The following is a 57384-nucleotide window of genomic DNA, read 5'->3' as shown; positions in this document are numbered from 1 at the left end:
TGCCGACCCCGCCTTTCTGGGAAACAACTCCAATAATCAATTCAAACTACCTTTTATTTGTTTTCTTAAATATACAATTCAGTAAATCATCAATTCTTCCTTTCGTCAATTTCCATAAGTAAATATAAAAAGGAGGATTACTGAATAAAGACACCCGTGTTCAGCTTTCTGGATCAAATCCGCCACGCACACGATGCGGCGGAGCTGGAGCATCTGTTTTCTCTTGCGCTTGCCGATCTGGGTTTTCGGGAGTGGGCCTATCAGGTTGTTCATGCGGATACCATCGTCGACGAAGAGCCTCTCATCCTCACCACCTATCCGGAGGCATGGCACGCCCACTACGCCGCGAGCGGCTATCACCTGATCGATCCCGTCGTGCGTCTCGGCCCGCGCCAGGTCACGCCGTTCCAGTGGAGCGCGCTCTCCTTCGGCATCGAGCCGACGCCGGACCAGCGGCGCATGTTCGACGAGGCCGAGGAATTCGGCGTTGCGGAAGGCGTCGGCATTCCCATTCACGGCCCCAACGGCGCGCTCGCCATGGCCTCCATGGTGTCCGACGAGGCGCCCGAAGCCCTGACCCGGCTCTTAGCCCGCTCCGGCCATGAGGTGCATCTGATCTCGCTGGCCTTCCACAATGCGCTGCGCGACCTCGGGGGCTTCGGCCGCGCCCGGCAGGCGCCGATGCAGCTCTCCGCGCGCGAGCGCGAATGCCTGCTCTGGTACGCCAAGGGCAAGAGCATGTGGGAGATCGCCGCCATCCTCAGAATCAGCCGGCGCACCGTCCACTACTACATGGAGAACGTCCGCCGGAAGCTCGGCACCGCGAACAGCATGGAGGCGGTGCTGCGTGCGACGATGAGCGGGCTCATCAACCCGTGACGGAGTCCGTGCCCCCGTACGTTTACCGGGATGACAAGTCCCGAGCTTTCTCCCTCTATGGACACCACGAGGAACCAAGGGAGGAAGACATGTGCTGTCCATCATATCGCAAGAGAACGCCCATCTGCATTGGGACGCGCTGGCGTCCATGCACCAACTCCGCCGTCAGGTCTTCAGCGAGCGTCTCGGCTGGGGCGTGAGCGTCATCAACGGCCTGGAGCTCGACCAGTTCGATACCCCGGACGCCCACTATCTCGTCCACCGGGACGCCGAGGGCCGCGTCGACGCCTGCACTCGGCTTCTGCCCACGACCGGCCCCTATCTGTTGGGCGACGTCTTCGCCAACCTGATCGACGGAGAGCCGCCGCGCGATGCCCGTATCTGGGAGAGCACGCGCTTCTGTGCCGATCATGGCCGCGCGCCCCGCAGCATCGCCGCCCTACTCATGGCCGGGATGCTGGAGTTCGGCGTCGATCGGGGGCTGAGCGCCTATGTTTCCGTCTCCGACGTTCGGATGGAGCCAATCATGCGCCGGGCCGGCTGGGATCCCCAACGTATGGGCGGCACGGTGGAGACCGGCACCGACACCGCAGCGGCCGAGCGGCTGACCGTCTCACGAGAATATCTGTTCCGCATTCGCAAACGCGCCGCCGTCGATGGCAACGTCCTAAAAAACCTGCACGAGCTCGGGCGGGAGGCGGCTGTTGCGTAGCAGGATGGCCCGCCAAGTGACCTAAACGGCCATTCTGTTGCGTTGTCCACCCCGGGGGGAGGGGTGACACCGGACACAATTACAGAACGAACAGAGCGGCCGCTCAGGCCGCATTACCTTCAAAAGCAATCTGGCTTGGCGCAAGCTCAGTGTTGTTGAGTCCCAGAATGCCAGCGCCCCAGCCAGTGCGATACTCAGCAGGTTCGGCCGGCGCCATCTGCTGCGCGCGCCGCGACGCACCGGCCCTTTCCCTCTATCCAAAGCAGGAAAACGGGGCAGCACGTAATTGGGCAGAACCCCGCCACATGCTGCCGCAGCAATTGGTGGTCAGGTCGTGACCTCGTAACCTGTTCCAGACTCTCACAAAATCGAGTTACCCCCAATCGCCAATCCCAACTACAGGTATTTAATAATACAGGTACATATAGGTAATGCGGGAGCGTTTATGCGTAAAAGCGGGAGCGTTTATGCGTAAAAGCGGGAGCGTTTATGCGTACGTATTTTTAGAACCACAACAAATCCGCCACTTCCGGGGCGGGAGCGTTTATGCGTGGATAACTTTTCCTATTCACAGGATTTTGCACAGACCAACACCCATAGAGGGCGAGAGCGTTTATGCGTAAAAACTTCCTCTCATCCGAAACCGCGCTGTACAGGCTCAAAACGTCGAAAGCCCCGGTCACTATTGACGAATTCGAGGTGGGGTTCACCCGGAAGGCGGGAGCGTTTATGCGTACAATTTTGACCGGCTGGCCGATTACGGCCTACAAGCGCCCCACATGCGGACGGCTTGGCAGAAGCGTGAGTTTGTCTGACGACGTGTCCGCATCGATGCGGGCCGCCGGGTAGACCACGGATACCTTTGCGAGCGCGCGAAGAAACGCCTTCTTGAAATCACGTCGGCCTTGCGCCGTTGTCGGGTAATCCGCCCCGAACTGAAGCTGTAATGCTGCCCAGGGAATGGGAGTCCGTTTCTTTACATAGGACATGCGATAGGTCAGCCAGAGCTAGACATCTAGTGCCATGGGGGATCGCTTCAGCGCTTTCAGGGCGCGGACGTCGATTGGCACGGGGTTCTGCGTGATCTCATTGTAGAACCGCTCCGACAGCACGACCGTGCTTTCCCAGAGAGCCGCCTGGTCGGGTTGGTGGGGCGTCCACCACAGCGACGCCGTGTCGGCGATGTTGACGTTTTCCAGACTGACTGCCCCTTTGGAGGTGTAGGTGCAGGAAATCGAACAGGCGAAAAGCCGCGTCATCTGATCGCGTAGCCGCGGGATTGACCCCCACCGACCGCCGGTCGGCGCAATATCGAGCTCCGACATGAACTTGCTCAGGCTTCGACCCAGGACGACTTCACGTTCCCCCGTGCGCACGGCTTCGGTGGTCAGGAAGCCGGTCACCAGCCGCGGAATACTGCCATAAGGCAACCCGACCTTTGAGGGAGCCAGCATTGTCATGGTGAACGCGCCGTTCGTGCGCGAGAACTCATTCCCGGGTACGCGTCGGTGCGGCATGCTGGCCTGCACCATGGCGCGCGCCATGAAACCGAGAGCACCCGCCTCCTTGGCTTCCTCGACCTCGATTTCCATAGCCGAGGTAAAGAGCTTCGACATCTGGCGGGGTATGGGATTGTTGTCGTTCGCCGGCTCCTCGACCGGCAGCGCGCCCGGCGACGTTACACCGTCGATGGGCTCTAAATCAGAAAGATCGTCGTGCTCCGTGTAATTAGGATTCATATATATATTTCCTGTTTTGTTCTTTTTATCGTATCATAAACGACTCCAGCCGAGGTCGGATTTTTCAAACTACCCGATCAGTGCTTGGCGTCTGAACCACTACCTTCGCTGTCCGGATCCATGCCTTTCAGGAACTTGAACAGGTCGCTGTCCGTGGAAAGAACCATCGTCGTGTTCTCGGAGATCATCGCCTTATAGGCCTGCATGGTTCGGGTGAATTCGTAGAACGCTACAGATTCCGGACTTTGATTATAGGCTCTCGCATAGATCTCGGTGGCTCTCGCGTCCGCCATGCCGCGGATTTCCTCGACCTGGCGATAGGCTTCGGATTGAATCTTGTTCAGGTCGCGCACGCGATTGCCGCGGATTCTGGCGGCCTCGCCGTTGCCTTCCGACAGGAAACGTTCCGCGATCTGCCGGCGTTCGCTGATCATCCGGTCGTAGATCTTGGGCCGGACGCTTTCATTATAGTTGATCCGCTTGAACCGGATATCGAGAAGCTCGATGCCAAATACGCGGACTTTCTCAGCCGCCGCGGCAAAGATCTCGTCCTCGACCAGCTTGCGCCCCTTTGAAATCGGCACGAGCGAGCCGATATCCTGCTCGCGTTCCGCCTCGGTCAGCAGCGTATCGCGCAACGGCACACGATCCTTTGTGGTGCGGATGATTTCGATCAGCTCGTGCTTGGCGACGGCGTTGCGAGTCTCGCTACCGAGAATGTCATCAAGGCGTGATTGGGCGCTGCGTTCATCGCGCAGCCGAAGAAAGTACTGGAGGGGATCGGTAATCCGCCAGCGGGCGAAGAGGTCCACCGAGATGTAAAGCTTGTCCTTGGTCGGCATGTCCGACGGGTTGCCATCCCACTCGAGGACCCGCCGGTCGATCGGATTGACGTCCTGGATGAACGGCACCTTGAATTTCAGGCCAGCCGTCGTGACCGGCTCGCCAACGGGCTTGCCGAACTGGGTGACGATCGCCTGCTCGACTTCGCTTACCGTATAGATCGAACTCATCGAAACGTAAGTCCCGACGGCAAGGAGTCCCGCGACGGCAATCACTGCGACCCTGTTCATGGCTTCTCTCCCTGTGGCGAGTCGAGGTTGAGCAGTGGCAGGATGCTCCGTGCCTGGTCGTCGACGATGATCTTCGAGCGGAGCCCCGGCATGACGTCCTGCAGGGTCTCGACATAGATGCGCCGGCGCGTGACCTCCGGGGCCTTGTTGTATTCCGTCAGCAGGGCGCTGAACCGGGCGGCGTCGCCTTCCGCTTCGTTGATCCTCTTCAGGCGGTAGCCGTCGGCCTCGCGGATGCGCTGATCCTTCTCTCCCTCGGCCAAGGGGATCACCTTGTTGTAGTCGCGCCGGGCCTCGTTGATGAGCTTCTCCTTCTCCTGCTGGGCCTGGTTCACCTCGTTGAAGGATTCCTGCACCGGCTGGGGCGGATTGATGTTCTTCAACTGCACCTGGTCGATGCTGATCCCCATGGCGTACTTGGTCGCGAGGGCCTGCATCTTGGTCAGCGCCTCGACCTCAATTTCCTGTCGGCCGATGGTGATCACCTCGTCCACCGTGCGATCCCCCACCACCTCCCGCATGACGGATTCCGAGACATAGCGCAGGGTTTCGCTCGGCTCGCGGACTTCGAAAAGGAAATTTCGGGGATTCGATATTCGGTATTGAACGACCCATTCGACCAAGGCGGCATTGAGGTCGCCGGTGACCATCTGTGTTTCCCGCGTCGCGTCGCGGGGCGACGGGCTCTGGTATGGATCGTTGGCACCCGGGGTCGTGAACCCGAACTCCTGCTTGAGCTGCCGCTTGACGGGCACAATCGTCGTGGCGTCGATCCCGAGTGGCAGCTTGAAATGCAAGCCCGGCGGGACATCCTTGAGATACTTCCCGAAGCGCTGCACGACGGCGACGGAGTCGCTGGGCACCGTGTAATAGGCGGACCATGCACCCCAGGCGACCAGCGCCAGGAGGGCGATGGTGGCGATGGTGCGCGGACCGCCGCCACTCGGCATCATTCGCTTGAGGCGATCCTGCCCCTGTCGGACCATGTCCTCGAAATCGGCGCCTTGTCTGACACCACCGCCCCAGGGGCCGCCCCGGCTGCCTTCATCGTTCTGACTCGGCATGGAAGAAGTACCTTTTCGGTAGATTTAGGATGAGGACACGAACGAAGGCTTCGGAGAAGCCGTCCGAAGGCATGTGCCATTGGATCGTGGCGTCGAACAGTATCTATTCGAGGCTCACTTCACCCGGTATCGCCGCGGCAGGGCTTCTACCCCTCACAGAGCGGCCTCCAGAAACCTCCGGGGAACTGCCAACGTTTGCGCCTACGCTCGCCGCCATTCTTGGAGCGCTGGAGCCGCACCTCTTGCGCTGCACCGAACTCGGAAACAGCACCAAGGCCCGCTAGCGGCGATGTACGACCATCCCTTCGTCTTCAGCGCGATCCACCGCTCGACGGTCGGTCTCGACCTCGAGTGATTTCGGTGTTCCTCTGGATGACGCTTGAAGGGGCGCTCGCTTCTGCGAAGCCGTGCCTGACGCCGCATCGCGCTTGAGGGCCGCATCCAGTTCGTCGGGATCGATCGTCAGCGTCCGCGAAAGCCCCGGGAGCCCTGACTTGGCTGGCAGGTGGATCAGGGTCAGAGTCCGTCGATATGCGCGAAACGACAGGCCTTCCAAAAGTTCCTCGTCGGTTTCCACATTGTAGGTGCCCGGCGGCAGAACCTCATCGAAGTCACCTAGCTTGAAGGATTTAACGAAGGTGACGGTCTTTTTTGTCGTGCGTACGGTCATCGGATGACTCCGGTTGGCGACGACGCCGACAGTCGGGGAAGACGGAAGGGGGGGGGGGATCACCCCCTCCGTTCCGCTTCCTACGACTTCTGCGCAGGCGCGGCTTCGTCCTGTTTCTTGGCGGGCTGTGCCGCCGGCTCACCGACGGCCGGCGCGACCTTCGTCTTGTCGTCCGGCTTGTCGTTGCTCGGGGCGGCTTGCGACGCTGAAAAATTCTTGAAGGACATTGGAACCCCTTTCGGGTGAAGCGGGCAATGATTTGTCCGCTTAATATAATATGGTATTGACGATGTATTTTTGCAATGTCTTGAAAATATTAACATCATTTATAGGGAATTAAATTATAGTGTTAAGATGATGTTTTTTTGCCCTGTCTGGGGCACAAATGCGCCGGTCCCGGAATAGTCGCGTATCCGACACATGTGCATGGCGACCATGTGCTGGCCGCTCGAGACCGTAATCGACGTTCGAAGCAGCCTGGGAACGGTTTATGCCGCGTCCGGGAATGCTCTCTTCCGCCGCGTCAGCCAGACCAGCACCGAGATACCGATTGCAGCGGAACAGATGGAGCCGGCAAGGATCCCGAGCTTGGCGGCGCTGAGCATCGCCGGGGCGTAGGCAAGGCCCGCGATGAACAACGACATGGTGAAGCCGATGCCGGTCAGGAAGGCGCCGGCGGCCAGGAAGGGCCAACTCAGGCTGGCTCCGCGGGCAGCCAGGCCGAGCCTCACCGCGAGCCAGCTGAAGCCGAGAACGCCAACCGGCTTGCCCAGGACCAAGCCCGCAAGAATCGCCAGAGAGACCGACTGGCCCAGGTCCGCGCCGGTGATCGCGACTCCGGCATTGGCGAGGGCGAAGATGGGCATGACCGCGAACCCCACCCATGGATGCAGCATCATTTCCAGCCGCTCCACCGGAGAAAGCGATTCCGCAACTGCTCTACCGGCCTGTCGGAGGTCACGGCGATCGGCGGTGTCTCCACTCCAGTGCTCGCCTGACGGATAGGCAAGCACGCGCCCCAGGATCGCACGCAAACGAATATCACTCACCCATATGCGGGTCGGCGTCATCAACCCCAGGACGACACCGGCGATCGTCGCATGGACTCCGGAGGCATCGAAGCACAGCCAGATCAGCGCGCCCATCAGGAAATAGATCGGTATGCTTCTGATCCCGAGGCGGGCGGCGCCTGCGACGATGCCAAGCCCAAGCACCCCGAGCGCGAGGGCGGGCCAGTTCAGCGCTTCACCATATCCCACAGCCACAACGAGGATCGCTCCCACGTCGTCGAAGATCGCCAGCGATAACAGAAACAGGCGCAGAGCCGGCGGGATGCGGGAGCCGAAGAGCGCGAGGCAACCGATCACGAACGCCGTGTCGGTGGCCATCACGGTCCCCCATCCGTGCATTCCGGGTTCACCGGCCACGAGGATCAGATAGATGGACACCGGGACGATCATACCGCCCAGGGCGGCGGCAAACGGAAGCGCCGCCGCTCGCAGGTTCCGCAGTTCGCCGAGAACGAGCTCCCGCTTGAGTTCCAGCGAAATCACAAAGAAAAAGAACGTCATCAACCCGTCGTTGATCCAGTGGCGCAACGAACGGGTGAAGTCCAGCGCCCCGAAATGAAGGCCGATCGGCGTTTCCCAGAACGCCAGGAACGGGGTTGACCAGGCCGAGTTCGCCAGGACCAGCGCGGAGAGCGCCGCAAGGAACAATAGCGCCCCTGCCGCCGCCTCGATCTTCAGAAACCGCGCGAACGGCTTCGTGATCCGGTCGGCAATCGCATGCGGCAGGTCCGTGCTGCTTCGGTCGTTCATGCAGCCTCTTCAATCGCTTCGGGCCCGCGCGATGGCGCGGCAGGTCTTGGGCGCCGCCGACCGCGGCCCGACGACTGTGTCACACAAACCGCCATCGGAGGTGTCTACTCCGACGCGCGGTCCACAGTTACTTTCACGTCCAGTGTTTCGAACGCCGCCGCATCGCCGACGAAGCTGCCGGAAACCGGCATCGTCTGGCGGATGTGGCGGGCCACGGCGACGGGGATCAGGTTGAACCCGCCGACGCTGCGGTTGGTCGGATCGAACATGATCCAGCCGGCGCCAGGCACGTAGACTTCCGCCCAGGCGTGGGTCGAGCCCGCTCCGGCGGAACCGACCGCGTCGCGGTCGGGATCGTACAGGTAACCCGACACGATCCGCGCGCCGAAACCCAGGCTGCGCACGGCATCGACGAACAGCACCGCGAAATCGCGGCACGAGCCCCGGCCGCGTGCCAGCGTCTCGACCGGCGTCTGCGCGGCCTCGTCGTCGCGCTCCTCGTAGACGATCTGCGCTACGACGCCGTTGCTGACATCCTTGAGCAGCGACAGCGTGTCGGTGCGCATGCCGGCGACAAAGCCCTGCGCCCAGTCGCGCAGCTGCCCCGCGGAGTCGAGATAGGCCTGCAGCCGCAATGCGCCGAGATCGGTCATCTCGTCCTCGCTCAGCAGGAACGGATAGGTGGTCGCCGAGGCGGCGATGGGGAAGACCGGCCATTCGTCGACATCGAGCGTCAGTTCAGCAACGCTGTCGATGACCAGCGTGTCCGCCTGCCCGGCGAACGTCGCCGTCGCAACGGCGTTGCCGGCGACATCGTGCGCCCAGGTCACGATGCCGGTGGGAGAAATCGCCAGATCATGTGTGTGCAGTCTCAGGGTTCGGCTCTCCCGCGGCCGCAGGATCAAGCGGTGCGGACCGAACACCATCGGCGCGCGGTAGCGGTAGGTCGTACGATGATGCACCGTCAGCGTGGTCAAGCGCGCGACCCGACCATGGTCCAGTCCGCCTCACGAAAGGTGACCATCCGGCCACGATCTTCATCCCACAGAACATAGTTCACGGCGCGAAGCCCATTTCGGAGAGACAGAGTCGGAACATCGTGCAACGCCGATATCGACGCGTGGCAATCCTGCAGTTGGTAGTTCGGGATACGTGGGTTCAGATGATGCACATGGTGATAGCCGATATTGCCCGTGAACCATTGCAGAGCAGCGGGCAGGCACAGGTAGGTCGAACTTCGCAACGACGCCGAGACCAAGTCCCAATCATCGCGACGGGCCCACTGCGTCGTCTCGCTACGATGCTGCACCGAGAACAGCCAAACGCCGATGATCGAGGCCACCACCATAATCGGGAGTTGCACGGCCGCGACCTCACCGAACCCGAGCAGCAGGCCCAACCCGCCGAACATCGCGACCAGCGCCACGTCGGTGATGTAGACGGCGCGCCGCTCATGTCGCCATGCTCGTGGTGTATCGAAGGGAACCCTATAAAGGCCGAGAAAGACCAGCGGCGGAAGGAGAATATTGGCGACGAGCGGATGTCGGGCCGTTCGGTACCACCAACGTTGCCATGGGCTCAGCGCGCGATACTCGGCCACCGTCAGGCAGGACGAATAGATGTCGGCACCGCTCTGACGGCGGTCCAGGTTGTTCCAAATCCCATGGTGGCCCGCGTGTTGCCGCCGCCACGACGCGTAGGGTGTCAGCGTCAGCAAGCTGCACGCGAAGCCGAGGATATCGTTTGCGCGGCGTCCCCGGAACAACGACATGTGCCCGCAGTCGTGCTGGATGATGAAGATACGGACCAGGAAACCGGCGGCCAGCGGTGCGAGCGCGAGGGAGATCCAGTAGGATACGTCGATCGACACATACATGACGGCACAGGTGGCGAAGAAGCCGCCGAACGACGTGATCGTCTGGGAGAGGCTCTTACCCAATATGGGCGCTTGGAAGCACCTCGCATGGTGGCGGAGGTCGGGCTGTTCGGTCATGCTTTCCCTTCGGCGCGACATCATATATTGGCTCGGTGGCGCCCGAGTGTCAGCGTATCCGGAGAATGGATCCGGCACACTGTTATCTTGGCCACGCTTGGCTCATGAATCGGCATTTTCAAGCTTTTTTGCAGTGAAGCTCGCGGCACCGAATGCAGTCTTTTCGCCAGTTACCGAAGCGAAAGTTTCGCCAGTGCCGCTGCGGCAAGCGCGTGATCTTTTAAGCGATAGTCGCCTTGAAACGCGCCATCCACTCTGACCTCCCAAATTCCGCCCCTCTCCTTGAGTTGAACTCTATCGGGCTGGACGACGGGAGGAAGCGGTGGCGCAGGCGTGCACTCCCCCCTCGGCACGCTTGCAGACGCGGCTCCCTGTCGTTCCTTCGTGTTTTTGCGCTCGGGGGTCTCCCCGAGCCGCATTACCGCGCGAATGAATTCTTCCGCGTAATCATCGACATCCCGATAATCATGCTCATGGCGAGCCATCGCCATCGGCTCGACGAAACGCCCCCTGAGGTGCTCGACAAAACGCGGCTCGGTCCGGGACATGTACGCGATGAGCGATTGGAGAATACGCTCGTGTGCCAGAACACGCCTTTCTAGATCGGTTGTCTCCGGGCCGTGTAGAGGATCTGTGGCGTTCCGCGCCATAAGAATCTTCCTTGTCGCCAAAGGCCATTTGCAGTCGACCGTCGAAGCGTGCACTTCAAGATGCTCAACTCCAAAAGCCTACTACTTACTCTGCTTTTTCGCAGCTCGCTCGTCACGCTTAGCCTGCTGAAGTGCATCTGAGAAGTTCGTGTAGCGAAACTCTTTGTAGTGATAAACATCGATCGAAGCCCGAATAATTCCGTACCTTTCCATCTCGTTTTCTATATTGTTCTCATCGGTTTCGTCCGCAATGTTAGATGTTTTTTCCATATCACCGCCTGTTATTTTAAGATTCTTAATGTATAATTATTATTTACATCATCATGCTACACCTTTTCATTTTTTATCTCTGGGCACAGTTTCAGTTATATTGGGAGTTGGAAAGACATAATCAAGTAGAATCTATATGCCCCATGACTACGTCTTAGAGTCTGACTCGGAATATTTTGTGCGATTTCAGGCTCTTATGATCCGCCCGACAAGGAGTTGGACGCTGGCGAGGTAGAGCCATGCTTCGGCGTTCGAGCGCACTGCTGAGCTTGGGTCCGCCATAAGCGGCGTCGGCGAACACGTGACGCAGCCAGGGGTAGGCGGTCCGCACGCCAGCGAGCAGAGCGGGCGCGCCGTCCCGATCCTGGATGCCGGTGCCGTGGACGATGCCGGAGACCGGCAGGCCGCCGCTTTCGGTGGTCTTGACCGACAGGCTGTCGATGACGCCGGCGCTCGGGCTGGCCTCGCGGCCCTCGGCCTCTCGGGCCGCCATGACCAGGAGATGATTGATCGTCTGCCAGGTACCGTCGTCGCGCCAAGCGTAGAAGTAGCGCTGCACCGTCGAGCGCGGCGGGAACTCCTGCGGAATGAGCCGCCACGCACAGCCAGCCCGCAGCATGTAGAAGATCCCGTTGACTACCTCGCGCAACTCGGTCTCGCGCGGCCGCCCCAGCGCTCGCGGCTCAGGCAGATACGGCGCGATCAACCCCCACTCCGCATCCGTTACGTCGGTTGCGTAGCGCAGGTCGCTGCGCTCATACTTCGGTCGAGGGATTTCGGTCCACATCTTGCGGCTCCATCGGTTGTTGCCCACAACGACGGAATCACAACGAGCTGAAATCACTCAATTCTTTTTGGGCCGGACACTTATCGGCGGAAGAAACTCCGCCTGTAAACGAACAGCACGAGGTCGTGCCCAAGCAAAGGCGCACTCTCGGCGACCGTAAGACACGCCCTAAAACCGGACGACCGCGGACAAGATCTCGAAGAACAATCTCGACAACCTTCCGGACTGCTAAGCGCGAGCGGCGGTCCGCTAATCAGAAGGCCGAGACCCATGGCAAAGGGGAAATCCGGCGGCCATTATCGTGGCGCAGTCAGCGGTCGCTACGTGACGAACGCACTCGGCAAGCGCAGCCCGAACACGACCGTGTTCGAGAAGACCGGTGGCGGTTCGACCGGTTCGGCGCGTAGCGCCAGGAGCGGGCGCTTTGTCAGTGGCGCGACGGCCAAACGGAATCCGAAGACGACCGTCGAGGAATCCTGACCTTCCCGCCTGCCTCAAAGGGCGGGTGTTTGCAGTTCCGCTGTTGATGGCTGTTGGCGCAACAGGAGAAGCGTTGGCGCTGAGTGTGCCAAATATGTGCCAAAACGCGAAAAAGCCCCGGCCTTGCGGCGCGGGACTTTCCGGTTTTCGCTGTGATTTCAGCGTCTTATTTGGTTGCGGGGGTAGGATTTGAACCTACGACCTTCAGGTTATGAGCCTGACGAGCTACCGGGCTGCTCCACCCCGCGTCAGCGGTGACGCTCATGTAGCAAAGGGCCCGCGGAGGTTAAAGGGGCGCCCGACATTTTTTTGTCATGTCGACCGGGTCATCCACCGGAACCTGCTCTTAAGCGTCCGAACTGCCGCCGTCGGCGACCGACCTTCCCCTCAAAAGACGGAACGGCTCTCGGCCGAAGGTCCACGATTCCGCGTCAGAGCGACGACAGATCGCGCGCCCGTCGGGCCACAAACATCTTCTGCAATTGCGCTGTTTCCCGGGGTTGTGGTGCGGGTGGTCGGGATCGAACCGACACTCTGTCACCAGAACTGGATTTTGAATCCAGCGCGTCTACCAATTCCGCCACACCCGCCGGATCGATCGCGCCAACGCGCCACCGATCTCGTATCGGTGCTGTACCGGGAAAGGCATCGGGTGCGCAAGTCGTCTCATGCCGCTCGGCGATGCCACCTACAGGAAACGACCGACGCGGCATCCGCGAGGCCCAAGGGGCTCATTCCCGTCATTTGCCTTCCACACGCCGCACGCTCGCGGGCAAATATCGGACTGTGAAAACCAGTCGGTGCAGCGTTTCGCCCCCGCGATCGAGCCGTTCCGCAGACGCTCGAAGCGGAGCCGCGCGAATCCTCTACCCAGGATTGCCCTAGGATTGTAAGATCCAACTGACCTGGAGGGGGCGATGGGCGACGTTCCGATGCGAACGGCGGAAGGTGGGAGGTGTGCGCGGCCCGCCGCGCACCTTTTCTGCCTTTTGCGCATCACCGCGCGGCTCACGCAGCGCGCTCCCTGGCGGATGCCTCGATTGCGGGCCGCTCTCGCCGCGCTGCTGATTGTCACCGGAGCTACCTCGCCGGCCTTGAGCGGCGCGTGGATGTTCGAGCCGGGCGACGGCGTTGCGATCATCACCACGGGCTTCACCGGTTCTGCCAACGCCTACGATGCCGACGGCCGGCTGCAGCCGATCCCGGACTACCGCAAGTTCGAGCTGAGGGCCCATGTCGAATATGGCATCACGCCCTGGCTGACGGGCGTTCTGAAGACCGAAGGCCGGCTTGAGAGCCAGAGCGACACGGAGCGCAGCTTCGCAGGTGCCGGTGGCCGGATTCGTCTCGCCCATACCGATCGGATGGTGATGTCCGCCCAGGCGATCGCCTACACGCCCGGCCTCGACGATAGCGGCCTCTGGCTCGATGGCGAGCCTGCCGCTTTCGATGCCCGGCTCCTGATCGGCCGCAGCTTTTCGCTGTTCGGCCGCCCCGGCTTTGTCGATGCGCAGGCAGGCTACCGCGTTACAGAAGGCGATGCCGCCGACGAAGTTCATATCGATCTGACGCTCGGGCTGAAACCGACACCGCGCTGGATGCTGCTTGCCCAATCCTTTTCGACGATCTCGGTCGGGTCCGGCCCCAGCTATCGCTACGACAAGCTGCAGGCGAGCGTGGTCCGCTGGATCCGCGACGGGATCGGGCTGGAGGTGGGCCTCACCGGTACGATCGCCGGCGTCTCCGCGCTGCAGGAACGTGGCGCTTTCGCCTCGCTCTGGTACGAATTCTGATCCGCCAGCACGACGGTTGGAGAACCAAATAAGCGTTCATCCGTCAGAGCTGTTCCGCTCTGAGCGTAAACGCGGAACATATCTACGGTATTGTTTTAACCCGTTTACGGATAGGGAACCGGCTTCCGCTTCTCCCCGAAACGCTCACGCACCTTGTTCGGGATAGCTGCGACCGTCGAACAGCGCCGACCCGACCCGCACATGGGTCGCGCCGAAGGCGACTGCGGTGGCGTAGTCCGCCGACATGCCCATGGACAGTCCATCGACGCCCGCTTCTTCCGCCAGCTTGCGCAGCAGCGCGAAATGCGGCCCCGGCGCCTCTTCCACCGGCGGGATGCACATCAAGCCGGCAATCGACAGGCCGTGCGCACTGCGGCAACGGGAGACGAAGTCGACGGCTTCCTTCGGCGGAATGCCTGCCTTCTGAGGTTCCTCGCCGGTGTTCACCTGAACGAAAAGTTCCGGCGACCGGCCCTGGCGCGCGATTTCAGAGGAAAGCGCCGCAGCGATCTTTTCCCGGTCGACCGTGTGGATCGCATCGAACAGGGCAACCGCCTCGCGCGCCTTGTTCGATTGCAGCGGTCCGATCAGGTGCAGGGCGACCTCCGGATGGCGCTCTTTCAAAGCCGGCCACTTGGCTTTTGCTTCCTGGACCCGATTTTCGCCGAAAACGGTCTGGCCCGCATCGATCAGCGCTTCGGCGGCGTCAGCCGGGAAGGTCTTGGAGACCGCAATCAGCGTCACCGATCCGGCCGCTCGGCCGGCCTCCCGCTCCGCCTGTGCGATGTCCGCCCGCACCCGCGCCAGCCGATCCGACATGCCACCGTTCATCCTGGAGCCGTCCTCGTGTTCCCTAACCGGCCTTCCTTAGCAAGGGGCGAAGGCCGGTTCCAGTTGACCGGGGGGTGGATTTTTGCTGACTGTCTGGCAACCGCCGATCGGCCCAAGACACGAGCGAAATCCGTCAATGAGCACACCGGAGCGTTACCACGCCCGCGAAATCGAAGCGCGTTGGCAGGGAGAATGGGAGCGGGAGGGCGTCTTTCGCACCCGCACCCATGATGCCCGCCCAAAATATTACGTGCTCGAGATGTTCCCCTATCCGTCGGGGCGCATCCACATGGGCCACGTCCGCAACTACACCATGGGCGACGTGGTGGCGCGCTACAAGCGGGCGAAAGGTTTCAACGTCCTGCATCCGATGGGGTGGGACGCGTTCGGCATGCCGGCGGAAAACGCGGCGATGCAAAACAAGGTCCATCCTCGCGAGTGGACCTATTCCAACATCGCCTACATGCGCGGCCAGCTGAAGCAGATGGGCCTGGCGATCGACTGGGAGCGCGAGATCGCGACCTGCGACGTCGACTACTACCATCAGCAGCAGCGGCTGTTTCTGGATTTCTACAAGGCTGGCCTCGTCTCCCGGAAGACCGCGAAGGTGAACTGGGACCCCGTCGATCAGACCGTGCTTGCCAACGAGCAGGTGATCGACGGCAAGGGCTGGCGATCCGGCGCGCCGGTGGAGCAGCGCGAGCTGACCCAGTGGTTCTTCCGCATCTCCGATTTCAGCGAAGAGCTGCTGGCCGCACTGGACCATCTTCCGCGCTGGCCGGAAAAGGTCCGGCTGATGCAGAAGAATTGGATCGGCCGCTCGGAGGGGCTGCGCTTGCGCTTCGAGCTCACCGGCACGGCGCCGCACGGCTCCAACGAGCTTGAGGTTTTCACCACCCGGCCCGACACCTTGTTCGGCGCCAGCTTCCTCGCCGTTGCGGCGGACCATCCGCTGGCGTTGGCCGCGGCCGAGCGCGACCCGGAACTCAAGGCCTTCGTGGACGAATGCCGCAGGCTCGGAACCAGCGCGGTCGCCATCGAGACGGCGGAGAAGAAGGGCTACGAACTCGGCCTTCGGGCCCGTCATCCGTTCCATGCGGAAACGACACTTCCGATCTACGTCGCCAATTTCATCCTGATGGACTACGGTACCGGCGCGATCTTCGGCTGCCCGGCGCACGACCAGCGCGACCTGGACTTCGCGCGCGCCTACCGGCTCCCGGTGAAGCCCGTCGTGCTGCCGCCCCACACCGACCCGAACACCTTCGCGATCGGCGATGAGGCGTATACCGGCCCGGGCACCATCTACAATTCCAGCTTTCTGGACGGCCTTTCAATCGAGGATGCGAAGGACATCGTCGCCAGCCGGCTGGAGCACCATGCGCTTCGCGGCACGCCGCAAGCCGAACGCCAGGTGAACTATCGCCTGCGCGATTGGGGCATTTCGCGCCAACGCTACTGGGGCTGTCCGATCCCCATGATCCATTGCGAGCGGTGCGGCACGGTGCCGGTGCCCCAGCGCGACCTGCCCGTGGAACTGCCCGCCGACGTCTCGTTCGACCGGCCCGGCAATCCGCTCGATCGCCATCCGACCTGGACCAAGGTCGACTGCCCCGAATGCGGCGCGCCGGCCCGTCGCGAGACGGACACCATGGACACCTTCGTGGATTCGTCCTGGTATTTCGCGCGCTTCACCGCGCCGCGGGCGACCGCCCCTACCGAGCTTGACGCCGTCGATCACTGGCTGCCGGTCGACCAATATATCGGCGGCGTGGAGCACGCGATCCTGCACCTGCTCTACTCCCGCTTCTTCGTGCGGGCGATGAAGGTAACCGGGCATATCCGCCTGGAAGAGCCGTTCGCCGGCCTGTTCACGCAGGGCATGGTCACCCACGAGACCTACAAGGACGCCAAGGGCGGGTGGCTTTTCCCCGAAGAAGTGGTCCTGCGCGACGGGGTGGCTGTGCACGCGCAGACCGGAGACCCGGTCTCGATCGGCCCGATCGAATCGATGTCGAAGTCGAAGAAGAACGTCGTCGACCCGACCGCGATCATCAGCGAGTACGGCGCCGACACGGCCCGCTGGTTCATGCTGTCCGACACTCCGCCGGAACGCGACATGCAGTGGACCGAAGCCGGCGTCGAAGGCGCCCACCGCTTCGTGCAGCGTACCTGGCGGATGATCCAGGACGTCGCCGCCGACCTGCGGACCGTTAAGGAAGGCGACGGCAGCGGCAGCGAAGCGGAAGCGCTCACCAAGGCGATGCACCGCACGCTGCACGCGGTCGAGCGCGACATCGAGGACCTCGGCTTCAACCGGGCCGTCGCGCGCATCTACGAATACACCAACACCCTTCAGCGCGTGATCCCGCAGGGAGCCTCCGACCCGGCCATCGCACCGGCGCTGAAGCGCGCGCTGCGCTATCTGGTGGTGATGATCGCTCCGATGATGCCGCATCTGGCGGAAGAGTGCTGGTCGCTGCTCGGCAATCGCGGCCTTGTCGCGGAAACCGACTGGCCGACCGTAAATCCGGCGATGCTGGTCGACAGCACGGTCACCCTTCCGGTCCAGATCAACGGCAAGAAGCGCGCGGAAATCGTCGTCGATCGCGACGCTTCCAGCGACGATATCGAAGCCGCCGTGCTTGCGCTGGAGGACGTCCGCAAGCACCTTGGCGGTGCTGCTCCGAAGAAGGTCATCGTCGTACCGCAAAGGATCGTGAATGTCGTCGCCTGAGACGTTGGCCCGAGTCCGCGGTCGGTCCCGCGCCGCACGCACCGCGCTGGCAATTGCCCTTTCCCTGGGCGCGGCCTCGCTGGCCGGTTGTCAGGTGCGTCCGCTTTATGCCGACCTGTCTATACAGGGGGAGTCCAGCGTTCAGGACAAGCTCCGGAGCGTCGCAATCGCAAGTGCCTCCGACCGGAAGCTTCAGCAGTTTCGTAAGGAGCTGATGTTCCGCCTTTATGGCGGCGGTGAACCCGATCCGGCGCTCTACGATCTGGCCTACACTGCGTCGTCGCGCAGCGCCTCGCTCGCGGTCCCGGTCCAGATCGACGAGCCCAGCGCGGTGTCGCTCGATCTCAGCATCGATTTCATTCTGTCCGAACGGGCGACCGGGCTGACCTTGCTTACGGGAACGAGTTTCGCGTCGGCGACCTATGACTACTCCAGCCAGCGCTTCGCCAACACACGCGCGCAAATCGATGCGGAAAATCGTGTGGCCAAGGCCGTGGCCCAGGACGTCGGCAATCGCCTCGCGGCCTATTTCGCCGTCGCGGAAAGCAAATAGCAGGCGCTTTCGCCGTCGCTTGATCCGATCGCCTCAAGCGCGGCTTCTAGATGCCTTTTCCGCTTAGATATTCTATCTGAGCGACGAGGAATGGGTCCTTGACCTAAGCCGTAGTCACGATCGGGGCAGAAGGCCGAAACACCATGGCTGTGGTCAAAGCGCACGAGGTCGATCGCAGGCTTGCCGAGGCAAGTCGACTTCCGCCGGTCGTGCTTGTCTATGGACCGGACCACGGTCTCGCCTCAGAACGCGCCGCCGATCTCGTCAAGCGGGCCTCCGCTGACGGCGACCCGTTCGGTGTCGTGCGGCTCGATGGTGACAGCCTGTCGTCCGATCCCGGTCGCCTCAGTGACGAGGCGCGAACCGTTGCGCTCTTCGGTGGCCCTCGGATCGTCTGGGTACGCGATGCCGGAACGCGCAATCTGCTGCCGGCGGTCGAACCGCTTTTGGACGATCCGCCAACGGACGCCTTCATCGTGATCGAAGCCGGCAACCTGAAGCCCACCTCTCCGTTGCGCAAGGCCGTGGAAAAGCACGACGCGGCCTTGGCTGTACCCTGCTATGCGGACGGGGTCAGGGACATCGATCGTCTGCTGGCCGACGAGGCCGCCCGCTACGAGTTGACCGTCACCGATGAGGCCCGCGAAGCACTGCATGCGCTGCTCGGCGCCGATCGGGCGAGCACCCGCTCCGAAATCGCGAAACTCTGCCTCTACGCCCATGGCGACGGAGCGGTCCGCCTCGACCATATCGTTGCCGTGGTTGGTGACAGTTCCGCGCTTTCGATCGAGGAAGCGGTCGACGCTGCTTTCCTCGGCGACGGCGCGGCGGCCGTCCGACGTCTGAAACGCCTGGATTCCGCTGGCACCCATCCCTCGGTTACCGCCGGGTCCGCTTTGCGGCTCGCCCAGATGCTGCATCGGATGCGGGCGCAGGTCGATCAGGGCATGTCGGCCGATACGGTGGTCGACGCCGCGCAGCCGCGGATTTTCTTCCGCCGCAAGCCGACCATCAAAACGATGCTACGATCCTGGTCGAGCGGGCATCTGGTCCGCGCCCAACATCGGTTGAGCGAGACCGTGCTCGGCACCCGCAAAACGCCGCATCTGGCCCTCGATCTGGTGACCGATACGCTGTTGGCGTTGGCCCAGTCGGCGCGGCGTTCCCGGTAATCGGAAAAGCACCAGACCAAACCAATACCAGCTATTTGCAGAGCGCCATGCTGGGGGCTCCAGGCGCGCACCTGCGACGAAGCGGAATAGCCCCAGATGGCCGAACGGACCGCTGCACTGTCGCTATAGCTTTTTGATTGTGGTCGGAAGCCGGCTGGCGCTGCGGCGACGCATCCGACCACGCCCATCGAACCCGTCGGCCTCATTGCCGACAGCTACAGCCCTCCGCTTCCGCTCTTGGAGCGAGAAAAGGGTGCCGCATCGCGAACGCGCGATCGATGATTCGCTTTGGCCGACGCTTTGCGGCATAGTGTATTTTACGTAAGCGCAACCATTTTCGAGCGTGCCCTTGTGCGCCGTGGTCACCCGCGCGCCATAGCTCCAATTTTGGCGGTTTTCCGGCGAAATCCGAGGCTAAAACGTTTCGCCTTTAGACGGTTTACGATATTCTGTTGCCGGCTAAACTGACGTCTTTACCCGGCTAATTTCGTTGGCTCGGGGAATTTTCAGCGTATTGCGAAGTCCACCTATTCGAGTCCTTAGAGCATTTCCAGGCCCAGTGGAAACCGGTTGGCCGTCCGGAAATGTGTCGAAACAAAAGGTTAGAGCCGTTCAGCAATTCCGTGAACAGCTGAATGGCTCTAGGGGCCGCCGGACGCCTATCCATGTCCCCGCTCGAAATGACAACCCACTTCGATCGGACTGCCCTTCGGCAGTCGGCTTAGCTCACTCTTTAAGCTCGCTCAGTCAGGTCGGGGCGAGACCGCCGCGCGCGCGACACAACATGCGCCGGCCACATCTCATTGGGCTGAAAAGAAAAGCCGGACCGATCGAGGCTGTTGCGATGATCGAACGGCCGTCAATACCGCAGCACCAATGTGTCGGTTCCAGGAGCAGGGAGGATCGGTACGCTGAACACAGTCAACGACAGAAGACGCCGCCCAACCGGTGCGTTGGCGCGCGGTCCCGAACGAGGCTTAAATCGCTCCGAAAGGCGTCAAAAGTGGCCTGCACGTCCCTACGCTGTTTCCTTGTCCAGACCCGATTTGGATCTCTACCGCAGACGATCGCTAAATCGTCACGACGGACTAGGCCTTTTCCGACCAGGTGGAAACACCCGATCGAATAGAAATGGCTCCAGATTCAAGGACGTGAGCAATTTCCTTTCGTTCAGACTGAATCACTCTGAACGGGAAATACTCTAGTCATCGGATTCCAACCGCCGGATCACGTCGTCGAGTTGCTCGAGCGTGCCATATCGCACGCGCAGTTCTCCGGATCCGGTCGGCCGGTGCACAATCGAGACCTTCAGACCGAGCGCATCTGACAGGCGTCGCTCCAGCGCCCGAGTGTCGGCGTCCTTTGCCGTCTCGCGCGCAACCGTCGACACGGCCTCTCGCACTTTTTGAGAGGCGAGGGCTTCCGCGTCGCGAACGGACAATCCGTCCTTCACAATCCGTTCCGCTAGGGTATCGGGATCGTCGGCGGTCAGAAGGGCCCGCGCATGTCCCGCTGAGAGGCTTCCATTGACAACGTAGCCGCGCGCCTTGTCGGAAAGCTTCAACAGTCGCAGTGTGTTCGCTACATGGCTGCGACTCTTTCCGATCACCGAACCGAGTTCCGCCTGGGTATAGGAGAACTCCGCCATCAGTCGATCGTAGCCGTTCGCTTCCTCGATGGCGTTCAGGTCCGCGCGCTGCACGTTCTCGATGATCGCGAGTTCGAGCGCCTCGCGGTCGTCGACGTCGCGCACCACCACCGGAACGTCATGGAGCCCGGCTTTCTGGGCTGCCCGCCAACGCCGTTCGCCCGCGATGATCTCGAAGACATCCTCCGACCCCGGCTGTCGCCGCACCAGGATCGGCTGAACGACACCGCGATCGCGAATCGAGGCCGACAGGTCCGACAGATCGCTTTCTTCGAACGTTTTGCGCGGATTGCGCGGATTGGGCACCAGCAGATCGATCGGGACCTTGCGCAACCCGCGCGTGTCTTCCTCGTTAACCCTTTCGGGCTCCACATCGCCCAACAGGGCGGCCAATCCTCGTCCGAGCCGCTTGCGCGACGCCTCGTCAGCCATAGGTACGGTCCACCTGCAATACGCTTGACCCCAACTCAACCCACTGACATCAAACTGGGGCGGCCTGGCTCGCCCGCATCTGCCGCTCGCGCTGGATCACTTCGGACGCCAGCCGCAGATAGGCTTGGCTGCCGGGACACTTCAGATCGTAAAGCAGCGCCGGCTTTCCGTAGGAGGGCGCCTCGGACAATCGAACGTTGCGCGGAATCACGGTCTCGTAAACCGTATCGCCCATGGTGTCTCGGACGTCCTGCACCACCTGGTTCGCCAGATTGTTGCGAGCATCGAACATGGTTAACACGATACCGTGGATCGACAACTCGCGATTGAGCCCGCTGCGCACCTGTTCCACCGTTCGCAGAAGCTGACTCAGTCCTTCCAGCGCAAAGAATTCGCACTGCAGCGGCACCACCACCGCATGCGAAGCCGCCAGGGCATTGATCGTCAACAACGTCAGCGACGGCGGGCAGTCGGCCAGGACATAGGTGAACGGACCTGCGCGGGAATCGCCGGCTTCATAGGCGTCCGCAAGCCCGAAAATCGCGTTGCGCAGCCGTTGCGCGCGATCCGCCTCCGAGCCGATTTCCAGATCGAGACCCAAAAGATCCAGCGTCGACGACGCGATCGACAGACGCGGCACCGCGGTCGGAACGATCACTTCCGGCAAGTTCGCCTCGCCGACCAGCACATCGTAAATCGATCGAGCTCGGGCCTTCCGGTCGATACCGAGACCGGTGGACGCGTTGCCCTGGGGGTCGAGATCGACGACCAGAACGTCCTCACCGATCGCGGCCAAGGCCGTTCCGAGATTGATCGCGGTCGTGGTCTTGCCAACGCCCCCCTTCTGGTTGGCGACGGACAAAACCCGCGGCGACGTCGGCAAATCGCTCATGATGCGTCCCGTGTCTCGGCCAATTCGCCGATCCCGCGGATTTCCAGAATCCGCCCCGCTGGATCGGACAGGCTTTCATGTATTACCAGATCGAGCGCACAACGGGTACGCGCTTCCGCAATCTCCGCCTCGAATTCTGCACCTTTGTGGAGAAGCGCGACGCCGCCGTGGGCCAAAAGCGGCCGGAGCGGGTCGATCAGCTCGCTCAACGACGCCAAGGCCCGGGCCGTGACCAAATCGACCGGCGGCGAAAGCCCCGGCGCAACGACCTCGAGCCGCCCGGCGTGGACCACCGCCGGCAACTTGGAGGCGGATGCCACGGCGCGCAGGAATGCGGCCTTGCGGGCATTGCTTTCCACCAGATCGACGCGGGCACCAGGCGTTTCGGCGAGCATCGCCGCCAGAACCAGGCCCGGAAATCCGGCGCCACTGCCGAGATCGACGATCCGTCGCGCATCCGGGCAGAGCCGCAAGAGTTGCGCGCTGTCGAAGACGTGGCGCTGCCAGACATGATCGAGACTTGCAGGCGACACCAGATTTTTCACCCGCTGCCACTTATTCAGAAGCTCGACATGAGTGGCGAACCGGTCGAGTGTTTCACGTGAAACGGCGGGTAGGGCATCACGAACCAGCTCCGGGCCGTCCACAGCCGACCCGCTCATGCCGCGCTCCGGCGAAAGCCCGCCCGCTTGCTGTACGCCGCAAGCAAGGCGAGCGCCGCTGGGGTCATCCCGTCGATCCGCCCGGCCTGGCCCAGCGATTGAGGCCGGATCCGCTCCAGCTTTTCCCGCAACTCCGCCGACAAACCCGGAAGCGCGCTATAATCGAGATCCGTCGGCAGGTTCCGCGCCTCGCCGTCCCGTAACGCCGCAATATCCGCCGCTTGACGGTCCAGATAGGCCGCATAGGTGGCATCAACCACCAGACTGTCCAGGATCGCCGGCTCAATCGCCCTGATTTCCGGCCAGAGTCCGGCAAGCGCTTCCACCGTCACACCCGGAAGGCGCAGAAGCTCAAACGCCGACCGCCGGCGACCGTCCTGATTGACCTTGAACCCTCGCACGGCCGCGGCAGACGACGTCAGACTTAGACCCTCTAAAAGCGCGCGCCCAGCCTCCAACTTCTCCCGTCGGCCTGCGAACACGCGCGCGCGAACATTCCCAACAAGCCCGAGATCTTCACCAAGCGCGGTCAGCCGCAAGTCCGCATTGTCCGCCCGTAGGCTCAACCGATATTCCGCCCGCGACGTGAACATCCGATAGGGCTCAGACACACCCCGGGTGACCAGATCATCGATCATCACACCGAGATAGGCCTGCTCGCGCCCAATCACGACGCCGTCGCGCCCATCGGCACATTGCGCCGCATTGAGGCCGGCCATCAGCCCCTGGGCCCCGGCTTCCTCATATCCGGTGGTTCCATTGATCTGCCCCGCCAAGAACAATCCGGCGAGCCGCTTGGTCTCAAGCGTGGGCTTCAACTCCGTCGGATCAACGTGATCATATTCGATCGCGTAGCCGGGCCGAACCATTTCGACATGTTCGAGCCCCGGAATCGTCGCCAGCAGGGCGTGCTGAACGTCTTCCGGCAGCGAGGTCGAAATCCCGTTCGGATAGACCGTGGAATCCGCAAGTCCTTCCGGCTCAAGGAAAATCTGGTGTCCGTCCCGGTCGCCGAACCGCACGATCTTGTCCTCGATCGAAGGGCAATAGCGTGGCCCGACGCTGTCGATCGACCCGGAATACATCGCCGAGCGCGCAAGATTGTCCCGGATCACCTGATGGGTCGCCGGCGTCGTGCGCGTGATGTGGCAGACGATCTGCGGCGTCGTGATCCAATCGGTCAGCGCAGAGAAGGGGACCGGCGGATCGTCGCCCTCCTGCACGGTCAGGCGATCCCACGCGATCGTGCGGCCATTCAAGCGCGGCGGTGTTCCCGTCTTGAGACGCCCGATCCGAAAGCCAGCGCCGGCAAGCGTCTTAGACAACCCGGTCGACGGTGCCTCGCCCATCCGACCCGCTGGAATCCGCCGTTCGCCGATATGGATGAGCCCATTCAAAAAAGTTCCGGTGGTGAGGACCACCGCGCCGGCCGTCAGCCGTCGCCCATCAGCCAAGACCACCCCGGCGACACGATCCTCTTCGATCGCCAGGTCGAACGCCTCGCCTTCGACGATGGTCAAACGTGCCTGCTCGGCCAGAAGATCGGAGACCGCTCGCTTGTAGAGTGCCCGATCGGCCTGGGCGCGCGGTCCTTGCACGGCCGGCCCCTTGCGTCGGTTCAAGACCCGAAACTGGATGCCTGCCGCATCCGCAGCTCGCGCCATGATCCCGTCCAGCGCATCGATTTCGCGCACCAGATGGCCCTTGCCCAGCCCACCGATCGCCGGATTGCAGGACATCACGCCGATGGTCTCGCGAGAGAGCGTCAGAAGCGCGGTTTGCGCTCCGACGCGCGCCGCCGCAGCCGCCGCTTCGCAGCCGGCATGCCCTCCGCCGATCACGATGACATCGAAGCTACTCGTCATTGCAAACTGGATCCCTTGGCCGAACCGGCCATTCCCGCGATCAATCGTTGAAAATTACGCTTGGCTGCGGCCCGAAGTCGGTAAAGCGCGCCAATCTGCGCGGGCATCGGCCGGCCCTTTTTCTTTATCCTATTTAGCGCGCCGGAATGGCGGGGTCAAAGCCGGACGCGTTTCACGTGAAACAACGCCGCTTGGTCGCCTGCTTATCGCCGACACCTATTTTCCGATGCAGAAACTCGAAAAAACCGCGCCCAACACTTCTTCCGCATCGATGCGCCCCGTCAACCTGCCGAACGCAAATGCGGCCCGGCGGAGGTGCTCGGCCCGCGCCTCGCTCGGCAACTCCTCTGCCAACGTCGCCCAAAGCTCCCTCTCCGCTTCCATCAACGCATGGCGATGGCGCTCCCTGGTCACCAACGCTTGTTCGCCGCCCGATAGACGGTCTTCGGCAATCCGGCCCAGCCGCGCGAACAAATCGTCCAGCCCGTGAGATGTCACGACCGAAATCCGTAGATCGACGCCGTCAGCGCTCGATCCCGACCCGAGATCCGATTTCGTGCCCACCTTCAAAACGCAATCGTGACCGGAGAAGGTTTCATGTGAAACGCCGGCCTCCGACGGCGGATACAGCGCCAACACCACATCCGCCCCCGATGCCCGTTGGCGCGCCCGCCGGATCCCTTCGATCTCGACTACGTCGTCGCTATCCCGCAAACCTGCGGTATCCAGCAGCCGGACGGGATAGCCATTCAGGTCCAGATCGACCTCCAGCACATCGCGCGTCGTGCCGGCAATCGGCGTCACAATTGCCACCTCACGCCTCGCTAACGCATTCAAAAGGCTAGACTTTCCGGCATTAGGAGGACCCACAATCGCAACTTCCAAACCGGTCCGCAAACGCTCTCCGCGTTCTCCATCGACCAGCTCCATTCCGATCTCGTCCGCCAGCGCCCCGATATCGGCCAGCGCTCCGGTCTCTACGTCGTCGGGAACATCGTCTTCGTCGGCAAAGTCCAAACCACTCTCGATCGCAGCCAACGCCGCCACTAGGCGTGCGCGCCAAGCGTCCACCCGACCGCTCAGAAAGCCGCCGGCTTGTCGAACCGCTTGGCGCCGCTGGCTTTCCGTTTCCGCCACAATCAGATCGCCCAGCCCTTCGACCGCTGCCAGATCGAGCTTGCCGTTGAGGAAACCCCGCCGGGTGAATTCCCCGGCTTCCGCCAGCCGCACGCCTGGTCGCGCCACCAGGATCCTAAGCAGCGCTTTGACCACAGCCGGTCCGCCATGGCAGTGGAACTCCGCCAGATCCTCGCCGGTTACGGTGTCCGGGCCGGAAAAGCTTAGCAAAATCCCGCGATCGATCTCCTCCCCGGTATCCGGATCGCGAAAGATCCGCAGCCGCGCGCGTCGATCGCCGCTCGCAACGCCTGCGACCTTTTTCGCCAAGTCCAATGCCGCAGGTCCGCTCGCCCGCACCACGGCGATTCCCGCCGGAAGCGCCCCCGATGACAGGGCTACGATCGTCTCCGTCTCGCTCATGATTTGGCTCCGACGCTCTGAGCCCTTAGATCTCTCCCTGAGACGCGATCGCGACCCCGAGCCCCGCGAGGCCCCCGATGAGCGACAACCAGCTTCGACACGAGACCAGTCCCTACCTGCTTCAGCACGCCGACAATCCGGTTCATTGGCGCCCCTGGTCGCCGGAGGCGCTTGCGGAAGCGAAAGCGGCCGGAAAGCCGATCCTTCTGTCCGTGGGTTACGCTGCCTGCCATTGGTGCCATGTCATGGCCCATGAAAGCTTCGAGGATCCGGACGTCGCCAGCGTGATGAACCGCAACTTCATCAACATCAAGGTGGATCGCGAAGAACGTCCCGATATCGATCAGATCTATATGTCAGCCCTGCACGCGATTGGCGAGCAGGGCGGATGGCCGCTCACCATGTTCCTGACACCGGACGGAGACCCATTCTGGGGCGGAACTTATTTCCCCAAGACACCGAAATATGGGCGGCCCGGCTTCGTCCAGGTGTTGGAGGCCATTTCGGAGACCTTCCGCACGGAGACCGCCACGATCGAAACCAACCGGGACGCGCTTCGCCAACGGCTGAACGCCAAACCGGGCGCAGGTCCAGCCTTATCGCCGGATCTTCTCGATCAGGCCGCCAACCAGCTTTTCACCATTCTCGATCCGGTCAACGGCGGAACCCAGGGCGCCCCGAAATTTCCAAACGCGATGCTCTTCGACATGCTGTGGCGGCTCTATTGCCGCACGGGAAATGACGCAGCGCGACAGGCCGTGCTGCTCGCGCTTCGCCAAATCTCCCAGGGCGGCATTTACGATCATTTGGCTGGCGGATTCGCTCGCTATTCGGTCGATCAGCGCTGGCTGGTCCCGCATTTCGAAAAGATGCTCTATGACAACGCACTCCTTCTGGACCTTCTTGTGCGCGCCTGGCTGGATACGCGCGATCCGCTGTTTGCCGCGCGCATCAGCGAAACGATCGAATTTCTCAATCGTGAAATGACCACGGAAGACCGCGCTTTCGCGTCGAGCCTGGATGCCGACAGCGAGGGTGAAGAAGGACGCTTCTACGTCTGGACCAAGGCCGAGATCGAAGACACCTTGGGTCAAGAAAGCGCCGACTTCTTCGGCTCGATCTACGATGTGTCGGAGGGTGGAAACTGGGAAGGCAAGACGATCCTCAACCGGCTGTCCGCGGTCGACTATCTCGAGGCGGAAACCGAAGGGCGCCTGGCCGCCGAGCGGGAAGCTCTCTTGGAGCGGCGGGCACAGCGGGTTCGTCCAGGACGCGACGACAAAGTTCTGGCCGATTGGAACGGCCTTGCCATCGCCGCGCTGGCGCGGGCGGCAAGCGCCATGAACCAGCCCGATTGGCTCGCTCGCGCCGTCCAGGCCTATGAGGCCGTGGGTGGAACGATGGGTCGCGACAACCGGCTCGGCCACTCCTATCGCGCCGGACGCCTGGTTTTTCCGGGTCTTGCGACCGATCACGCCGCTATGGCCATCGCCGCCCTCGCACTCTATCAGGCCGGCGGTGATCCCACTCATCTCGCCGATGCCGAACGCTGGATGGCCGCGCTCGACCGTCACTATTGGGATGACGAAGCGGGCGGCTATTTCTGGACAGCGGACGATGCGGAAGCCTTGATCCTCCGGCCGAAAAGCCCGGCTGACGAAGCGGTTCCAAATGCCAACGGATTGGCGCTCCGCGCGCTCGTCGAACTCTGGATGCGCACCGGCAACACTCACTATCGGGACAGGGCAGATGCGCTCCTGTCGGCCTTTTCCGGTGCAATGGTGGAGAATATTTTCGCCACCGCCAGCCTCTTCAACGGCCTCGATTTCCGACTTCGTCCGATTTCGATCGTGATCGTCGCGCCGAACGAATCGGATCCTTCGGATCTGGTCCACGCGGCAAGGCGAAATCCCGATCCAAATGTGATCATCAGCCTGCTTCGATCGACAGACGATCTCTCTGCTGATCATCCCGCAGCGGGCAAGACGGCCCTCGAAGGCAAACCAACCGCCTATATCTGCAGTGCGAGTGAGTGTTCGCTACCGCTCACAACCGCCGCCGATCTGGAACGTCTGCTCCGCGGCAGCTCGTAGAGCCTTTTTCGCTCGGATGTTATCCAATCCGAGCGATAAGACATGGCGCCGGATTCCGGGGTTGAACATGTCCCATCAAGCGCCGGTCAAAACAGCGAATCCGTTTTTCGTAAAGATCGGCGAGACATAAATGACCATTCAGGCTGATTCGGATCCGCTTTCTGGAAGCAGTACACGTCTTTCTGCGTGCACCTGGTCCAACAAAAACGCCTTCCGAACAGTATCGGCAGGCGTTTTTTTAGTAATCCATGTCCGAATCTATTTTCTTCTTTCCGAAACCATCTTACGTGTTCATCGAATCGAAGAATTCGCTGTTATTCTTCGTCTGCCGAAGCTTATCCATTAGGAACTCAATCGCATCGACGGTACCCATCGGATTGAGAATACGGCGAAGCACAAAGGTCTTCTTGAGCTTATCCGGCGGAACGAGCAGCTCTTCCTTGCGGGTACCCGAGCGCTGGATGTCGATGGACGGGAAAACACGCTTGTCGGAAATCTTCCGATCGAGAATGATTTCGGAGTTGCCAGTGCCCTTAAACTCTTCGAAGATGACTTCGTCCATGCGGCTGCCGGTATCGATCAGGGCGGTCGCGATGATCGTCAGCGAACCACCTTCTTCAATATTCCGTGCGGCACCAAAGAAGCGCTTCGGGCGCTGCAGCGCGTTGGCGTCGACACCACCGGTCAGCACCTTGCCGGAGGACGGCACCACAGTGTTGTAGGCCCGACCAAGACGCGTAATGGAATCGAGCAGGATGACCACGTCACGCCCGTGCTCGACGAGCCGCTTGGCTTTTTCGATCACCATCTCCGCGACCTGAACATGACGCGCCGCCGGTTCGTCGAAGGTCGACGATACGACCTCGCCGTTCACCGAGCGCTGCATGTCCGTCACTTCTTCCGGACGCTCGTCGATCAACAGCACGATCAGATAGCATTCGGGGTGATTGGACGTGATCGAGTGGGCGATATTCTGCAGGAGAACCGTCTTACCGGTCCTGGGCGGCGCCACGATCAGCGCGCGCTGCCCCTTGCCCAGCGGTGCCACCAGATCGATCACCCGCGAGGACATGTCCTTCACCGTCGGGTTCTCGATCTCCATGTTGAACCGGCTGTCGGGATACAGCGGCGTCAGGTTGTCGAAGTGGATCTTGTGCCGCGCCTGCTCGGGCTCGGCGAAGTTGATCGTGTTGACCTTCAGAAGGGCGAAATAGCGTTCCCCTTCCTTCGGGCTGCGGATCTGGCCCTCCACCGTATCGCCGGTCCGTAGCGAAAAGCGGCGGATCTGCGACGGCGAGACATAGATGTCATCCGGCCCGGGCAAGTAGTTCGCATCGGACGACCGCAGGAAGCCGAAGCCGTCCTGCAACACCTCGACCACGCCTTCCCCAATGATATCGACTTCGCTGGCCGCCAACTGCTTCAGAATTGCGAACATCAGCTCCTGCTTGCGGAGCGTGCTGGCGTTCTCGACTTCGAGCTCTTCAGCGAAGGCAATCAGTTCAGGCGGAGATTTCGACTTGAGCTCTTGGAGCTTCATCTCCCGCATGGGGTATTCCTTGCGAAACGGCCGCTTTCAGCGCCGTATGGTCTTGGTTTGGAGGATGGCTGCAGATTGGAGGGGCGGAGGGACTACGAAACGCCGTGACCGCTGTCGCAGCCAGATTGGGGCCCGGCTGCAGCTCTGCATGTTCGGAGAGCCTTAGTAATAGTCGCTTCGTGCGGTCGCTTCAAGGGTGCAAACGCGCCTGCAACTCAAAAAGGTTTCAAAACGACCAAAAGCACGATGAAGATCAGGGCCAGCGCCGGAACCTCATTCATGATCCGATAGAAACGGCCGCTGTGCACGTTGCGATCTTCCGCAAAAGCCCGCACCCAGCGGGCGCAAAAGCCATGCATCGCCGTCAATCCGATCACGAACACGAGCTTCAGGTGAAGCCACGGGCTGGTCCAGAATCCGGCCACGGTCGCCACCCAGATCCCGAAAATCCAGGTCGCGATCATCGATGGCGTCATAATGCCGCGCAAGAGCCGGCGTTCCATGACTTTGAAGGTCTCCGACTGCACGGACCCGGGCTCGGCATCGACGTGATAGACCATCAGGCGTGGCAGATAGAGCAGCGCCGCCATCCAGGCGATCACCGCCAGGATATGGCCCGCCTTCAGCCAGAGATAGGTGCTTGCCATCGTCTCGGTCCCGCCGTGCGCCGAATGGAGAAAATGCGTCTATTCGATCCCGCGCCGAACCCGCCGAACCATCTCTTCGACATGGGCGATCGGCGTTTCCGGCACGATGCCGTGACCGAGATTGAACACGAACGGGCCATCGCGGAAGGCCTCCAGGATCGTATCAACGCCTTCGGCAAGGGCCGGACCGCCGGCGACGAGGCGCATGGGATCGAGATTGCCCTGCACGCACGCCGCCTTCTGCAGCCGCCTGCCCGTCTCAAATCCGACAGACCAGTCGAGCCCAACGGCATCCGGGCGTACCTTGGCGGCAAAATCCAACAGCCGATCTCCTGCATTGCGCGGAAACACGATGATCGGCACGCCCGGCCGCTTGTCGCGCACCATCGCAACGATGCGCGCAATCGGTTTTTCGCTCCAGCGCGGGAAGGCTAGCGTATCGAGCGCGCCGGCCCAGCTATCGAAAATCTGAAGCGCGTCGCAGCCGGCGTCGATCTGCGCCACGAGGTGTTGAGCCACGGCGTCTGCCAGAAGATCGATCAGCCGGTCGAACCGCACCGGATCGCCAAAGGCCGCCCGCCTGGTCGGGGCCTGGTCGGGGCTCGTCCGTCCCGCGACCATATAGGTCGCAAGCGTCCAGGGCGCACCGGCAAACCCAATCAACGAGGTTTCGTCGGGAAGAGCGGCCCGGGTCCGTTCAATCGCCTCATAGACCGGTGCCAAATGATCGGCGAGACGGGATCGATCGAGATCCGACACCCGATCGAGAGGAAGCGGATCAAGACGGGGACCAACCCCTTCTTCGAAACGAACTCCCTGTCCAAGCGCGTCGGGGATCACCAGAATGTCGGAGAACAGGATCGCCGCATCGAAGCCGAACCGACGGATCGGCTGGAGGGTCGCCTCCGAAGCGAGCTTCGGCGTGTAGCAGAAGTCCAGGAAACCCGCCGCCTGGCTTCGGATCTCCCGATATTCCGGGAGATAGCGCCCGGCTTGGCGCATCATCCAGATCGGAGGAGGGGAGGCGCGCTCTCCCTTCAGAGCCCTGACGAACCGGGTCGAGGGTCGGGCCTTTTCCACGTCCACCTCTCCATCTCCCTTAATAGAGAAATTAGGAATCTATTAATTGTTTCTATTGTTAGATGGTCGAATAGCCGGGAATGCACCGGGTCGGCCAATCCGCCCTGGCGTACTTGATCAGCGCGTCGACGGAAAGGGCTTCGTCCCCGTATCTGAATCGAATCCCGATTGACTCTCGGAATCTGCTCCGGAACCGGTGGCTCTCAGGTGGGCCTAACCGGAGCCTTCGGCCGTGGGTAAAGGGTGGAGAAATCGGGGACGATTTGGGATGGTCCAATCTTCCCCGTAATTGTTCCTGACGTCTTCCTGCCGGCGGCCGGGGACAAATCGGTGGACGAAAAGGTGCTCATCCGCGACGATGTGCGCCCGCATCGATCCAATCGACCGTTCGCGCACACTTGCCCACAGCCACCGAGAAGCGAGCGTGGAAAACGTCCCTACCTTCTTCCATTTGCATCTCGTGTCCGACTCCACCGGCGAGACTCTGATGACCGTGTCGCGTGCCGCGACCGCCCGCTATGAAAATGTGGAAGCGATTGAGCACGTCTATCCGCTTGTGCGGACCGACCGGCAGCTCAACCGCGTGCTCTCGGAGGTGGAGGACAATCCGGGCATCGTCATGTTCACGTTGGTCGATCAGACGATTTCCGAGCGTCTCTTGCGCAAATGCCGCGAAATGAGCATTCCCTGCGTCGACGTCCTGAGTCCGCTGGTTCGGGTCCTGCAATCCTATCTCAACGTGCCGACGATCTCGCGGGTCGGCGCTCAGCACTCGCTGGATGCGGACTATTTTCGCCGCATCGAGGCGCTGAATTTCGTGATGGCTCATGACGACGGCGCGCTTCCCGACGATCTGGAAGAGGCCGATGTCATCATCATCGGGGTCAGCCGGACGTCCAAAACCCCGACGAGCATCTATCTTGCCAATCGTGGGGTGAAGGCGACCAACATTCCGATCGTTCAGGATCTTCCGGTGCCGAACGATCTATTTTCCACCAAGCGGCCACTGGTCGTCGGTCTGGTTGCGACGCCTGAGCGAATCGTCCATTTGCGCGAAAACCGATTGCTGTCGCTCAATGCGATCAAACCGGCGCGCGGCGACTATGTCGATCGCCAGGCCGTGGCCCGCGAAATCGCCTACACGCGCCGGCTGTGCGCGGAAAATGGCTGGCCGATCATCGATGTGACACGACGCTCCATCGAGGAGACGGCCGCGTCTATCCTGGCTCTGTTGAACGATCGTCGCTATGCTTCGAGCATCACCGAAGAAGGAAGATACTGAGGTGACGGCTCTCGTGCTCGCCTCGCGCAGTCCGGCACGGTCGCGGATCATGGCGGCTGCCGGCTTGAGTTTTTCCACTGCAAGCGCCGATATCGACGAACGGGCCGAAGAAGCGGAGCTGGTCGCCTCGGGTGCGGATCCGGGCACCGTTGCCGCCCATCTCGCCGGCACCAAGGCGCTGGTGATCGCGCCGCATTTTCCCGACGCGATCGTTGTCGGTGCCGATCAGACGCTGGATCTCGAGGGCGAACGCTTCACCAAACCGGATTCCATGGACGAGGCGCGCGAGCAACTCCGGCGCCTGCGCGGCCGAAGCCATATGCTGCACTCCGCGGTTGCCTGCGTATCCGGTGGTAAGATCCAATGGCAGTCGGTGGAATCGGCGCGCCTTACCATGCGCGATTTTTCCGAGCGCTTTCTGGACGACTACATGGCCGTTGCGGGACCGCGCGCGCTGGAAAGCGTCGGTGCCTATCATCTGGAAGGCGTCGGCGTTCAGCTTTTCGAAAAGGTGGAGGGCGACTTCTTCACCATTCTCGGTCTGCCTTTGCTGCCGCTCCTTGCCTATCTGCGATCGATCGGAATTGCCGCATCGTGATTGACGCTTCGCCTCCCCGCGCCGGGGTCATCGGTTGGCCCGTTGCGCATTCCCGCTCGCCGCTCATCCACGGTCATTGGCTGAAGGTGTACGGCCTCGCCGGCCGCTACGACGCGATCGCCGTTTCCCCGGATGATGCGGGGCGTTTCTTTGCCGATTTCGCCGAAAGCGGCCTCGTCGGCGCGAACGTTACGATTCCACACAAGATTACGGCTGCGCAAAGCTGCGACGTCCTCACGGCGACGGCGGCAGCCCTCGGCGCCGTCAACACGCTGTGGTGGGAAGACGGGCGGCTTGCGGGCGACAATACCGATGTTCATGGGTTTCTCATGAACCTGGACGATCGGGCCGCCGGATGGCAAGAACCGAACCGCAGCGCGTTGGTCATCGGCGCCGGCGGGGCTGCGCGTGGCGTCGTGCATGGGCTGCTTTCGCGCGGCGTCGGCCCGATCGTGGTGGTCAACCGCTCGCCCGGACGGGCGGAGCAGCTCGCGCAATCGATGACCGGTATCGAAACGGCGGATTGGTCGACGTTGGACGGCCCGCTCGATCGGTTCTCGCTCATCGTCAATACCACCAGCCTCGGAATGGAGGGCGCCGGCGAGGTGCCGATCGACCTTGCAGGCGTACAGCCTGATACGGTGGTCGCGGATATCGTCTATGTGCCGTTGGAAACGGGGCTTCTCCACTCCGCCCGCAAACACGGGCTTCGCGCGGTGGATGGGCTCGGCATGCTCCTTCATCAGGCCGTGCCAGGGTTTTCGCGTTGGTTCGGTGTCGAGCCGGAGGTGACGGAGGAGTTGCGCGCGCTGGTCGTTGCCGATCTTGCGAGGGTGACATGATCGTTCTCGGCCTGACCGGTTCAATCGGCATGGGCAAGTCGACAACGGCGAAAATGTTCGCCGCGGCTGGCGTTCCCGTCTACGACGCCGATCGGGCGGTTCATGCGCTGTACCGGGGCCGTGCGGTGCCGGTGATCGAGGAGGCCTTTCCGGGCGTCGTGGTCGATGATGTGGTGGACCGGACGAGGCTGGGCGAAAAGGTGCTTGGCGATCGGGCGGCAATGCAACGGCTGGAGGCGCTGATCCATCCGATGGTGCGCGAGGAAGAACGCGCCTTTCTTGCGCGTGTACGTGCTGCGCACGCGCCTTGCGCGGTTTTGGATATCCCGCTTTTGTTTGAAACCGGGCGGGAGGCAAGCGTCGACGCCGTGGTCGTCGTCACGGCGAGTCCGGAGGTTCAGAGCGCGCGCGTTCTGGCCCGAGATGGGATGACGGAGCAGCGCTTCGAGGCGATCCGTGCCAAGCAGACCCCCGACGCGGACAAACGGCGCCGAGCCCATTTTCTTGTCGATACCGGACATGGCATGGCATCGGCGGAACGATCGGTGGCGTCGATTCTGAAGGCCGTTTCGTTCATGACGGGGAAAAGCGAGTCCCAGCCCTTGTAGCCGAACCGGCTGCATGGCACAGCATATACGTAGGATCCGAAGCGGCGGGGACGATATGCGCGAAATCGTGCTCGATACCGAAACGACGGGGCTCAATCCGAAAACCGGAGACCGGCTGGTCGAGATCGGTGCGGTTGAGTTAGTCAATCACATCCCGTCCGGCAATCATTTCCACGTCTACATCAATCCCGAGCGCGACGTGCCCGACGAGGCGTTCCGCGTTCACGGCCTGTCGACGGAATTTCTCAAGGACAAGCCGCTGTTTTCAGCCGTTGTGGACGATTTTCTGGCCTTCATCGGCGACGATCCGCTGGTGATCCACAACGCCGACTTCGACATGGGCTTCATCAACTGGGAGCTCGGCCTCCTGAAGCGCCCGGCGATCACCAGCGATCGCGTCGTGGACAGCCTTGCGCTTGCGCGCCGCAAACATCCCGGCGGCTCGAACACGCTGGATGCCTTGTGCTCGCGCTACGCGATCGACAATTCCAAGCGCGAAAAGCACGGCGCTTTGCTCGACTCCGAGCTTCTGGCCGAGGTCTATCTGGAGCTGATCGGAGGTCGCCAGGCCGCGCTCACCTTGGTCTCGTCCGGCGCGGCGGACCAGTCCGGGGGACGGACGCGCTATGGACGGTCCCGACCGGCGCGCCCGCGTCCGGCTCCGCTGGCACCGCGCATCACACCGGCGGAAATCGAAGCGCATGCCACCTTCGTGCAGACGTTCGGGAGCGAAACGGTCTGGGCGTCCTATTGGAACAGCGAGCAAAGCGGGTCGCCGTCCGGAGCCTCGGCAAACCGGTAGCCGAAGGATTTCAGGAAAGCCGGAACCGGTTTCGCGACAACCGGTGTTGGCTTCGCCCGATGGGCGGAATGCGCCCGAACCAGCTGGTCCGGGCGCAAGGTACTTTTCTACTGCAAAAGGTCAGTTCGTTGTTGCGGTCGAATTCTGGGCCTGGGCCAGATTGCGGCGATAGAGCGCTGCGAAATCCACCGGATCGATCATCAGCGGCGGGAAGCCGCCATTGCGGGTCGCCTCCGCTACGATCTGACGGGCGAACGGGAACAGAAGCCGCGGCCCTTCGATCAGAAGGAAAGGGTGAACGTGCTCATTGGGCACGTTCTGGAGACGGAAGATGCCGGCGTAGTCGAGTTCCACGTGAAACAACGGGTCCTCGCTCTCGCCGGCGCGGGCTTCCAGCTTCAGCGTGACCTCGAAATCGGCGTCCGAAAGGGCGCGCGCGGCAACGTTCACGTCGATATTGATCTGCGGCGAGTTCTGCTGCTGCTGCAGCGAGGCCGGCGCCTTGGGATTCTCGAACGAGAGATCCTTGGTGTACTGGGCAAGCACTCGAATTGACGGCGGCTGGCCCGTACCCGCGCCTTCGGCGCCGCTGCCCGGTTGTGCGTCTGGGGACGAAGAAGTGTCGCTCATAAGGGCGTTTTCCATCGGTTCGGCCGCAGGGCCGCGGCGTTCGGTTCGGGTTCGGTCCGTGCGGTACGCCAAAACCGAGCAATCCTCAAGGCCGACGCTCGCCCGTTCCGTTACCCGGTAGCGAAGACCCGGCGGAGTTGGACCAGGGCGAGTTGGCATCGGCGGGTCCATAGTCGTCGGCGTCGAGGTCGACCACAGGGCCGTCACGGCGCGGACGCTGAGGTCCTTGCGGTCCCCCTGGCCGAACGACGGAAACGGCGATGCGCGCGGAGATCGTGCGCCAGATCGTCTCGCGGATCGGCGGGACGAACAGCAGAAAGCCGATCGTGTCGGTGACGAAACCCGGAGTGAGCAGCAGCACGCCGGCGGCCAAAATCATCGCGCCATGGCCGAGTTCGGCGCCCGGAACGCGTCCGGCATCCATCTCGGCGCGAATGCGATTCAGGATCGACAGGCCCTGATGTTTGAGAAGCGCCGACCCGATTACCGCCGTCAGAAAGACAAGCGCGATGGTCGGAAGCACGCCGATGGCCCCGCCAACGATGACGAAGACGGCTATCTCCAAAGCCGGAACGGCGAGAAGCGCAAAGAACAGGATCGGTCCCAAAGGCATGATCGATGAATGCTCGGAAGGTTTGAGAGGTGTTCGGGTCTCTTGGTTTCGACCGAGATAAATCCCGGTCTCTAGCGGTTCGTGCGTATGGACCTGCACCAGCCGGACCTGGCGGCACAAAGTCCGCATCCGTCGGATATGGGCCTTCAGGTCTCGGTTTCGAGGGTCGATCGACGATGGACCCGCCCCATCAGGTTCGGTAGGGTGAATAAACACCCGCCCGTGCCCGTATCTCTTTATCGCTGGCGATCGGGCATTACATATCGACGCGGTATCTTAAATTAGCTGCGCCTTTCGAAAACGGGATGCGCGCCGTGGACGAGCTGAACGGTAGCCGGGTATGAGCGAGTTCTTCGACATCTACAATGTCATCTTCCTAGCGTTGGCAGTGGCGATTTTTCTCCGCCTGCGCAGCGTGCTGGGCCGGAGAACGGGGAACGAGCGACGACCATTCGACCCTTACTCCGCGCGCGAGCGCAGCGAACCAGCGGGCGAATCGCGCAGCGACAACGTGGTGACGTTACCGCGGCCGACGGCGGAATCAGCAGGTGGCGCTTCTGCCAATATGGAAGAGCGAATCGCCCCCGCCGCTAAGCCCGGCACGCCGCTGTTTGAGGCGCTGTCGACGATCGCCGAGGTCGATCCGAACTTCGAGCCGAAGTCGTTCCTCACCGGTGCCCGCGCCGCCTACGAGATGATCGTCACCGCCTTCGCCGAGGGCGATCGCCGGGCGCTGGGTCCGCTTCTCTCCAAGGATGTGCTCGACGGTTTCGTGGGAGCGATCGATGACCGCGAAAAGCGCCAGGAGCGGATCTCTTCGACGCTGATCGGGATCGAGAAGGCGGAAATCGTGGATGCCGCCCTCAAAGGGCAGACGGCGCAGGTCACCGTGCGGTTTGAAAGCCAGATGATCTCGACGACCTACGATTCGGCGGGAGCGGTGATCGATGGCGATCCGAACAAGATCGTCGATGTGACCGATATTTGGACCTTCGCCCGTGATGTGACGACCTCCGACCCCAACTGGAAGCTGGTCGCGACCGAATCGGCGTGAGGATCGGACGGTGCGGCCGCTGGTTCTTGGCGGCCGTTGGCATTGCCGGGTTGATCGCACATGAGGATGGCGCGATGGCCGAAGCGGAACCGCCTGCAGCGACTTTCGCCGCGCTTGCAGGATGGTCCGACGCCTCGGTCGGTGCGGCATTCGCGGCCTTCCGTCGCCACTGCCCGAATATCGGTCAGACGTTCCCGGTCTATGAGCCGGCGTGCCGCGCTGTGCGCGCGCTTCCCGACGAAGTCGATGACGACGTCGCGCGAACGTTCTTGGAAATCTGGTTCCGGCCGGTCCCCATCGGCGGGCCCGAAGCGGGCTTTGTAACCGGCTATTTCGAGCCGGAGCTTGCCGCCTCGCGCACCGAGGAGCCGGGCTTTTCCGTGCCCGTCTATCGCCGGCCGGACGACCTGGTCGCGATCGACGCCGATGCCCGCAATGACGATCGCCTGGCGGGTCTGAGTTTTGCCCGGCAAACGGAGGCTGGTCTGGAGCCCTATCCGGACCGCGCCGCCATTTCCGCCGGGGCACTGGCTGGGCGTGGGCTCGAACTGGCCTGGCTTGCCGATCCGGTGGATGCCTTCTTCATGCAGGTTCAGGGCTCGGGCCGTCTGCGCTTTCGCGATGGGACGACGCTTCGGGTCAGCTACGCCGGCAAGACCGGCCACCCCTATACCGCGATCGGACGCATCGTGGTCGCGCGCGGGCATCTCTCTGCCGATGCGCTCGACTATCAAAGTCTGCGCGACTGGCTGAAAGGACACCCCGACGAAGCGCGGAAGATCATGGATCTGAACCGGTCCTATATCTTTTTCGCGCCCGTCGACGGCCTTGACGAAGCGGATGGTCCGGTCGGTGCGGCTGGGCTTCCCCTGATCCCGGAGGTGAGCCTCGCGGTGGATCTCGATCATCATGGCTTCGGCGAGCTGATCTGGCTCGATGCCGCGCTGCCGGCTTCGGATACGGGGGAAGCCGTCCCCTTTCGGCGCCTGATGGTGGCGGAGGACCGCGGGTCCGCGATCGTGGGTCCTGCGCGCGGCGACATCTTCTTCGGATCCGGGCCCGAGGCTGGGGACCGCGCCGGCCGTATCAAGCACCGCGCCACGCTCTATCGGCTCGAGCCCCGATCCATCGGGCCCGGCGAGTAGATCCATGGCAACCAGGCGCAGAGGGCCCTCGCGGCGCTTGAGCGAGGAGGAGCAGGCGCTCTGGCGCAAGGTGGCGGAAACGGTCGCGCCGCTGGACGCAAAGCGCGCGGCGGCCATCCGCCCGAAGCCTGAGACGCCGGCGCCGGAGGCCTCGGATCCAGCTCTGCCCTCCGGTGCCCGAAAGGTCCCGTCCGCCGGGCTGCCGACCGCACCCGTGGCGAAAGCGCCGCGCCACCGGGCCCCGCATCATCTTCCCGCCGTCGATCGCCGGACACTGCAGCGCATTGCGCGGGGGGCGATGGCGATCGATGCGCGGCTGGATCTGCACGGGCTCAGGCAGCAGGCGGCCCATCGCGCGCTCAAGAGCTTCCTGATGGCGGCGCAGGCTCGCGGCGACCGCATCGTGCTGGTGATCACCGGAAAGGGAAGTTCGGGCGTGGCCGACGAGGCGGGCGTCTTGAAGCGGCAGGTGCCGCACTGGCTGGAAGCGGCCGACATCCGCCCGCTGGTGGTCGGCCTTTCGACCGCTCACCGCACCCATGGCGGTGCCGGCGCGCTCTATATCCAGATCCGCCGGCATCGGCCGGCGGATCGCTAAGGGGTTTTCCGACTACGCGACGGAGCGTTCGGCCGTGCGCTTGCGCCGGCTCGTGACGAAGCCGACGATGTCCTTGGCACCGTCGATCACCGGAGCCGCGATTTCGGCGGCCTGATCGGCTCCCTTCGCCAGGATCTGGTCGAGGTGCCCCGGATCGGCCAGCAAACGCCGCATTTCCGCGTTGACCGGCGCCAGCATTTCCACGGCGAGCTCGGCGAGGGCGGGCTTGAAGGTCGCAAACGGCGCGCCGCCAAAGTCGGTCAGCACCTGCTCCGAGGTCGAGTTCGCGAGGGCGGCGTAGATTCCGACCAGGTTCTGCGCCTCCGGACGGCTTTCCAGCCCCTTCAGCTCGCTCGGAAGCGGCTCCGGATCGGTCTTCGCCTTGCGGATCTTCTGGGAAATGGCGTCGCGATCGTCGGTCAGGTTGATGCGCGAATAGTCCGACGGGTCGGACTTCGACATCTTCTTGGAGCCGTCGCGCAGGCTCATGATGCGCGTCGCCGGCCCCTGGATGATCGGTTCGGTCAGCGGGAAATAGGCATCCCCGAAGCCCAGCTCCGCTATCCGCTCCGCGAAGTCGTAGTTGAACTTCTGGGCGATATCGCGGGTCAGCTCCAGATGCTGCTTCTGGTCCTCGCCGACGGGAACGTGCGTTGCCTTGTAGGCGAGGATGTCGGCCGCCATCAGACTCGGATAGGCGAACAGCCCGACGGACGCGTTCTCGCGGTCCTTGCCGGCCTTCTCCTTGAACTGGGTCATCCGGTTGAGCCAGCCCATCCGCGCGACGCAGTTGAAGATCCAGGCCAGCTCGGCGTGTTCGTGCACCTGGCTCTGATTGAAGATGACGTGCTTGTCCGGATCGATACCGGCGGCGATGAAGGCCGCGGCCACGCTGCGGATCGCGTTGGTCAGCTCCTCCGGCTCCTGCCAGACGGTGATCGCGTGCATGTCGACCACGCAGTAGATGCAGGGATAGCTGTCCTGCAGCGCGACGAAACGGGTGATCGCGCCCAGATAGTTGCCGAGATGGAGATTTCCGGTCGGTTGCACGCCGGAAAATACGCGAGGTTCAAACGCCGTCATCCGGTTTGCCCAATCCACGTCCGGAGAAAGAGAGACAAGGGGTTATGGCGAAGCCGTTCGCGCTTCGCAACCCGAACGTCGCTGCCGGCCCGCAATCGCCGGGCGGTGGCGGCAATCAGGACCCTCCGGCGGTGCTGCGCCGCCCTCGGATCTGGCCGATCGAGCGCTTGAGATCGATTGCGCCGGTGAGCTGGCAGAGCCCGAAGAAAACGACCATGCCGATCCCCACCAGGCCGACCAGCGCAAGCGCGCGAATGGCGAGAGTATCGTGGTCGAAGGCCGGCTGCAGCAGCCAGGCCAGCGCGATCACCACTGCTCCCATCAAGACGCTCGACAGTGCGATCCGCGGCAGCCGTCGGCGCACCAGCGGATCGGTCCGGTAGTCGCCCCGACGCACCAGCGTTGTCCACAAGAGCGCGACGTTCATCCACGCCCCGAGCGAGGTGGCGAGTGCGATCCCGACATGGGAGAGCAGCGGAAACAGCGCGATTGCCGCAACCACGCTGACCAGCATGTTGGCGCCGGCGAACCACATCGGCGTCGCCGTGTCTTCCCGCGCGAAGAAGGCCGGCGACAACACCTTGATCAGCACGAAGGCCGGCAAACCCAGACCGTAAGCGGCGAGCGCATGAGCGGTGGCTGCGGTATCGGCGGCATCGAAGGCACCGCGCTGGAACAGCACGGCGATGATATCGGTGGGGATCAGCACCAGGGCGATCGCAGCCGGCAGCGTCAGCACCAGGGAGAATTCCAGCGCTCGGTTCTGGGTGTGCTGGGCGCCGTCCAGATCGCCCGAGCGCAGCCGGCGCGACAGATCGGGCAGCAGCGCCACGCCGATGGCGATCCCGACCACGCCGAGCGGAAGCTGATAGATCCGGTCGGCATAGTAGAGGAACGACACCGCACCCGGCGCGAACGAGGCGATGATCGTCCCGACCATGATGTTGATCTGGGTAATCCCGCCGGCGATCACGCCTGGAACGCCGAGCTTCAAAAGCCGCTTCACGGCGGTGTTCCAGCGTGGGCGGGACAGCCGGAGGCGGAAGCCGTGTCGGGCGACGGCGACCCACAGCATGCCGGCTTGGATCAGGCCGGCCGCGAACACGCCCCATGACAGCACCCAACCCGCGGACACGCTTCCGGCGACACCCGACAGGCCGATCCCGGTGAGAACGGCGATCAGCACGATGTTCAAAAGCACCGGCGCGAAGGCGGCGGCGGCGAACTTGTCGAAGGTATTGAGCACGCCGGACAGGAACGCCACCAGCGACATGGCCGCCAGATAAGGGAAACAGATCCGGGTCAGCGCCACCGTGACGGCGAATTTCTCCGCGTCCTCGCCGGAAAAGCCCGGCGCGATGATCCAGACCAGAATGGGCGTGAAAATCTCCGCCAGAAGCGTGAGCGCAAGCACGGCGACCAGAAGCGCCGAGAGAATCTGTTCGGCGAATTGGCGGGCGCGGGGTTCGCCGCCTTCCTCCAGCGCCCTGGCGAACAGAGGCACGAATGCGGAGTTGAAAGCCCCTTCCGCAAACAGCCGTCGGAACAGATTCGGCAGCTTGAAGGCTACGAAGAAGGCGTCCGCCACGCCCCCGGTGCCGAGAAAGGCCGCGATCAGGATGTCTCGGGCGAAGCCCAGCACGCGGCTCATCATCGTGAACGAGCCGACCGTCGCGAAGTTACGAAGGAGATTCAAGGAAGTGGCTCCGAACCGGCCGAGCGGCAGCAAGGGATCCCCGCCCGCGACCGACCTCCCTCTACAGCATTTTGCAGGCTGGCGAAATTAGAGCGCTGGGGGAGCCGCGAGCAACGCGAGTTGGACAAAAAATCGCGAAACCCGCGCGACGCCTGCCTTTTACTCCCCTCATTCCCGCGCAAGCGGGAATCCATAGTGAGTCGGCTTTCCGTTCAGGCACCTGGGGTCGAACACGGATTCAACGTCCGTTTTCGACAGCCACATCCCCGCCGAACGGGCCTCAAATCTCCGAGCCACTCGAACCGCCCCATGGATTCCCGCTTACGCGGGAATGAGCGGAGATTCGGGCAAAGGCCTTTGCGTTACCCGGTCCCCAGCGCGAGCTGACGTGCGCATAAAACCGGGGCCTACCTACGCCGCATGACGCCGCGGCATCTCTCCATCGAAGGCTGCCGTCAGCCGCCGCTTGATCCGTGCCTGCCGGCTGGCGTTGGAGACCTTATGGCCGATCAGGTCGGTCACATAGAACACGTCGACCACCCGTTCGCCGAAGGTTGCGACATGCGCGGAGGCGATGTTGAGATTGAGATCCGACAACGCGCGGGTGAGGTCGTAGAGCAGGCCCGGGCGGTCGAGCCCCGACACCTCCAACACCGTGTGCCGGTCCGACCAGCCGTTGTGGAGCAGCACTTCGGTCTCGATCCGGAACGGCTTGGGGCCGCTCTTTTTCTTGATGCGCTGTTCCACCTTGTCGGGAAGCTTCTCCCGGCCTGCGAGCGTGCGCGAGATCAGGTCGAGAATTCTGTCCGCGCGTCGACGTTCGTCTTCTGCGTCGGTGAATTCGCGGGTGATCGCAATGGTGTCGAGGGCGAAGCCGTCGCTGGTGGTGAAAATCTGCGCGTCGACGATGTTGGCGCCGGCGACGGAACAGGCGCCGAACATGACGGACAGCAGTCGGGGATGGTCGGGGGCGAACACCGTCAGCCGGGTCACGGCGCTCTCGCCGTCGATCACCACGTTGCTTGCGAACCGGGCGCCGTCGAGATCGGCCTGTCGAATCAGCGTCGCGTGGGCGACCTTTTCGACCAGATCGACCCTGAGCCAGTACGGAGCATAGTGGCGCTCCACATAGGCGTCGAGCGCCTCGGCCGGCCAATCGGACAGCGCCTCGCGCAAAGTGTGCTGGGCTGCAGCCACGCGCTGCTCGCGCGACAGGCGCGAGTGGCCGCCGGCCAGCCGGGGCTCGGTCTCGTCGTAAAGCACGCGCAGGAGCTGGGCTTTCCAGCCGTTCCACACGCCGGGGCCGACGGCGGCGATATCGGCCTCTGTGAGGACGGCGAGCAGCTTGAGCCGCTCCGGGCTCTGCACGATCGCGGCGAAGTCGGCGATCGTCTTGGGGTCTCCCAGGTCGCGCGATTGCGCGGTCGCGCTCATCACCAGGTGTTCTTCGATCAGCCAGGCGACGGTTTCGGTTTCCGATGGCGACAGGCCGAAGCGCGGGCAAAGCTTGCGCGCGATCTTGGCGCCGAGGATGGAATGATCCTCCGGCCGCCCCTTGGCCACGTCGTGCAGGAACAGCGCGATATAGAGGATGCGCCGGTTCTGGATCGAGGAGATCAGTTGCGTGGCCAGCGGATGCTGGCTTTGCAGCATGCCGCGTTCGATATCGGCCAGGATGCCGATGCAGCGGATCAGGTGCTCGTCGACCGTATAGTGATGATACATGTTGAACTGCATCATCGCGACTACGCGCCCGAATTCCGGCACGAACTTGCCGAGCACGCCCGCCTCGTTCATCCGGCGCAGTATCGTTTCAGGGTCCTTCTTGGAGGTCAGCGTTTCGATGAACAGCCGATTGGCCTCCACGTTCTCGCGAAGCGAGGCGTCGATCAGCTTGAGCGACCGGCGCACCAGCGTCATCGCGTCGGGATGGAAGGCCAGCTCATACTTGTCCGCGAGCTGAAAGATGCGGATCAGGTTGACCGGGTCGCGCTGGAAAACCTCGGAATCGGCGAGGTTGATGCGATCGTTGTCGACGATGAAGTCTTCATGGCCGCGAATGGCCCGTTGCTTGCCGCGCCGGATGGTCCTGAGGAACCGATTCAGCCGGGGCGTCTGTTTGACGTGTTCTTCCTCCAGCGCGGCGCAAAAGATTCGGGTCAGGTCGCCTACGTCCTTGGCCACTAGGAAGTAGTGCTTCATGAAGCGCTCGACGTCGCGCATGCCGGGATGGGAGGTGTATCCCAGCCGGACGGCGATCTCCCGCTGGACGTCGAAGGAGAGCCGCTCCTCGTGGCGTCCGGTCAGGAAATGGAGGTGGCAGCGCACCGCCCAAAGGAAGTCCTCGCACTTGCGGAACAGCCGGTAGTCGGCGCGCGAAAAGACGCCGACGCGGACCAGCTCCTCGCCGGTGCGCACGCGGTAGAAATATTTCGCGATCCAAAACAGCGTGTTGAGATCGCGCAGCCCGCCCTTGCCTTCTTTCACGTTGGGTTCGACGAGATAGCGCGAGCGTCCCTGGCGGCGGTGGCGTTCGTCGCGTTCGGCCAGTTTGGCGGAGATGAATTCCGCCGCGCTGCCGCGCACCACCGCGGTGTCGAACCGTTCCACCAGTTCGTCGGCCAGAGCCTCGTCGCCCCACAGGAAGCGGGATTCCAGAACGGCCGTGCGCACGGTCATGTCCGAGCGCGCCATGCGGATGCAATCGTCGATGGAACGGGTGGCGTGCCCGACGGTCAGGCCCAGGTCCCAGAGCAGGTAGAGCACCGCCTCCACCACGCTCTCCACCCAGCCGGTCTGCTTGTAGGGAAACAGGAACAGGAGATCGATGTCGGACCCGGGGGCAAGCGTTCCGCGGCCATATCCGCCGACGGCCGTGATGGAGATTCGCTCGGCGGAAGATGGGTTGTCGGCCGGGTAGGCGTAGGAGATGACGAGTTGCGCGATGATGCAGATCAGGTCGTCGTGGAGGTTGGCGATCCGCCGGGCGCAGAGAAGGCCGCCGCCGTCCTCCGCCAACAGCGCTTCGATCTCGCGCATGGCGGCTTCGCGCTCTTGCTTCAGGATCGCCAGAAGATCCGATCGGGCCCGGTCCCAGTTGCCGCCGTCGTCCCGTAGCCGCTCGATCAGGCGCTCGGTGAGGGCCTCGCGGTCCAGGATCGCGACGGGACCCTGGCGGACCCGCTTGGTGGTCGGTGTGTCGGCAAGCGTCACCAAGTTCGCTCCAGTGCGGGCCGTCCTCCCGCCTGCTCGTGCTTTTGCCCGTGACCATAACCGAGCGAAGCCTCGCTCGCGAGGGCCGCACCGGCAACCTCGGCAATCAGGGTGTTGAGGACCAGCGTCCCACGTTCGCTCGCGGCCAGGCGGCCGCCGTCTTTCCAGCCGAGGAAGCCCTCTTCGATCAAGGGCGCCAGCCGGGCGGGATCAAGGGTCCAGCCGCTCCGCCGGGTGAAGCGTTGAAGATCGAGCCCTTCGGCAAGCCTCAACCCCATCACCAGAAACTCTTCCGCGCTCTCTTCGTCGTTGAGGGTCGCGGTCTCCACCGCGCCCAGGCCGTCCTGTTCCACTGCCGCGAGCCAGGCTTCGGGACTGCGTTCGTTGGCGGTGGCGTGGCGGATGCCATCGATCGTGAGGCGGCCATGGGCTCCGGCGCCGACACCGACATAGTCGCCGCCGCGCCAATAGGTCAGGTTGTGGCGGCACTCCGCTCCGGGCCTGGCGTGGTTGGAGACTTCGTAGGCCGGCAGCCCGGCGGCGCGGCACTGGGCGCGGGTCGTCTCGAACAAATCGGCGGCGAGGTCGCCCTCCGGCACGCGGAGCTTGCCGGCCGACTGCAGGCGGAAGAACGGGGTCTCCGGCTCGATGGTGAGCTGGTAGAGCGAGAGATGGTCCGGCCGAAGCGCGAGCAGGCTGGCCAGTTCGGCTTCCCAATCGGTGACCGATTGGCCAGGCCGGGCATAGATCATATCGCAGGAGGTGCGCGCGAAGGTTGTCCGGGCGATTTCGATGGCGCGGCGTGCGGTGGCGGCGTCGTGCAGCCGGCCGAGAAAGCGCAGCGCATCGTCGTTGAAGGACTGGATGCCGAGCGAGACGCGATTCACGCCGGCGATCCGGTAGCCGGCGAAGCGAGCGGCCTCCACGCTCGACGGGTTCGCCTCCAGGGAGATCTCGCAATCCGCCGTCATCGGCCAGAGACGCGCGATCGCCGAGAGCACCGTCTCGACGGTGACCGGGTCCATTAGCGAGGGGGTCCCCCCACCGAAGAAGATGCTGGTGACGGTGCGTTCGCCGATATGGGACCGGCTGGTCTCAAGCTCGCGGACGAGCGCGGCGGCAAAGCGGGCCTGGTCGACGCCGCCATGGCGGACGTGGCTGTTGAAGTCGCAATAGGGGCATTTGGCCGCACAGAACGGCCAGTGCACGTAGATCGCCAGGCTGTCGTCATCGCCCGGCGCTGGGCCCGGCGCAGCCGCGCTCAGCCTGTCAGACAGGTCTCCGCGAGGGCCTTGAAGGCCCGCGCGCGGTGCGACAACGCCGTCGTCTCGCCCGGCCGCCATCCGTGCTTTTCCTCAGCTGACATTTCTCCGAAGGTCCGATCGAACCCTTCAGGAAGGAATATAGGGTCGTAGCCGAAGCCTTGCGTCCCCCGCGGCGGCCAAATCACCGTGCCGGCGATCTCGCCGGGGAAGATCTCGACGTGATCGTCGGGCCAGGCGAGCGCCAAAACGCAGACGAACTTCGCGCCGCGCGCCTCGGGCTTGGTGGCGCCCTTCGCGCGCAGCTCCTCCTCCACGTTGCGCATTGCGCGCGCAAAATCCTTGTCCGGGCCGGCCCAGCGGGCCGAATAGATCCCGGGTGCGCCGTCCAAAGCGTTGACCGACAAGCCGGAATCGTCGGCGAGCGCGGGCTTGCCCGACGCCTGCGCAGCTGCGCACGCTTTCAACTGCGCATTTTGCGCAAACGTCGTTCCCGTTTCCTCAGGTTCTGGCAGACCGAGATCGCCCGCCGACAGGATGGATATCGGGAAGCTCGCCAGGAGTTCGCGGATTTCCCGCACCTTGCCGGCGTTGTGGCTGGCGACGACGAGCTCCGGTTCGGTGAAGGGGCGAACGGCCATCGCGGTCAGCTCACCGCCAGCTTTTGCAGCTCCACGAGCTGGCCGATTCCGGTCTCTGCGAGATCGACAAGGGCGCCGAACTCGTCGCGGGTGAACGGGGTGCGTTCCGCCGTACCCTGGATCTCGATGATTCCGCCGGAGCCAGTCATGACGAAGTTGGCGTCGGTCTCGGCCTCCGAATCCTCCGCATAGTCCAGATCGAGCACTGGGGTTCCTCGGAAAATCCCGCAGGATACCGCCGCGACATGGTCGCGCAGAACGCCGTCGCGGACCATGCCGCGCGTCCGCATCCAGGCGATGCAGTCCGACAGCGCGACCCAGGCGCCGGTGATCGCCGCCGTGCGGGTGCCGCCGTCGGCCTGGATCACGTCGCAGTCGACGGTGATCTGGCGCTCGCCCAGCGCCTTGCGGTCGACCACGGCGCGCAGCGAGCGGCCGATCAGGCGCTGGATTTCCTGGGTGCGGCCAGAGGGCTTGCCGGCGTTGACCTCGCGTTGCATGCGCGTGTTGGTGGCGCGCGGCAGCATGCCGTATTCGCCGGTGACCCAGCCCTCGCCGGAGCCACGCAGCCAGCCCGGCACCCGCTCTTCCAGGCTGGCGGTGCACAAGACATGGGTCGAGCCGAACTTGACGGCGCACGAGCCCTCGGCATGGCGGGAGACGCCCCGCTCGAGCGACACGGATCTCAGTTCGTCGGGCGCTCGGTTGGAAGGGCGCATCTCTTAATTCTCCCCCGGATCACGGGCGGTGTCCGGCCAAAACGGCCCGAAGGCAGGCGCGTGATCGATTGACGTCAATTGGATGCGGCGGACCGGAGTGTTCCGCAAATCCGCATCCCGATCGCAAGCAAGGCCGTTCTCGTAACCCGCAATGGCAAAGCGCGTAAAGCGGCAGCCTCTGCGTAAGGGCCCGATCGGTCCTCCGCCTCTTGACGGGTGGCATCCAACCGTACGCACTTCCTATATTCGGATGAGACACTTTTCGTGCGCGCCGCCGTGCGTCGGCGGCCGCACCCGATGACGTGGAGTAGTCGTCCCTTGGCCTCGGATCGCCCGCTCGATTCGCCGCTTTCGCATCTCGTGGATCTCGACGCGCGCTCGCGCGAGATCTTCAAGGAGATCGTCGAGACCTATCTGGAGACCGGTGACCCAATCGGATCGCGCAACATCTCCCGACGTTTGACGACCGCCCTGTCGCCGGCGTCGGTGCGCAACGTGATGGCCGACCTGGAAACGCTGGGTCTGATCTATGCCCCGCATACCAGCGCCGGCCGTCTGCCGACCGAGCTCGGATTGCGCTTCTTCGTCGATGCGCTGTTGGAGATCGGCAATCTCTCCGACCAGGAACGCGCCGGAATCGATGCCCAGGTGCGCACCACGGCGCAGGATCGCGGCGTGGAGGCGTTGCTGAACGATGCCAGCCAGCTTCTGTCCGGCCTCTCGCGCGGCGCGGGCGTCGTGGTGGTCGGCAAGGCGGATCTGCGCGTGAAGCACGTTGAGTTCGTTCGCCTCGACTCCAAGACCGCGCTGGTGGTCCTGGTTGGCGAAAACGGCTCGGTGGAGAACCGCATCGTCGATCTCCCGCCCGGCCTGCCGCCGTCCGCTCTGGTGGAAGCCTCGAACTATCTGAACGCCCACATTCGTGGTCGCACCCTGGCGGAGGCGATCGCCGTTCTGCGTAAGGTCCGCGAGGAGCAGCAGGCGGAGCTCGACGAGCTCACCCGCCGGCTGGTGGAGACGGGGATCGCCTCCTGGGCCGGCAGCGCGGAGGAAACCGGCGGCACGCTGATCGTCCACGGCCGGGCGAACCTCCTGGAAGATTTGAGCGCGCAGGAGGATCTGGAGCGTATCCGCCGGCTGTTCGACGATCTGGAAAGCAAGAACGAGCTGCTCCAGCTTCTCAGCCTCACCGACGAGGGCGAGGGCGTGCGGATCTTCATCGGCTCGGAGAACAAGCTGTTTTCGCTGTCCGGATCGTCGCTGGTGGTGTCGCCCTATCGCGACGAAACCAACCGTGTCGTCGGCGTGCTCGGCGTCATCGGCCCGACCCGTCTGAACTATGGCCGCGTCATTCCGATGGTGGACTATACCGCCCGTCTCGTCGGCAAGCTGGTGCGGTAGAGCGCCTTTTGCGAGGAATGGACACTCGTGGTGGGCCTTGAACCGTGACAAATCAGCGGCTGAAACCGGTCTTAAGCCGTTCCCGTCCTCTTTTGATCGCGATCAAAAATGCGGCATCACGGCGACAGTTTGCCGAAAAAAGGGCGCCTATGCGACGTCCGGACGTGCGTTCCGATCGATTCCCGGTTTATAAGGTCGAGTTGAGAGTGACCGCGTTCGTTCCGGGGCCTGGGGTGCCTGCGGAAGCTGTCTGCAGGGAGACAAGGATATGACGAGGAGCTTTGCGGCCGCTGGATTGGCGCTGATCCTGATGGCTCCGGTCGCGCCTGCGATCGCCCAATCCGACGTAACCGCCACCGGACCCGCCCAGATCACCGTGACGCCGCGCGGCTACAACTACCCCGGCCCCTACGGTCCGAATCTGCCCGGCGTCTATATGCTGACCAACTCCGGCCTGCCGATCGGGCCGGACATCGACAGCGGCAAGCTGAAAACGCCGAATCTGGAGCTTCCGGTGAACGCGGGCAGCTACGATCAGCCGACCGGGCCGATTTCCGGTTGGAACGGCACCTACGGCGGTGGCATCCCGTTCTGAGGCGTCGATGACGTCGAGGCGAACGGGCCGGACGTCATAGCAGACGGCCCTGTCGGGTTTTCGTGCGGGCCGGGGGGACATCAGCACGATGTTTTCCTTCGCCCGCGCGCGTTCGACGAATGGGCGCTTGGCTTGCGTCCGCAAAGCCTCTTGCCAGTCGGGTCCAACCACGGCATGGGAAGGCGCCGCATTTGACGCGGCTCGGGTCGCGATGGCGGCCGATTGACTTTTCTTCAGGTCTTGAGGTGACGATATGGCTCTGCTCGCCGATTCCCTTGCCCGCGTGAAGCCCTCGGCCACGATCGCGGTGACTAACAAGGCGGCCGAGCTCAAGCGCGCCGGCCGCGACGTGATCGGACTGGGCGCCGGTGAGCCGGACTTCGACACGCCCGACTTCGTGAAGGAAGCCGCGATCGCCGCGATCCGCGAAGGCAAGACCAAATATACCGCAGTCGACGGCATTCCGGAGCTGAAGGAAGCCATCGTCGAGAAGTTCCGACGCGAGAACGAGCTCGACTACAAGACCTCGCAGATTTCGGTCGGTACTGGTGGCAAGCAGGTGCTCTACAACGCGCTGATGGCGACCCTCAATCCGGGCGACGAAGTCGTCATTCCGGCGCCGTATTGGGTCAGCTATCCGGACATGGTGCTGCTTGGCGGCGGCTCGCCGGTGGCTGTCGAGACCAGCGAGGCGACGGCCTACAAGATGACGCCGGAGGCCCTGGACGCGGCAATCACGCCGAAGACCAAATGGGTCCTCCTGAACTCTCCGTCGAACCCGTCCGGCGCCGCCTATACTCGTGACGAGCTGGCAGCCCTCGGCGCCGTTCTGGTCAAGCATCCGCATGTCTGGGTGATGACCGACGACATGTACGAGCATCTCGTCTACGACGATTTCGCGTTCACCACGATCGCCCAGGTCTGTCCGGAACTGTTTGAGCGCACGCTCACCGTGAACGGCGTTTCCAAGGCCTATGCCATGACTGGGTGGCGGATCGGTTTTGCCGGCGGCCCGGACTTCCTGATCAAGGCGATGGCCAAGATCCAGTCCCAGTCGACGTCGAACCCGTGCTCCATCTCGCAATGGGCGGCCGTTGCCGCGCTGAACGGGCCGCAGGGCTTCATCGCGGAGAACAACATCGTCTTCAAGCAGCGCCGCGACCTGGTGGTCTCGATGCTGAACCAGGCGAATGGGATCTCCTGCCCGACCCCGGAGGGGGCGTTCTACGTGTTTCCGTCCTGCGCCGGGCTGATCGGACGCTCGGCGCCCTCCGGCAAGGTTTTGGAGACCGACGAGGACGTTGTGACGGAACTTTTGGAGCAGGAAGGCGTTGCCGTCGTCCAAGGCAGTGCGTTCGGGACGGGGCCCAATTTCCGGATTTCCTATGCCACTTCGACGAAAGCGTTGGAAACCGCGTGCGAGCGCATCCAGCGCTTCTGCGGGAGCTTGCGCTGAGATTTCGCCGTAATGCAGTTGCGTCAAAGCAATTGCAGGCGAAGTCGGAGAGGGCATGCTGCCGTCTCGTAGCGAGCGTTCTTCGTCGAGGGCAGGCCGGACGTTCGTCGAGCGCGTTTCCAGGCTAAGTGGAAACCGGTTGGCCGTCCGGAAACGTGTTAAAATAAATAGTTAGTACCGTTCTGCGTTTCTGTGAAAGGCTGAACGGATCTAAAAGGCAACCGTGCCCAGAATTGGAGATACCGATGATCAAGACCGCGCTTACGGCTCTTGCGCTGACGTTTGCCGCCGCGTCGCTGACCCCCGCCGCCGCGCAGGACCGCGTGCGGGTCGGCGTGCTGGAGTGCTCCGCCGCGGGCGGTTCGAACTTCGTGTTCAAGTCGACGAAGAATCTGAAGTGCGTGTTTTCGCCTGCGGGCGGGGGCACCAAGACCTCCTATACCGGCGTGATCAATCGCTACGGTATCGACCTCGGGAAGACCCAGGATACCCAGATCGTTTGGGGTGTGCTGGCAGCCGCCGACAAGTTCGATCCGCATGCGCTTGCCGGCAAATATGTCGGCGCCACCGCCGAGGCGACGGCGGGTGTGGGCCTTGGCGCCAATGCGCTGGTCGGTGGGTCGAACAAGTCGATCGCGCTCAATCCGCTTTCGCTACAGGCCCAGACCGGCATCAACGTGGCCGCCGGTGTCGCCGAGCTGACGCTCGCCGCTGCGAAATAAGCCATCAGGATATAATGCGGCGTCGTTCAGACCCGAGAGCATTTCCAAACGGCGAACAGCTTCGCCGTTCGGGAACGCATCAGAACGATGAATAGGCCGTCCACCTGCGCTTCGGCAAAAAGTGGAGCGGCATTCAGTCGGTCTGAACGAGGTTGAAAAATCGAGAGCTTTTCCGCAGGTCAGACGCCCGCGGAAAAGCTCTTTTTCGTCGCGGATTCCGGAGGGACGGCCGCGCTTCGATATTTGCTGGAATTTGCTTATCGCACCAGCACGTTGCGGAACTGCCAGGGATCGCTCTCGTCGATATCTTCCGGGAAAAAGCCCGGGCGATCGGTGAGCGGCGTCCAGTCGGTGTAGTGACCTTCGACCGGCCCGAGATAGGGACGCTGCACGTCGAGGCAGCGTCGGAAATCCATCTCGTCGGTTTCCACGATGCCCGCTTCCGGATTCTCCAGCGCCCAAACCATGCCGGCAAGTACGGCGGAAGTGACCTGCAGGCCGGTCGCGTTCTGGTAGGGCGCAAGATCGCGGGTCTCTTCGATCGAAAGGCGCGAGCCGTACCAATAGGCGTTTTTGGTGTGGCCGTAGAGCAGCACGCCGAGCTCGTCGATGCCGTCGACGATCTCGTTCTCGTCGAGAATGTGATGCTCCGGCTGCGCCTTGCCAGCCTGGCCGAACATCTCAAACAGCGACAGCACCGCATCGTTCGCCGGATGGTAGGAGTAATGCACCGTCGGGCGGTACTCCGGATCGAGGCCGGCGCCGACCGTGAAGAAATCGGCGATCGAGACGCTTTCGTTGTGCGTCACCAGGAAGCCGTACTGGGCACCGGGCGTCGGGCACCAGGTGCGCACGCGGGTGTTGGCGCCGGGCTGCATCAGAAAGCGCGACGACTGACAGCCCGATTTCTGGCTCACCATGTTGTCCGGCTGCCATTTTTCGTGGCTGCCCCAGCCGAGTTCGGCCGGCTGCAAGCCCTCGGCGATGAAGCCTTCCACCGACCAGGTGTTCCAGAACACGTTGAGGGGCTTCGGGTGCTTGGCGCGCTGGGTGTCGCGCTCGGCGATGTGGACGCCCTTCACGCCGAGATCGCGCATCAGCGTGGCCCAGCCGGTGCGGTCGTCGACGTTGGGCTCGGTGAAGGAATGGCCGGTCGCTTCGGCGATGTCGAGGAGCGCCTGCTTGACGAACCAGTTGACCATGCCCGGATTGGCGCCGCAGCACGACACCGCCGTGGTGCCGCCGGGATTGGCGGCCTTCTCGTCGCGGACGGTCTGGCGCAGGGCGTGGTTGGTTCGGTTCGCCGCATCGGCCGACTTGTCGAAGTAGAAGCCGGCCCACGGCTCCACCACGGTGTCGATATAGAGCACGCCGAGCTCGCGGCAGAGCTTCATGATGTCGAGCGAGGAGGTGTCGACGGAGAGGTTGACGCAGAAGCCCTGGCCGCCGCCGTTGGTCAGCAGCGGGGTCAGCACGTCCCGGTAGTTCTCAGGGGTCAGCGCGAGCTGCTCGAAGCGGATGCCGCGCTCGTCCAGCAGCTTGCGGTCGGTGTCGACGGGGTCAATCACGACCATGCGGGCGCGGTCGAACTCGAAGTGGCGTTCGATCAGAGGCAGCGTGCCGCGACCGATCGAGCCGAAGCCGATCATTACAATGGGGCCGGTGATGGTGCCGTGGGTCGGCCAGTCGGTCATGACGGGTTTCCTTCGAAGTCAGGCGGCAAGCGTGGAGAAAGCGCGAGGGCGGGACAGTGTCGCCGTTGCCGTTGTGGCGGATATGGAAGCCGGTTGGAAGCCCCGGCGGGAAATGACGTCCAGAGCATTTCCCGTTCAGATCGAACCGATCTGAACGAAAAGGAATTGCTCAAATTATTGAATCTGAAGTTATTTTCGTCGATCGGATGCCTCCGCCAGATCGGAACAGGCTCTAGCTTCCAGACCTCCCGATCTTGTAGATCGGGTCGTCCGGCCACGGCGCGCCAATCGGGGTCCGCAGGCCGAAGCGATCGGCCTCGGGCGCGTCGGGCGTGGGCTGTTGGTCCACCCAGTCGTAGACTACGATTCGATGAGCGACCCGCCATTCGCCGCCGCGTCGCTCGAACCGGTCGCAGTAACGCCCGCTAAGCATCACCTGGCGTTCGACCCCGTCCAGGCCGGTATTGCGCTGAAGGGCGAGGAAGTAGCTTTCCACCACGGCATGCTCGGCGTCCTGAAAGTCGATCAGGATGTTTGTGATGTGATGGATGTTGCGCGGGCCGGCCGCCCATGCCTTGTGCACCCGCTCAAAGAAATCTGAGACCGGCCCCGACGTTGCGCCATGGCTGTCATAGGCATCAGGCCAATAGCTCGATCGCAGCGCGTCGTCGTCGGCGCGGTCGATCCCTCGCGCGTACCGATAGAGGCAGTCCCGAATCGCTTCCCGAGCCGCAAATTGAACGAGCTTTGCTTGGTCCATAGTACACGATACTTCTTCTGCTGTGTGTCTGGCCGGGCCTTGACTGCATCTTGAATCTATCGGTTCGCTTCCGGCCAACTCGGCCACCGTTTGCTCGCCCTTCAGTGCTTCCAGCGCCACCTTCGCCTCGAATGCGGCCGCGTGCCGCTTCCTCTTTGTCATCTCGTTCGTCTCCTTCCCGAGGAACCAGGATGACCTCAGATCGTAGCTTCCGTCAGTATCCGATTAGCGGGGAGCGCCTCAGCCCGCCCGAGGCGCCGTGCGATCTCGCGCACGCCGTGACCCTTTGCGCGCAGCAACGCGATCTCCTCACGCTCAGCTAAGGACAAGTACCGCCCCGACGGCGGTCTCGCCGACGAAGCGAAATGCGATGGTGGCATGCTGCCGGCCTCCCGAAACCACCTGGCTCCCACCGGAACGGATATGCCCGCATCGGTGGCGGCGTCCACGCTCGAACATCCACCTGCGATCGCCGACCAGAACGCCTGCCGATGCTCCCGCCGCGCAACCGGTGGCCGCTCGGCGAGCGAAGAGCCTTCCGTGTCGATCGCTCCGAGCGCCGCCTTCCTGCCATTGCAACCTCCTTCAGCAGAGCGTTGCAACGACCGTTTGAGACCAAGCAATATGTCAGCATCCGCTACACTGAACGCCTCGCCGAAGCCAGTATCGAACCCTCGGTCGGCAGCGTCGGCGACAGCTACGACAACGCTCTCGCCGAGACGATCAACGGTCTCTACAAGACCGCGGGCATTCATCGACGTGGGCCGTGGCGCTCCTTCGAAGCCGTCAAGTTTGCGACGCTGACCTGGGTCGATTGGTTCAACAATCGCAGGCTGCTGGAGCCCATCGGGAATATCCCGCAGGCCCAAGCCGAGGAACGCTACTGCGCGATGCTCGGTGAACAAGCCATGGCAGCGTGACTTAAACTAAACGGCCTCCGGTAAGACCGGGGCGGTTCAGTGCGCCGAATTCGAAGCTCGAGCTTGGGGCGCAGACGGAGCCGCCTGTCGGCTGCCGCGTTTGATACTTCCGGTCCGTAACCGATCCTCTCCTACACGACCAAGGCCCGTATACCGGTTATGACCCTGTCGGGAGCCCCCGAGATCAGCCAGATCGGAGCGGACACCGGCCACGTCAATCGCTTCGTTTCGACGGAGGGGGCGTTCGGCGAGGGTAATGCCTTGCTTGCCCGCTGCTGCTCCCTGCCTTCTCGGCGGCCGTGCTGGGTGGCCTCGGTAGCCCGTATGGCGCCATCGCCGCCGGCCTGCTGCTCGGCGTTTCGCAGAATCTCGCGACCCTGGTCATCAGCGACACCTACAAGGTGAGCTTCGCGTTCCTGGTCCTGATCGGCGCGCTCTTGCTGAAACCCAGCGGCCTCTCGGGCAAGGGGGCCGTCGCCCGATGACCGCGTACATTATCGCCATGGCGACCCAGGTGGGGCTCTACGCCCTCCTGGCGCTCGGTCTCAATCTCCAATGGGGCTACACAGGTCTCCTGAACTTTGGCGTAGTCGGTTTCTTCGCCCTCGGCGCCTACACCTATGCGCTGGTCTCCGGTCCGCTCGGCCTGCCGCCGGCCATAGGATTCCTCGCTGCCATAGCAGCCGGGGCTATCGCGGCGCTGCCGCTCGGCCTGGCGAGCATTCGACTGCGGGTGGGATTTTATCTTGCGATCGTCACGCTCGGCTTCGGCGAGGTCGTGCGCTCAATCATCGTCAACGAGCGGTGGCTCACCAACGGAACGCGGGGGCTGCCGGTCGCCGACTTCTTTCCGGGCCTGTCTGTGTCAGCGAGCGCCAGTGTCATGCTCGCCCTGGTGCTGACGGCGCTGGCGGTGGTCTTCGTGCTGCTGGAACGGCTCGGCCGCTCGCCGTACGGCCGCACCATCGAAGCCATCCGCGAGAACGAGGATGCCGCGCGCAGCCTCGGCAAACCGGTCGCCGGCTTCAAGGTGGAGGTGTTCATGCTGGGCGCGGCGATCGCGGCGGCGGTGGCGGCCTTCAATGCCGTATATGTCGGCTATCTCGTGCCGGACCAGTTCCTGCCGATCCTCACCTTCTACGTCTGGATGGCCGTGATTGTCGGCGGCAGAGGCTCCAACCGTGGCGTCGTGCTCACCCTCGCCCGAGCGAATGGCGCGAACGCCCATTCGCCTTCGACCGCGAGTCCAACCCTCTTGAAACGGAGTGGACCATGACCCCTCTGACCACCGACGAGGCTCGGTATGTCCCGGTACCGAGCGCGGACTTCAAGCTCGGTATGCGACGTCTAGCTGTGGAGTCTCAACAGGTTGTCTCGGGATAGGGCGAGGCGACTGATGGGTGTTTGGTCATCGATCCCACTGTGGGGT

At 63.1% G+C, this 57384-nt stretch carries 52 protein-coding genes, 2 tRNA genes and 3 pseudogenes (1 of these 57 only partly in view); 23 read left to right on the top strand and 34 right to left on the bottom strand.

The window, feature by feature from the left end:
* Nucleotides 1–40: the 5' end (the start) of an AAA family ATPase gene (locus HNS03_RS21965; RefSeq protein ID WP_367198197.1), read on the bottom strand. It extends 608 nt beyond the left edge of the window; 40 of the gene's 648 nt are visible here — the first part of the coding sequence; it begins with the start codon at nt 38–40; its stop codon lies off the left edge, out of view.
* 116 nt (nt 41–156) lie between these two features.
* On the opposite strand from HNS03_RS21965, the gene HNS03_RS21960 reads away from it, so the two are divergent.
* Nucleotides 157–879, top strand: coding sequence for a LuxR family transcriptional regulator (locus tag HNS03_RS21960; protein ID WP_367198196.1), 723 nt, complete (start codon nt 157–159; stop codon nt 877–879).
* Nucleotides 880–970: 91 nt separating this feature from the next.
* Nucleotides 971–1591 carry an acyl-homoserine-lactone synthase gene (locus HNS03_RS21955; RefSeq protein WP_367198195.1) on the top strand — a complete coding sequence of 207 codons (621 nt, stop codon included), beginning with the start codon at nt 971–973 and terminating at the stop codon, nt 1589–1591.
* A 1007-nt stretch (nt 1592–2598) separates the two neighbouring features.
* Here the strand turns inward: HNS03_RS21955 and HNS03_RS21950 are convergent.
* From HNS03_RS21950 to HNS03_RS21900, 11 genes and pseudogenes are all read right to left on the bottom strand, one after another.
* A complete protein-coding gene (locus tag HNS03_RS21950; RefSeq protein ID WP_367198194.1) occupies nt 2599–3330 on the bottom strand; it encodes a replication protein RepA in 732 nt (243 codons plus the stop codon).
* 77 nt (nt 3331–3407) lie between these two features.
* Entirely contained in the window at nt 3408–4403 is a 996-nt protein-coding gene (gene hflC / locus HNS03_RS21945) for a protease modulator HflC (protein ID WP_367198193.1), read from the bottom strand.
* Entirely contained in the window at nt 4400–5467 is a 1068-nt protein-coding gene (gene hflK / locus HNS03_RS21940) for an FtsH protease activity modulator HflK (protein WP_367198192.1), read from the bottom strand. Before hflK ends, hflC begins: the two co-directional genes overlap by 4 nt.
* A gap of 280 nt (nt 5468–5747) precedes the next feature.
* Nucleotides 5748–6137: a hypothetical protein gene (locus HNS03_RS21935; RefSeq protein ID WP_367198191.1), complete on the bottom strand. Its 390-nt coding sequence runs from the start codon at nt 6135–6137 to the stop codon at nt 5748–5750.
* A gap of 80 nt (nt 6138–6217) precedes the next feature.
* Nucleotides 6218–6364 carry a hypothetical protein gene (locus HNS03_RS21930; protein ID WP_367198190.1) on the bottom strand — a complete coding sequence of 49 codons (147 nt, stop codon included), beginning with the start codon at nt 6362–6364 and terminating at the stop codon, nt 6218–6220.
* A gap of 261 nt (nt 6365–6625) precedes the next feature.
* Nucleotides 6626–7957, bottom strand: a complete 1332-nt coding sequence (nhaA, locus tag HNS03_RS21925; RefSeq protein ID WP_367198189.1) for a Na+/H+ antiporter NhaA — start codon at nt 7955–7957, stop codon at nt 6626–6628.
* A gap of 104 nt (nt 7958–8061) precedes the next feature.
* Entirely contained in the window at nt 8062–8934 is an 873-nt protein-coding gene (locus HNS03_RS21920) for a transglutaminase domain-containing protein (RefSeq protein ID WP_367198188.1), read from the bottom strand.
* On the bottom strand, nt 8931–9950 hold the full coding sequence (locus HNS03_RS21915; protein WP_367198187.1) for a fatty acid desaturase: 1020 nt from the start codon (nt 9948–9950) through the stop codon (nt 8931–8933). The genes HNS03_RS21920 and HNS03_RS21915 overlap by 4 nt, the downstream gene beginning before the upstream one ends.
* A 170-nt stretch (nt 9951–10120) precedes the next feature.
* On the bottom strand, nt 10121–10600 hold the full coding sequence (locus HNS03_RS21910) for a hypothetical protein (RefSeq protein ID WP_367198186.1): 480 nt from the start codon (nt 10598–10600) through the stop codon (nt 10121–10123).
* 81 nt (nt 10601–10681) lie between these two features.
* Nucleotides 10682–10870 carry a hypothetical protein gene (locus tag HNS03_RS21905; protein WP_367198185.1) on the bottom strand — a complete coding sequence of 63 codons (189 nt, stop codon included), beginning with the start codon at nt 10868–10870 and terminating at the stop codon, nt 10682–10684.
* Nucleotides 10871–11123: 253 nt separating this feature from the next.
* Nucleotides 11124–11657, bottom strand: a pseudogene (locus HNS03_RS21900) (transposase); the annotation flags it as partial.
* 270 nt (nt 11658–11927) lie between these two features.
* On the opposite strand from HNS03_RS21900, the gene HNS03_RS21895 reads away from it, so the two are divergent.
* Complete coding sequence (locus HNS03_RS21895) at nt 11928–12137, top strand: hypothetical protein (protein ID WP_367198184.1); 210 nt, start codon at nt 11928–11930, stop codon at nt 12135–12137.
* Nucleotides 12138–12308: 171 nt separating this feature from the next.
* On the opposite strand, the gene HNS03_RS21890 is transcribed toward HNS03_RS21895, so the two are convergent.
* Both HNS03_RS21890 and HNS03_RS21885 read right to left on the bottom strand, forming a co-directional pair.
* Nucleotides 12309–12385, bottom strand: a tRNA-Met gene (locus HNS03_RS21890).
* 255 nt (nt 12386–12640) lie between these two features.
* Nucleotides 12641–12727 (bottom strand) — tRNA-Leu (locus HNS03_RS21885).
* Nucleotides 12728–13054: 327 nt separating this feature from the next.
* Here HNS03_RS21885 and HNS03_RS21880 point away from each other — a divergent pair.
* A complete protein-coding gene (locus HNS03_RS21880; RefSeq protein WP_367198183.1) occupies nt 13055–13930 on the top strand; it encodes a hypothetical protein in 876 nt (291 codons plus the stop codon).
* A gap of 144 nt (nt 13931–14074) precedes the next feature.
* On the opposite strand, the gene HNS03_RS21875 is transcribed toward HNS03_RS21880, so the two are convergent.
* A complete protein-coding gene (locus HNS03_RS21875) occupies nt 14075–14749 on the bottom strand; it encodes a YggS family pyridoxal phosphate-dependent enzyme (RefSeq protein WP_367198182.1) in 675 nt (224 codons plus the stop codon).
* Nucleotides 14750–14897: 148 nt separating this feature from the next.
* Here HNS03_RS21875 and leuS point away from each other — a divergent pair, with 148 nt between their 5' ends.
* From leuS to holA, 3 genes are all read left to right on the top strand, one after another.
* Nucleotides 14898–17498 (top strand): leucine--tRNA ligase, encoded by a 2601-nt coding sequence (gene leuS, locus HNS03_RS21870; protein WP_367198181.1) that lies wholly within the window; start codon nt 14898–14900, stop codon nt 17496–17498.
* Nucleotides 17485–18051, top strand: coding sequence for a hypothetical protein (locus HNS03_RS21865; protein ID WP_367198180.1), 567 nt, complete (start codon nt 17485–17487; stop codon nt 18049–18051). The genes leuS and HNS03_RS21865 overlap by 14 nt, the downstream gene beginning before the upstream one ends.
* A 143-nt stretch (nt 18052–18194) precedes the next feature.
* Complete coding sequence (holA, locus tag HNS03_RS21860; RefSeq protein WP_367198179.1) at nt 18195–19223, top strand: DNA polymerase III subunit delta; 1029 nt, start codon at nt 18195–18197, stop codon at nt 19221–19223.
* Nucleotides 19224–20424: 1201 nt separating this feature from the next.
* Here holA and HNS03_RS21855 read toward each other — a convergent pair.
* From HNS03_RS21855 to mnmE, 5 genes are all read right to left on the bottom strand, one after another.
* Nucleotides 20425–21303, bottom strand: a complete 879-nt coding sequence (locus HNS03_RS21855; RefSeq protein WP_367198178.1) for a ParB/RepB/Spo0J family partition protein — start codon at nt 21301–21303, stop codon at nt 20425–20427.
* A gap of 49 nt (nt 21304–21352) precedes the next feature.
* Nucleotides 21353–22195: a ParA family protein gene (locus tag HNS03_RS21850; protein ID WP_367198177.1), complete on the bottom strand. Its 843-nt coding sequence runs from the start codon at nt 22193–22195 to the stop codon at nt 21353–21355.
* The gene (gene rsmG, locus HNS03_RS21845) at nt 22192–22857 is read right to left on the bottom strand and encodes a 16S rRNA (guanine(527)-N(7))-methyltransferase RsmG (RefSeq protein WP_367198176.1); all 666 of its coding nucleotides are present in this window, start codon (nt 22855–22857) and stop codon (nt 22192–22194) included. The genes HNS03_RS21850 and rsmG overlap by 4 nt, the downstream gene beginning before the upstream one ends.
* Complete coding sequence (mnmG, locus tag HNS03_RS21840) at nt 22854–24722, bottom strand: tRNA uridine-5-carboxymethylaminomethyl(34) synthesis enzyme MnmG (protein ID WP_367198175.1); 1869 nt, start codon at nt 24720–24722, stop codon at nt 22854–22856. The genes rsmG and mnmG overlap by 4 nt, the downstream gene beginning before the upstream one ends.
* A gap of 216 nt (nt 24723–24938) precedes the next feature.
* Nucleotides 24939–26261, bottom strand: a complete 1323-nt coding sequence (gene mnmE, locus HNS03_RS21835; protein ID WP_367198174.1) for a tRNA uridine-5-carboxymethylaminomethyl(34) synthesis GTPase MnmE — start codon at nt 26259–26261, stop codon at nt 24939–24941.
* Between the two features lie 77 nt (nt 26262–26338).
* Here mnmE and HNS03_RS21830 point away from each other — a divergent pair, with 77 nt between their 5' ends.
* The gene (locus HNS03_RS21830; protein WP_367198173.1) at nt 26339–28354 is read left to right on the top strand and encodes a thioredoxin domain-containing protein; all 2016 of its coding nucleotides are present in this window, start codon (nt 26339–26341) and stop codon (nt 28352–28354) included.
* Nucleotides 28355–28637: 283 nt separating this feature from the next.
* Here the strand turns inward: HNS03_RS21830 and rho are convergent, their stop codons facing one another.
* From rho to hemE, 3 genes are all read right to left on the bottom strand, one after another.
* Entirely contained in the window at nt 28638–29903 is a 1266-nt protein-coding gene (gene rho, locus HNS03_RS21825; protein ID WP_367198172.1) for a transcription termination factor Rho, read from the bottom strand.
* Between the two features lie 206 nt (nt 29904–30109).
* The gene (gene hemJ, locus HNS03_RS21820) at nt 30110–30541 is read right to left on the bottom strand and encodes a protoporphyrinogen oxidase HemJ (protein WP_367198171.1); all 432 of its coding nucleotides are present in this window, start codon (nt 30539–30541) and stop codon (nt 30110–30112) included.
* 39 nt (nt 30542–30580) lie between these two features.
* On the bottom strand, nt 30581–31621 hold the full coding sequence (hemE, locus tag HNS03_RS21815) for a uroporphyrinogen decarboxylase (RefSeq protein WP_367198208.1): 1041 nt from the start codon (nt 31619–31621) through the stop codon (nt 30581–30583).
* Between the two features lie 424 nt (nt 31622–32045).
* Between hemE and HNS03_RS21810 the strand changes: the two genes are divergently transcribed.
* The 5 genes from HNS03_RS21810 to dnaQ are packed head-to-tail and all read left to right on the top strand — an operon-like array spanning nt 32046 to nt 35753.
* Nucleotides 32046–32903, top strand: a complete 858-nt coding sequence (locus HNS03_RS21810; protein ID WP_367198170.1) for a pyruvate, water dikinase regulatory protein — start codon at nt 32046–32048, stop codon at nt 32901–32903.
* Nucleotide 32904: 1 nt separating this feature from the next.
* Nucleotides 32905–33501 carry a Maf family protein gene (locus HNS03_RS21805; protein ID WP_367198169.1) on the top strand — a complete coding sequence of 199 codons (597 nt, stop codon included), beginning with the start codon at nt 32905–32907 and terminating at the stop codon, nt 33499–33501.
* Entirely contained in the window at nt 33498–34343 is an 846-nt protein-coding gene (locus tag HNS03_RS21800) for a shikimate dehydrogenase (protein ID WP_367198168.1), read from the top strand. The genes HNS03_RS21805 and HNS03_RS21800 overlap by 4 nt, the downstream gene beginning before the upstream one ends.
* Nucleotides 34340–34951: a dephospho-CoA kinase gene (gene coaE, locus HNS03_RS21795; RefSeq protein WP_367198167.1), complete on the top strand. Its 612-nt coding sequence runs from the start codon at nt 34340–34342 to the stop codon at nt 34949–34951. The genes HNS03_RS21800 and coaE overlap by 4 nt, the downstream gene beginning before the upstream one ends.
* Before the next feature lie 55 nt (nt 34952–35006).
* Nucleotides 35007–35753, top strand: a complete 747-nt coding sequence (gene dnaQ / locus HNS03_RS21790; protein ID WP_367198166.1) for a DNA polymerase III subunit epsilon — start codon at nt 35007–35009, stop codon at nt 35751–35753.
* 120 nt (nt 35754–35873) lie between these two features.
* Here the strand turns inward: dnaQ and secB are convergent, their stop codons facing one another.
* Complete coding sequence (gene secB, locus HNS03_RS21785; RefSeq protein WP_367198165.1) at nt 35874–36383, bottom strand: protein-export chaperone SecB; 510 nt, start codon at nt 36381–36383, stop codon at nt 35874–35876.
* Nucleotides 36384–36468: 85 nt separating this feature from the next.
* Entirely contained in the window at nt 36469–36996 is a 528-nt protein-coding gene (locus HNS03_RS21780) for an FxsA family protein (RefSeq protein ID WP_367198164.1), read from the bottom strand.
* A gap of 340 nt (nt 36997–37336) precedes the next feature.
* On the opposite strand from HNS03_RS21780, the gene HNS03_RS21775 reads away from it, so the two are divergent.
* The 3 genes from HNS03_RS21775 to HNS03_RS21765 all read left to right on the top strand — a co-directional run bounded on the left by HNS03_RS21775 (nt 37337) and on the right by HNS03_RS21765 (nt 39793).
* Complete coding sequence (locus HNS03_RS21775; RefSeq protein WP_367198163.1) at nt 37337–38050, top strand: Tim44/TimA family putative adaptor protein; 714 nt, start codon at nt 37337–37339, stop codon at nt 38048–38050.
* A gap of 74 nt (nt 38051–38124) precedes the next feature.
* Nucleotides 38125–39195 (top strand): murein transglycosylase A, encoded by a 1071-nt coding sequence (locus HNS03_RS21770; RefSeq protein ID WP_367198162.1) that lies wholly within the window; start codon nt 38125–38127, stop codon nt 39193–39195.
* A gap of 4 nt (nt 39196–39199) precedes the next feature.
* Nucleotides 39200–39793 (top strand): Smr/MutS family protein, encoded by a 594-nt coding sequence (locus HNS03_RS21765; RefSeq protein ID WP_367198161.1) that lies wholly within the window; start codon nt 39200–39202, stop codon nt 39791–39793.
* A gap of 12 nt (nt 39794–39805) precedes the next feature.
* On the opposite strand, the gene trpS is transcribed toward HNS03_RS21765, so the two are convergent.
* From trpS to rph, 6 genes are all read right to left on the bottom strand, one after another.
* Nucleotides 39806–40876 carry a tryptophan--tRNA ligase gene (gene trpS / locus HNS03_RS21760; RefSeq protein ID WP_367198160.1) on the bottom strand — a complete coding sequence of 357 codons (1071 nt, stop codon included), beginning with the start codon at nt 40874–40876 and terminating at the stop codon, nt 39806–39808.
* Nucleotides 40877–40991: 115 nt separating this feature from the next.
* Entirely contained in the window at nt 40992–42572 is a 1581-nt protein-coding gene (gene murJ / locus HNS03_RS21755; protein WP_367198159.1) for a murein biosynthesis integral membrane protein MurJ, read from the bottom strand.
* Nucleotides 42573–42983: 411 nt separating this feature from the next.
* Nucleotides 42984–45785: a [protein-PII] uridylyltransferase gene (locus tag HNS03_RS21750; RefSeq protein WP_367198158.1), complete on the bottom strand. Its 2802-nt coding sequence runs from the start codon at nt 45783–45785 to the stop codon at nt 42984–42986.
* Nucleotides 45782–47128 (bottom strand): radical SAM family heme chaperone HemW, encoded by a 1347-nt coding sequence (gene hemW, locus HNS03_RS21745; protein ID WP_367198157.1) that lies wholly within the window; start codon nt 47126–47128, stop codon nt 45782–45784. Before hemW ends, HNS03_RS21750 begins: the two co-directional genes overlap by 4 nt.
* A complete protein-coding gene (gene rdgB, locus HNS03_RS21740) occupies nt 47047–47688 on the bottom strand; it encodes an RdgB/HAM1 family non-canonical purine NTP pyrophosphatase (RefSeq protein ID WP_367198156.1) in 642 nt (213 codons plus the stop codon). Before rdgB ends, hemW begins: the two co-directional genes overlap by 82 nt.
* Nucleotides 47689–47693: 5 nt before the next feature.
* Nucleotides 47694–48407 carry a ribonuclease PH gene (gene rph, locus HNS03_RS21735; RefSeq protein WP_367198155.1) on the bottom strand — a complete coding sequence of 238 codons (714 nt, stop codon included), beginning with the start codon at nt 48405–48407 and terminating at the stop codon, nt 47694–47696.
* A 297-nt stretch (nt 48408–48704) separates the two neighbouring features.
* On the opposite strand from rph, the gene hrcA reads away from it, so the two are divergent.
* The 4 genes from hrcA (at nt 48705) to HNS03_RS21715 (ending at nt 52581) form a co-directional block, all read left to right on the top strand.
* Nucleotides 48705–49808 (top strand): heat-inducible transcriptional repressor HrcA, encoded by a 1104-nt coding sequence (hrcA, locus tag HNS03_RS21730; protein ID WP_367198154.1) that lies wholly within the window; start codon nt 48705–48707, stop codon nt 49806–49808.
* 268 nt (nt 49809–50076) lie between these two features.
* Nucleotides 50077–50403, top strand: coding sequence for a hypothetical protein (locus HNS03_RS21725; RefSeq protein ID WP_367198153.1), 327 nt, complete (start codon nt 50077–50079; stop codon nt 50401–50403).
* A 253-nt stretch (nt 50404–50656) separates the two neighbouring features.
* Entirely contained in the window at nt 50657–51859 is a 1203-nt protein-coding gene (locus HNS03_RS21720; protein ID WP_367198152.1) for a pyridoxal phosphate-dependent aminotransferase, read from the top strand.
* 245 nt (nt 51860–52104) lie between these two features.
* On the top strand, nt 52105–52581 hold the full coding sequence (locus tag HNS03_RS21715) for a DUF992 domain-containing protein (protein WP_367198151.1): 477 nt from the start codon (nt 52105–52107) through the stop codon (nt 52579–52581).
* 257 nt (nt 52582–52838) lie between these two features.
* Here the strand turns inward: HNS03_RS21715 and HNS03_RS21710 are convergent, their stop codons facing one another.
* The 3 genes and pseudogenes from HNS03_RS21710 to HNS03_RS21700 form a co-directional block, all read right to left on the bottom strand.
* The gene (locus tag HNS03_RS21710) at nt 52839–54275 is read right to left on the bottom strand and encodes a homospermidine synthase (RefSeq protein ID WP_367198150.1); all 1437 of its coding nucleotides are present in this window, start codon (nt 54273–54275) and stop codon (nt 52839–52841) included.
* Between the two features lie 232 nt (nt 54276–54507).
* The gene (locus HNS03_RS21705) at nt 54508–55197 is read right to left on the bottom strand and encodes a nuclear transport factor 2 family protein (RefSeq protein ID WP_367198149.1); all 690 of its coding nucleotides are present in this window, start codon (nt 55195–55197) and stop codon (nt 54508–54510) included.
* Between the two features lie 83 nt (nt 55198–55280).
* Nucleotides 55281–55609: pseudogene (locus tag HNS03_RS21700) on the bottom strand (helix-turn-helix domain-containing protein); the annotation flags it as partial.
* 46 nt (nt 55610–55655) lie between these two features.
* On the opposite strand from HNS03_RS21700, the pseudogene HNS03_RS21695 reads away from it, so the two are divergent.
* The 3 genes and pseudogenes from HNS03_RS21695 to HNS03_RS21685 form a co-directional block, all read left to right on the top strand.
* Nucleotides 55656–55955: pseudogene (locus tag HNS03_RS21695) on the top strand (integrase core domain-containing protein); the annotation flags it as partial.
* A gap of 272 nt (nt 55956–56227) precedes the next feature.
* A complete protein-coding gene (locus HNS03_RS21690) occupies nt 56228–56440 on the top strand; it encodes a hypothetical protein (protein WP_367198207.1) in 213 nt (70 codons plus the stop codon).
* Complete coding sequence (locus HNS03_RS21685) at nt 56437–57231, top strand: branched-chain amino acid ABC transporter permease (protein ID WP_367198148.1); 795 nt, start codon at nt 56437–56439, stop codon at nt 57229–57231. The genes HNS03_RS21690 and HNS03_RS21685 overlap by 4 nt, the downstream gene beginning before the upstream one ends.
* The last annotated feature ends 153 nt before the right edge of the window (nt 57232–57384 follow it).

This window comes from Amorphus sp. 3PC139-8, from assembly GCF_040750475.1.
GTDB lineage: Bacteria > Pseudomonadota > Alphaproteobacteria > Rhizobiales > Amorphaceae > Amorphus.
The sequence above is the reverse complement of the archived record's forward strand: the minus strand, read 5'-3'. Positions and strand labels throughout refer to the sequence as shown.

Coding starts and splice junctions, on each gene's coding strand:
- HNS03_RS21930 (WP_367198190.1), bottom strand. CDS start 6,364: ATGTCCTTCAAGAATTTTTCAGCGTCGCAAGCCGCCCCGAGCAACGAC.
- HNS03_RS21705 (WP_367198149.1), bottom strand. CDS start 55,197: ATGACAAAGAGGAAGCGGCACGCGGCCGCATTCGAGGCGAAGGTGGCG.
- HNS03_RS21715 (WP_367198151.1), top strand. CDS start 52,105: ATGATCAAGACCGCGCTTACGGCTCTTGCGCTGACGTTTGCCGCCGCG.
- leuS (WP_367198181.1), top strand. CDS start 14,898: ATGAGCACACCGGAGCGTTACCACGCCCGCGAAATCGAAGCGCGTTGG.
- mnmE (WP_367198174.1), bottom strand. CDS start 26,261: ATGAGCGAGACGGAGACGATCGTAGCCCTGTCATCGGGGGCGCTTCCG.
- rph (WP_367198155.1), bottom strand. CDS start 48,407: ATGCGCCCTTCCAACCGAGCGCCCGACGAACTGAGATCCGTGTCGCTC.
- HNS03_RS21710 (WP_367198150.1), bottom strand. CDS start 54,275: ATGACCGACTGGCCGACCCACGGCACCATCACCGGCCCCATTGTAATG.
- HNS03_RS21865 (WP_367198180.1), top strand. CDS start 17,485: ATGTCGTCGCCTGAGACGTTGGCCCGAGTCCGCGGTCGGTCCCGCGCC.
- HNS03_RS21765 (WP_367198161.1), top strand. CDS start 39,200: ATGGCAACCAGGCGCAGAGGGCCCTCGCGGCGCTTGAGCGAGGAGGAG.
- HNS03_RS21850 (WP_367198177.1), bottom strand. CDS start 22,195: ATGAGCGATTTGCCGACGTCGCCGCGGGTTTTGTCCGTCGCCAACCAG.
- hemW (WP_367198157.1), bottom strand. CDS start 47,128: ATGGCGGCCGGGCGAGACGACGGCGTTGTCGCACCGCGCGCGGGCCTT.
- dnaQ (WP_367198166.1), top strand. CDS start 35,007: ATGCGCGAAATCGTGCTCGATACCGAAACGACGGGGCTCAATCCGAAA.
- HNS03_RS21935 (WP_367198191.1), bottom strand. CDS start 6,137: ATGACCGTACGCACGACAAAAAAGACCGTCACCTTCGTTAAATCCTTC.
- HNS03_RS21880 (WP_367198183.1), top strand. CDS start 13,055: ATGGGCGACGTTCCGATGCGAACGGCGGAAGGTGGGAGGTGTGCGCGG.
- rho (WP_367198172.1), bottom strand. CDS start 29,903: ATGCGGGAGATGAAGCTCCAAGAGCTCAAGTCGAAATCTCCGCCTGAA.
- rdgB (WP_367198156.1), bottom strand. CDS start 47,688: ATGGCCGTTCGCCCCTTCACCGAACCGGAGCTCGTCGTCGCCAGCCAC.
- coaE (WP_367198167.1), top strand. CDS start 34,340: ATGATCGTTCTCGGCCTGACCGGTTCAATCGGCATGGGCAAGTCGACA.
- HNS03_RS21685 (WP_367198148.1), top strand. CDS start 56,437: ATGACCGCGTACATTATCGCCATGGCGACCCAGGTGGGGCTCTACGCC.
- HNS03_RS21780 (WP_367198164.1), bottom strand. CDS start 36,996: ATGCCTTTGGGACCGATCCTGTTCTTTGCGCTTCTCGCCGTTCCGGCT.
- HNS03_RS21855 (WP_367198178.1), bottom strand. CDS start 21,303: ATGGCTGACGAGGCGTCGCGCAAGCGGCTCGGACGAGGATTGGCCGCC.
- hemJ (WP_367198171.1), bottom strand. CDS start 30,541: ATGGCAAGCACCTATCTCTGGCTGAAGGCGGGCCATATCCTGGCGGTG.
- rsmG (WP_367198176.1), bottom strand. CDS start 22,857: ATGAGCGGGTCGGCTGTGGACGGCCCGGAGCTGGTTCGTGATGCCCTA.
- HNS03_RS21770 (WP_367198162.1), top strand. CDS start 38,125: ATGGCCGAAGCGGAACCGCCTGCAGCGACTTTCGCCGCGCTTGCAGGA.
- nhaA (WP_367198189.1), bottom strand. CDS start 7,957: ATGAACGACCGAAGCAGCACGGACCTGCCGCATGCGATTGCCGACCGG.
- hrcA (WP_367198154.1), top strand. CDS start 48,705: ATGACGTGGAGTAGTCGTCCCTTGGCCTCGGATCGCCCGCTCGATTCG.
- holA (WP_367198179.1), top strand. CDS start 18,195: ATGGCTGTGGTCAAAGCGCACGAGGTCGATCGCAGGCTTGCCGAGGCA.
- HNS03_RS21875 (WP_367198182.1), bottom strand. CDS start 14,749: ATGTCGGATCGGCTGGCGCGGGTGCGGGCGGACATCGCACAGGCGGAG.
- secB (WP_367198165.1), bottom strand. CDS start 36,383: ATGAGCGACACTTCTTCGTCCCCAGACGCACAACCGGGCAGCGGCGCC.
- HNS03_RS21725 (WP_367198153.1), top strand. CDS start 50,077: ATGACGAGGAGCTTTGCGGCCGCTGGATTGGCGCTGATCCTGATGGCT.
- HNS03_RS21775 (WP_367198163.1), top strand. CDS start 37,337: ATGAGCGAGTTCTTCGACATCTACAATGTCATCTTCCTAGCGTTGGCA.
- HNS03_RS21905 (WP_367198185.1), bottom strand. CDS start 10,870: ATGGAAAAAACATCTAACATTGCGGACGAAACCGATGAGAACAATATA.
- hflK (WP_367198192.1), bottom strand. CDS start 5,467: ATGCCGAGTCAGAACGATGAAGGCAGCCGGGGCGGCCCCTGGGGCGGT.
- HNS03_RS21830 (WP_367198173.1), top strand. CDS start 26,339: ATGAGCGACAACCAGCTTCGACACGAGACCAGTCCCTACCTGCTTCAG.
- HNS03_RS21910 (WP_367198186.1), bottom strand. CDS start 10,600: ATGGCGCGGAACGCCACAGATCCTCTACACGGCCCGGAGACAACCGAT.
- HNS03_RS21720 (WP_367198152.1), top strand. CDS start 50,657: ATGGCTCTGCTCGCCGATTCCCTTGCCCGCGTGAAGCCCTCGGCCACG.
- HNS03_RS21895 (WP_367198184.1), top strand. CDS start 11,928: ATGGCAAAGGGGAAATCCGGCGGCCATTATCGTGGCGCAGTCAGCGGT.
- trpS (WP_367198160.1), bottom strand. CDS start 40,876: ATGACGGCGTTTGAACCTCGCGTATTTTCCGGCGTGCAACCGACCGGA.
- mnmG (WP_367198175.1), bottom strand. CDS start 24,722: ATGACGAGTAGCTTCGATGTCATCGTGATCGGCGGAGGGCATGCCGGC.
- HNS03_RS21950 (WP_367198194.1), bottom strand. CDS start 3,330: ATGAATCCTAATTACACGGAGCACGACGATCTTTCTGATTTAGAGCCC.
- hflC (WP_367198193.1), bottom strand. CDS start 4,403: ATGAACAGGGTCGCAGTGATTGCCGTCGCGGGACTCCTTGCCGTCGGG.
- HNS03_RS21915 (WP_367198187.1), bottom strand. CDS start 9,950: ATGACCGAACAGCCCGACCTCCGCCACCATGCGAGGTGCTTCCAAGCG.